The sequence below is a fragment of the Bacteroidales bacterium genome, from assembly GCA_035299085.1.
In the GTDB taxonomy this organism is placed as follows: Bacteria; Bacteroidota; Bacteroidia; order Bacteroidales; family UBA10428; genus UBA5072.
The window spans coordinates 57,672-115,342 of the sequence record DATGXG010000041.1; the positions used below are offsets into that span (position 1 = coordinate 57,672).

Genomic DNA, 57,671 nt, shown 5'->3' on the forward strand with positions numbered 1-57,671 from the left:
TCCGTTTCATTTTTAGCAGCAGGAATCACATCGAATTCATGGATATCAGGACCACCAAGCAGAATTTCATAACTCGAAGGATTCCATTTCAGCAGGTTTGCAGTAATCATTGGTGATGTTCCAATGCAGAACACCGATGACTTCATAATTTTCCGTTCACAGTACTCATGGTACCTGTAAATCGGCCAGACATTTATCTTACGGCTGATCGATGAAAAATTATCATTACAGTAATAATATACAGTTTTAAAATACCTGAAAATTTTGTGTGCGGTAAAGTCAAAGTTAATCACCTTTCTGTCGTTGTATCTTTTCCTCAGCCATCTGAAAAGCCATGCCTGGTAAATTTCATTTAACAACGGAATCCGGTAACGGATGCGCACATCAATGGGGAAAAATGGCTGGATTACAGTCAGGTTTGAATGAACCGGATACTTCTTGATTTTCGGAAATCCTTTTTTATTGGCGGAAACAAAAACCACATCATATTTTTTCGCAAGAGCCCCTGCTACCTGGTGTCTTGCACGGGGAGGCTCATCCCATGCTGTAAGGGTATTTATTAAAAACTTCATATCTTAAACTGTCAGATCGCGAAGTTCAAAAAAGAATCTAAGAATAGCATCGCATCAAATTTTCTACGGAAAAAAGTTTTTTAGGATATATAATTCACTAACAATTTTCAACATAATGAGTTTTTGCCTCCGTTCAAATGGGTGATATATATCACCAATCATAACTTTCGTCAATTATTCTCGTATATTCATCAAAAAAATTAACCCATTCGTCAATATTTTTTCACGTTTCAGCTAATTGAGTATGCGTAAGATTGGAAAGTTAAGTCAAAAACAGGGATTGGTCTGTCTCATTTTAGTTGTATTAGCAAGTATTCAAACGGTAAAAGCAAGTTATGACAGCACTTATGTGCTTGCCGTGAAGCAAAAGTATGCCATTCCGGAAGTTGTAGAAAACAATGATTATGTGGGTATCTGGCTCAAGACGTATACTTGGATGTCAAAGGGTACAATTACATTTTCAATTGAGAGGAATTTCCGTTCTGCATTTTCAATTAACAGCACTTCGGGTTTGATCACCATATCGGATGCATCGGGGATCAATGGAAAAATTGTTCAGCAGGATACCGTGATCAATCTGATTATCAGAACCACTGATAATATAAACGGATATGAACTGGATACATGTGAAATAAGGGTAAAGGAAAAGTCTTCCTGCATTTTCTATAATTTCCAGGGCTCACAGGGTAACGGAACCAGAGCAAACCCTTATAACTCCCTAAGTTCAGTCGCATTCAAACCGGGTTATGGATATTTTCTTAAAAGGGGTACCGTATCTGATGGAGAGACAACCATAATTTCAGGTATTATTTCAGATGCCCGCCATCCCATGCTCATTGCTGCGTACGGAAAAGGTAAAAAACCGGTCTTTGACGGGACCAATGCTCCTTTACAAAGCCAGTGTTTTTATTTTGGGGATGAAGATAATCAGGAAGCGGGGCGGTGTGAATACCTGTATGTATATGATGTGGATATAAAGGATTATACTTGGTGTGCCATGGAAGTCTACAGAACCAGCAGGAATCTTGGTTTTTACAACGTTTACCTGCACAACAATGATATAAACGGGCGCCAGTCCATGTTTGTGATAAGTACTTCGAGTTATGCTGATACAGCCAGTTATGATCCTTTTGAGCTTATAAATTGCGAATTTGACACGGTAGGCAGAGTTACCAATTTTGAACCTTCTCATATAAAAATCGGATCCGGGCCTATTTATTTAACGAATTGCCGGTTCGGAAGCTCTGCCAAGTCAGGAGTTAGGTTTGCAGATGGCAACCATGGCGGTATAATGAAGCACTGCCTTGTTGAAACCGGGCAGTTTACCAATCAGATATCATATTATGCTGTGCAGGTAAGAATGGATAATACCACAATTGAGGATTGCCGGTTTTTGGGGGGAAGCTCTTCAGTTTATATCACAGCTCCGGGTGATGCAAATTGTTATGAAATGCAGCCTCACCATGTAACTGTAAAAAACTGTTACATGGAAAATGCAATAGTGGCCGCTATATGGGTAGCCCCGCCCAACGATCAGTACCAGGCATCAACAGGACATGTTTACAAAGACAACCTTATTAAAAATACAGGTATTGGCATCCACGACAGGAATGGTAACGGAACCTTAATCCAGCGCAATAAGATCTTCAATACCAATCTGGGAATTTATGTTAGTGATGAATGGTCAGGTAAAGGAAAAAACATAAAAATATCAAACAACCTTATTTATAATTGTTCCGACAAAGCTATTTTTATCGAAAACGGTGATAAATATACTGTTGTGAGAAACACAATAAATGGTAAGCTGGATGTTAAAGGAGCCACCAACACAACCGTGATAAACAATATGTATGTTTCATTAACCGGCGGCAATACAGTAGACAGGAACCTGGAGATCGGTTCTGTTCCTGCAGATGATTATTTTGTCAATTTTAAAGGAAACGATTATTGTTTGAAAACAACAGCTTCCAAAGCTATCAACCAGGGTGTAAGTGACGGAATAACCCAGGATTATGCCTTAAATCCTGTTGTCGGAAATCCTGATATCGGAGCATGGGAATATGTAGCGTATACAGTTGAAAATCCACCCGACCCGGATACTCCATCGGTTGAGCCGCCTGTTGTTGTAAATCCTCCTTCACCCCCTCCTATTGTTACAGACGGTAACATTTATATTGATCCTGAAAACACTGGAGATGCGCTTGAAAACGGGACCAAAGACCATCCGTACAATTCATGGGCAGATGTAAAATGGGCTGAAGGCAAATCCTACCTGCAGAAGAAAGGGACTACAGCCAATGAAGACAAAGTAATTATAGGGGCGAGTAATGTAAAAATCGGATCATATGGTACTGGAGCCTTGCCACGTATAGTAAGCAATACGACCACTTACCTGATCAGCTCATTCGAAAAGAAGAACATCAGTATCACGGGACTTCAGCTTGAAGCCCCGAACTCGGTAAGCACTGTATACTTTCTCGGAAGCACAAGTGATAATATAACAATTGAAATGTGTTTGCTGAAAGGAAGTGAAAACAGCATACGGATAGTTGAAGGAAAGCATTTTACAATCCGATACAATACAATCAGCAGTGAAGGTGAAGGGATCAGCTCATCAGCAGAATCTAATGATCTGTATTACAATATTTTCAAAGAAAATGACGTGGCCATTCTGATACCCAGTGTTCTCTCCAAAGCCCGCATTTATAATAATGTATTTGCCGGCAACAATGAATCAGTCAGTTCCACATACGCTGATCTCACACTTTGTAATAACATATTCTATTTCTTTGAAAACGGTCAGAAAGCCATTACGCAACTTTCAGCCAAAATTGCATCCGATAATAACATCTATTTCCCTCAGCAGGCTGGCTTTGCTTCCATTGCAGGTAAATCATACAGTACACTCGACCAATTGCAGAAGGATCTGAAAGTTGATTTGAATTCATTTGAAAAAGATCCGCTGTTTGTTGACATTCTTGCCGACGATTTCAACCTGGCGAATAATTCTCCGGCCATCGACAACGGAATCAATATTAATATCACAAAAGACTTCATCGGAACCAGTGTACCACATTATTCCGCTCCTGACATAGGTATTTTGGAATTTACCGGTTTGATTGCAAATCAGGATAAACCCGGCCTGAAAGTCTATCCCAATCCAAGTTCGGGCATATTGAATATTGATTTCCAGGAAGTTATCGAAAATGAAACTTATAATCCCCAGGCAAGCGGAATTTCCTCTCCAGTCCTTAAACTGGCGGATTTATCAGGAAGAGTATTAATCACACGATCAGTAAGCAATTCTGATAACAGCGTTGAATCGATTGATTTATCATCAATGGCAAACGGAATTTACCTTGTAATCTTTGAACGCCTGGGCAAAAAACTTGTCGAAAAAGTTATCCTTTCCAGGTAAGATGAGGAATATCACTTCTGCGTTATGAACAATTTCCGCTCTACACAACCAACTGATTTATTTACATTTCAGGTATAAGCCTGTTGATAACCTGCTGCTAGAATTTAGGTCGGTAGCTAATTAAATTTTGCCATTCGTCAAATTAATCCATATATTGGTCAAAATTAATTAGTCTTTCGTCAATATTTATTGACGAGTTAACCTAAAAACTTACTAGCATGCCAAGCGTATTCCACAGAGCAAAACAAATGCTGTTATTTATCGGATTACTTAGTTTCTCCACTTTTCAACTCATTAAAGCCGACTATCATGAACATTATGTAATGGCTGTAAAGCAAAAATTCGCAATTCCTGAGAATGTGCAAAACGGCGATTATGTTGGCTCATGGTTGAAAACTCTGACCTGGAAATCTTCCGGGGTATCTTTCAGAATTGAAAATAATTTCAAAAACGTCTTTGCCATTAATTCGTCAACCGGTCTGATTACCATTGCCAATGCATCAGGAATTAACGGAAAGATTGTCAGGCAGGATACTTTGATCAATCTTCTGATTCGCACATCCGACGCCAGCGGAAGCGAAGTTGACACTGCAATGATCTATGTAAAAGAAAATGCTTTCTGCAAATTCATTGATTATTCTTATCGGGGAACGGAAACAGGTAAACGCGACAAACCTTATAACGACCTCGATGACATTGCCCTGACACCCGGCTATGGGTATTTTCTCAAAAGAAAGAATATTATTAAGGATGAATATACTCCCATCACAGGACATAAAGCCACTCAGTCACATCCAACACTTATTGCAGCGTACGGGATTGGTAACCGCCCTGCGTTTACCGATGGTTCCAATATGTGTTTTTATATAGGTGATGCTACAGGCGGATCGGGTGATCCTGATGCCACTGCAACACAGTACGTTTATTTCTTCGATCTGTATATAAGAAATTATAATTCTGCCGCCATTTACAGCAGGAGAAAGAGCAACAACATCGGGTTTTATAACCTGATCATCAATAACTGTGATAAAACGGATGTGGAGAGTACCATGGTGCTGAATACCAGTTCCTATTCGGATTACACCGCAAACTATTCGTTTGAGGTGCTGAACTGCCGCTTTGATACAACAAGTATTAATTGCTCGAGCGGATGCGAGAAGAGTTTCATTAAAAATGGCGTCGGTCCCACCAAAATCACGAACACTTACTTTGGATTTATAAATGGTGTAAGCCATGGATTGAGGCTTTCGGCGGGACATGGTTCAATAGTTAAACATTGTGTATTTAACCAGGGCTCTGCAGTTACCACCACACAGAATGATGCCGGAATCCAGGTAAGACAGAATAATGTACGGATTGAGGATTGTATCTTTTATAACAAGGGAAACGGTGTGTTCATTACCAATCCCGGAACAATTGGTTCTGAGGCCCAGCCGGATTATATCACAGTTAAAAACTGCTATTTTAAAGGACAAGGTCTCAATGCAATCCATGTGAGCCCGGTTACTTCATCCGATCTTCCGGGTGTGGGTCACGTTTTTGAAGACAATCTGATGGAAAATGTAGCAAACGGAATAGATCTGAGAGATTGTTCAAATGCAGTTATCAGGCGCAATACAATGTCAGGCGGGAAGAATTCGGCAATTTCAACCGGGGGTTCAGAACCTTCAAACGGAACGCTGATTTATGATAATATTATTTATGATTTTGGAGGGAAAGAGATTAACCTCACACAAGGCTCAAACATTAAGATCTTTAACAACACGGTGATTGGAAGTATTAGTGCTTCAGGATGTTCAAGCGTAAGCACCTATAATAACTACGCTTCTTCTTTTGAAGGAACCGGAACAGCTTCGCACAACCTGGATATTGACACCATCAATGTTACAATGCATTTTGTCAATTTTACCGCACATGATCTGGATATTAAAGCCACAGCTTCAAGTTCAATTGACAAAGGACTTACAACCGACAATAAAATTGATCATTGTGGACTTAAAATCATCAACCTTCCGGATATCGGCGCCTGCGAATTAAAAACAACCGCCAACAATCCAACCACAGACATCAGCAATGATCCGACAAAAGTGCCTGCAGGAACTCCGGCTACAATGACAGGTTCAACTATTTACATTGATCCGTCCAATACGTCAGATCTCTCGGAGAACGGTTCAGTGGATCATCCATTCAGCTCCTGGTCGGATGTAAAATGGTTTTCAGGAAAAAGCTATTTGCAAAAGAGAGGTACAACCGCCTTCGAAGATAAAATTCTTATCGGTGCCGATAGCGTAACAATCGGATCATATGGTACCACTGGCGAATTACCGGTTATTTCAAGCAAAACCACAACCTACCTGGTAAGTGCATATGATAAGAAGAATATAACCATATCAAACTGCAATATCCAGGCTCCAGATGCAGTGAGTGCATTGTATTTTGCAGGCACCGCCTCTGACAACATTAGCATTCAGCATTGCTCCGTCACCGGTGTTTCAAACGGAATACGTGTAGCTTCAGGTCTGCATTTTAAAGCACAGTATAACATAATCAACAGCAAAGAAGAAGGTATTCAATCAACGGCATCGGAGAATCAGATTTACTATAATGTTTTCAGAAACAATAAAATCGCTGTGAACATTCAGGGAAATGATGCAAAGGCAGATATCATCAATAACGTGTTTTATTCAAACCACGAATCGGTTAGTACAACGTATGCTAAGCTGACTTTGTACAATAATATTTTTTATTTCACTGCCGAAGGCCAGAAAGCAATTAAAATGCTTTCACAGAACATAAGCTCGGATTATAACATCTTCTTTCCGGAACAAAACAGCATGGTGGATATATCAGGCAAATTATACAGTACAATTGACCAGATGCAAAAAGATATGAAAATTGATGTCAATTCATTTTGTAAGGATCCTGTTTTTGCTGATGTAATAAATAACAACTTTAAGCTTGATAAGACTTCACCCGCAATTGACCGCGGTAAAATGGTGAATGTTTCAGTGGACTATTATAACAGTAAAGTTCCGTATGCTAATACAACAGATATTGGCATTCATGAATTCACAGGAAAGAAATCGATAGTTTCGGATTTGGATGAAGCTTCAAAATTGAAAGTGTACCCGAATCCATCCAAAGGAACTGTAAATGTAGATTTCGATCTTTTGAGTGAAAAATCAAGCGAGGAACCGGATCTTGTTCAAAAACCGGTTGTGAAACTATTGGACTTAACCGGTAAGCTGATGTTGAGGAAGGAAGTAAACGAGACAGCAGATCCTCTCGGAACGTTCGATTTAAGCGCATATGCAAACGGAATTTATATTGTAGTACTTGAATATTTCGGAAAATCAATATCGAAAAAACTGGTGTTGTACCGGTAATTCGGATACCCTTTAAACAAAAGCTGTATGACTTCACCGCATACAGCTTTTTTTTGTTTCATATTTTTTCAACCTTTTGTGACAAATTGAGTAAAATTCATTAAAATTGCCAAAGTGGACTTTTGACGAGAAGTCACTTTATGTTGACCGAATAATTATTTGAGGCGTTCAGAAAAGATTTTCAGTGATGAAGCAAACCCTTTTTACCTTCCTTCTCAGTTTATTAGCTATTTTTCCGCTTTCGGGACAGATTACGCTGGATGATTTAAATATCATTTTTAAACACAACTTTGAGAATAATACTGTTGGTGATTACCAGAGAAATGAGTGGTTGACGGATTTTAATAATCCCGATTGGGATAACCGACAATCTACAACCGATATTTCAGTGGACCAGAATGACCAGGTTAATCCTTCCAAAGCCCTTCAGATTTATTATCCTCAGGGCAGTCTTGGTGCTGAAGCCGGCGGTGCCAGCTGGTATGCACCGATTCCTGCAACTGACGAGGCCTATGTGTCCTATGATATTTTGTTTATGCCTGGTTTCCAATACCAGCTTGGCGGGAAAATGCCGAGTGTCCAGGGTGGAACCATTTATTCAGGCTCCAAACCTACCGGATATAACGGGTTTTCAGGAGGATTGATGTTTCATGCAGATGGCCTTGTATCTTTTTATCTCTATTATCCTGACGCAGTGGAAGCCACATATGGCACTACAGCTTATTGGGGAGCCGGTTATTCAAGGGATATTTTCAGCCCGTCGCAGATGAAAGTGGAATATACAAGCGGTGTTGGTGCTTATTGTAACCCCGGTGAATGGCATAATATCACATACAGAATTGTTATGAATACCGTTAATGCCGGAGGAGGAAATTATGACGGTATCCTGGAGGCATATTTTGACGGCAAGCTGGTAATGGAACTTTCACATGTTCTTTTCCGTCATACAACAAACATACAAATTGACTGTCTCAGGTTGTATACTTTTTTCGGCGGCAACACTGCTGATTGGGCTACGCCCATTAACGAATGGATAAAGGTTGACAACATACTGATTTATACATTCAAAGATGGCATTGATGTGCCCAGAGGTAATTCTTTAAGTCCATCTAACCGTACACTGAACTATTGGCGGAATTTTCGCATTGCATATAATGAACCACCTGCATGCCCTCAGAACATGAGAGTATATGACAGGACCAAATCATCCATTATATTAAAATGGAATGATGTTTCTGAAACGGAGTATGGTTTCAAAATATACCGTTCTGCAAGTGCCAATGGCAATTATCAGCAAGTTGGCACGGTCACAGCCAATGTGACGACATACACTGACAAATCCCTGGATATTAATACAACCTATTTCTATAAGATACTTGCATATAACAATGCCGGCGAATCGGTTCTTAGCGACGCATTCCAGGCTACTACCCTTGGTTTGGTAATTCCAGCGGCTCCTGACAAATTTGTAATGCAGTCGCTCAATATTACTGAATGTACGATTGCATGGCAGGACCGGTCGGGCAATGAGACCGGGTTTGAAATCGAACGGGAAGGACCTGATCCTGCAGGAACAATCGTTAGTTTTCAAGTCGCTGCCAATGCTACATCATATAAAGATGCAGGGCTTAAAATGAATTCAACATACAGGTACCGGCTCAGATCATACAATAGCGATGGCTATTCAGCTTATACAAGTAACACTATTCAGATCACCACACCATATGTTGCTGTACCTTCTGCACCTTCTTTACTGAAAGGGACACAGTCGACTGACAGCAGCATTACAATATCATGGAAGGATAATTCATCCAATGAAAGCGCATTTATTATAACCCGTTCAACAATTACGACTCCTGTTCAAAAACAGACAATACAAGTAGATGCAAACGATACTGTTTTTACTGATAATTCTCTGTTTTCAGGAACTTCCTACCAATATACGGTTCAGGCTGTCAATATTGCCGGCACCTCTTCACAAAGCAATAAAAGAATTGTTACCACGTTGTCCACATCGGAAATGAAGCGGGTTAAAGATGGCCTTATCGCATACTATAATTTTTCATACAGTCCCGATCTTATAATATATGATCAATCAGGTTACGGTGAACCGCTTGACCTGCGGATACAGAATTCTTCTGCAGTGTCATGGAACAACCAAAGCAAACTGAATGTCAAGGCAAATACAATGCTAATATCCCTGTTACCTGCTAAAAAGATAATTAATGCGATTAAGTTAACAAAGGAACTTTCGATTGAATGCTGGGTAAAACCAATTGAACCCGGATGGATGGATAACGCCAGGATCATTTCACTTTCTTCGGATGACAATCACCTTGGCTTTGCAATGGACCAGAAATTAATTGATGAAAACGGTGAAAAACACCTTGATTATGGTGTCAGGGTTCAAACCGGATCCACAAACGAATCAGGATATCCTGAATTCACACCTGAATACAATTCCTCCTATATAACGCTCAATCATATCGTTTATACCCGTGATTCAGTTGGTACAGAATGTATGTACCTCAATGGTCACAAATCGTCGGAAGGCTATCGTCCTGATGATTTCGGAAACTGGACTAATTCCTATTTTTTGAGGTTAGCCAATGAAACCGACGCGAATCATTCCTGGCAGGGTACATTTTATGAAGTTGCCCTGTATAATAAAGCGCTAAGCGGCGGTGAAATCCGGCAGAATTATATAGCCGGGGCATCCGACAGCGTGCGGAATGTACCCATTGATTACCAGGTTAAAGTGTATCCGAATCCCATTCACAGTTCAGCCAGGGTCGAAATTAACCCTCTTTCCGAGCAGGATATCATGGACCATACAGTAATAAGCCTATCGGATATATATGGAAGAATACTTTATACCCGGTCTGTCTTTAATCCTGGCCGGCAGAATATAGTAGATATTGACTTCAGTAACTTTGCCAACGGAATATATATTTTGCGAGTTGGTTCAGGCACCCATCTGACATCTTCAAAGCTGATCGTTCAGAAACCCTGAAAAAAGCAACCGGATAAAAACCGGTTCCGTTGTTTAATACAATATCACTATTCCATTTCTATACCGATTTTAAATGGATATGCGTAAAAACTATTTATGGATTATATGGCTGGCTATAATTGCCTCATGTAACAATGATGTAAGGAAATCAGAGTATTATATACCCGGCACCATCTCCGCCGAAGCCCGAAAGGAATTAGCTTCATTTGCTTTTAAGGATACTATCAACGGAGGATATCCCTCGGCTGATGATACGGCATTATGGCGAAAATTCTGGCAGTACAATGAAGATGCCTGGATGCCCTTTAACGATACGCTGAGAATGTTGTTTAAACCGCATATCATTGATACCGTTATGGGTGGTGTACCTGTTCTTGATGTCAGGCCGCATGACTGGAAAGACAATGGAAAGATCCTGATTTATATCCATGGCGGGGCATACACGCTATTCAGCGCATATACCATGATGGGAGGCGTTTTACCCATTGCTGATTTAACCGGCTTAAGAGTGATTTCAATAAATTACACCAACCCGCCCCGCTTAAAATACAATCAAATCCTGGAGCAGGTAATTTCAGTGGTTTCAGCCATACTGAAAATGGGTTATGAAATGCCGGACATTGGCATTTATGGTGATTCGGCTGGTGGAGGCCTTTCAGCCGGCTCAGTGCTCAAGATGCGCGATGAAGGAATGGGCATGCCTGCAGTTGTTGTGTTGATCTCACCATGGTCTGATATAACCAATAACGGGGATACCTATCGCACCCTGATGGGGGAGGATCCCATCATTGAATACAATAACTCATTAAGACCATCATCGCTGGCCTATGCACCACCTGAAATGCATAAGAATCCATATGTTTCACCTGTTTACGGAGACTACACCAGGGGTTTTCCTCCTACACTCATACAGGGGGGAACTAAGGAGATTTTCCTGAGTAATTTCGTAAGACAATACCAGGCCATAGATCAGGCCGGAATCCCCGTAAAGCTTGACCTTTATGAAGGTATGTGGCACGTGTTCCAGGAAATAAATTATGATCTTCCTGAATCAAAGATTGCCCATGCAAAGTTCAGGGATTGGGTATACCGGTACATGCAAATTGACAGCACGAAGGTCACCAGGAAGTGAAATTAACATTCGGTCTTCGCTCTTGCCAGCTCTGAGATATCGTTCCTGATTTTCATCCGTTGATTAACTTCTGACTTACATCCCACGATTCGGTCACTTTGTCAAATAGTCCGCAAATAGTGGGCTTCAAAGTGGTCTTTGAAATTAATAAGTCATTACTTTTGGCTTATAAATCAAACCTCTATCCGGGAAATGACTAAGATTGTTAAGCATAAAAAAGATTTTAATTCGCTCCTTACAATTATTGATCTCATTGTAACTGTATTTTCTTATTTCCTTGCCTATTTTCTTATTAATATAATAAACACTGATTATTTCAGGTTTGACAGGGATTATGTTATCATGCTGATTCTCATAATACCTACATGGGCAATTTTGTTATACACTTCTAACCTCACAACCATCCCAAGAACACGGTCATACGTTTCCATTTTTATGACCTTCATAAACTTTAACTTCGCCGGATTTGCGCTTTTATTTTTATACAAACACCTTTTCGGCCTCCACAATTTCAGCCACTTTGTAATCATTTCATTCAGCATTATCAATCTTCTTTCGCTATACTTTGTCAGAATTCTAACCTATAAAGTATTTAAATATTACAGGGCCAACGGCCATAATATCAGCAATATCGTAATTTACGGAGATGAAAGGTCCGAGCAGTTCATTGACTCCCTTTTACAACATCCTGAGTGGGGTTTCCGGATCCTGATGATTGTCACCAATTCTGCCTGGTTAAAAAAGAAATTCGGATCGACGATCCGCATCTATCCTGATAAAATCAACCTCAAAAATATTCTTGACATTGATATTATTGATGAGATTATTTGCTGCAAGTGCAACATTGAGGATGAAAAAATCAGGGCGCTTGTAGAAATGTGTGAGGAAATCGGTGTTACCATCCGTATTCAACCTAATCGTCCGCTGAAAGGTATGGCAGATGCTCATATTACGCACCTGGAGCACATTCCTTTCATTACAATTAAGAATACACCTCAAAATTCAGCCGCTGTTGCCAGGAAATCTTTCTTCGAATTCTGGGTATCTTTCAGCATCCTGTTCATTCTTTCTCCGATCATGTTTCTTATCGCCTTAATGATTAAAATAACGTCAAAAGGCCCGGTAATCTTTAAACAGGAACGTGTAGGGTTAAGAGGCCGAAAGTTTTATATGTACAAATTCAGGACCATGGTTCACAATGCCGAACAGCTCAAAGCTCAGCTGGAAGCACTGAATGAAAGTGATGGTCCGACATTCAAAATTAAAAGGGATCCACGTATCACCTTTGTCGGAAGAATTCTCAGAAAAACAGGTCTCGACGAATTGCCGCAATTGTTTAACGTTGTTAAAGGCGAGATGGCCCTTATAGGACCCCGTCCTCCCCTGCCCTCCGAAGTTGAAAAATATGAACGCTGGCATTTGCGCCGTTTATCGGTTAAACCCGGAATCACCTGCACCTGGCAGATAATTCCCAACCGCAATGAAGTTTTATTCGATAACTGGATGAAACTCGATATCCAGTACATAGACACATGGTCTATCAAAAATGACTTCCAACTTTTTATCAGAACCATTAAGACGGTTCTTTACGGTACGGGATATTAACCGTGTATCTTTTACCTCCTTGCTATCGTAAAAAAATTCAAATCCAAACGCCAATTTTTTATAAATTAGCTTTTTAAGAAATCTATACAGGAATCATGAAAAACAACAGAAATTATTCTTTGATGTTCCTGTCAACAGGTATTTTATTGCTTGTTACGTCCTGCGTTGACGTGAGCAAATTGAAATACGTTGACGATGCAAGTACCGGTTCAGTAAAAAATGATTACAAGAATGATCGTACGGAAAAAACGATTCAGCCCTATGATTACCTGTATATCAAAATATATAGCCTGGATGAAAAAACAAACAATATTTTTAACGAACGGAGTTATAGCATAGACACAGAACTGTTAAGTTATGCCGTTGATGCAAATGGCGATATTACCGTTCCGTTTATCGGAACCATTAATGTTAAAGGCCTGACAATTAACGAGGCCAGGGACAAAATCACCAAGTCTCTTTCGGCTTACCTGAATAACATATCCGTTATGGTAAGGTTTGTAAGTAACAAAGTAACGGTTCTTGGTGAAGTTAATTCACCGGGGCAACATCCGTTTTTTGATGAGAAAGTCACCGTTTTCCAGGCACTCGGATTTGCTGGTGGCACATCCGGCTTTGGTGATTTATCAAATGTAACTCTTGTAAGAGAAAAAGATAATGTGATCAAATATTATACCCTTGACCTTACAAAGAAAGGAATTGCCGCATCAGAGTATTATTATCTTCTTCCAAATGATGTACTGATTATAAATCCTATAAAAGCCAAATACAGGAGCTTGCAGGATTATGCACTGAGCACAACAGGAACTGTCCTGACTTCAATAAGTGCAATCTTGTCCATTATTCTTATAACAAATCAGCTTAGTAAGTGAAATCACGTATATAATTAACTATGAAAGAGGGTCAAGAAACATTTTCAGACAGCCTGGATTATAAAAAAGTTCTTTTGCGATTATATTCATTCAGAGGAACCTATATTTTTCTGATTGCTGCTTTTTTGATTATCGCTTTAATCTATAACAAGTATTCTCAGGTAAGATACAAGAATTCGACCACACTTTACCTGAATCAGAATGATAAGCCGAGTTTCATGAACTCGTCAACCGATATGTTCCAGAATTTCGGATTATTCAGCCAAAGCGAAAATATAGACAACGAGGTCGAAGTGATCCGGTCATTTTCACTTGTAAAGAAAGTGCTGACTGATGCTGATTTCAAAGTAACCTACCTTGCATACAAGAATTCACCTGTTTCCGAACTATTATTCAAGACTCCTTTTATCCGCAAAACGGATATGTACAATGATTCACCCATTGAGGTGGTTATTGACCAGTCGGTTCCTCAGACAGTAGGATTGAATTTCAAGGTAACATTCATTAATGAATCTTCTTTTACGATACAGGCCGAAGGAGAAAAAATTCCGTTATATAATTACATTGATGATCTTGTTGTTTCCTTTACACCGACAATCAGTATTAACCAGCGATTTAATTTCGGTGATGAAATTAAATCCAAGTATTTCAATTTCAGAATCAATAAGACTCCCCAGTTTGATAAGACATTTACTGAAAGTTACAATCTCGTTTTTTACTTTAATAATATCAACACCCTGACTCTCCAATACCAGGGATCGCTTACGGCCGAGCCCACTACCCAGCGATCAACGCTCATCAGAGTATCACTTTCAGGAACCAACGAACAACGGGTAACTGATTTTCTGAACAACCTTACATCGGCTTATCTTGGTAAGAGTGTCGACCGGAAAACGAAAACGGCCATGAGCACTGTCGATTTTATCGATACACAGATTTCCGATATTTCCGATTCATTAAAATATGCCGAATCGAATTTAAAGAACTTCAGAGCGTCACAGGGAGTTATGGACCTGAGTTTCCAGGGACAGCAGGTTTTTGAGCAGTTGAATAAGCTTGAGAATGAGAGAGCTGCTATCCAGGTTCAGAAGAAATATTATGAGTACCTGCAAAGTTATCTTTCGGCCAACCAGGAAGTGGCTGATATTATGGCCCCGTCATCCATGAATGTGGTTGACCCGGTAATGAGCGGCCTGGTTACCCAGTTGCTTTCACTGGGAGCTGAAAGAGCCAGCCTGATCCGCAATTCTTCCGGACAACAGAATCTTTATCTTGCCGATGTGAATATTCGCATCGACAATTTAAAACAGACATTAAAAGAAACTGTAAAAAATACGCTGAATACGCTGAACATTTCCCTGAATGAGCTGAATTACCGTATGTCGAAGGCAAGCGGGGAAATATCACAGATGCCAAAAACTGAACTGCAGTTACGCGGTATAGAGCGTAATTTCAAACTTAATGACGCTATTTATACTTTTCTTATGCAGAAACGCGCGGAAGCGCAGATAGCCAAAGCATCAAGTATGCCCGACTATGAAGTGGTTGATGCGGCCAATGTGGCCATGTGCAGTACGGTATCGCCAAAATCGAAATTGAATTACGCTGTGGCTTTTTTCCTTGCTCTGCTTATACCATCCGCATTTATACTGATGAAGGACTTCCTCAATCATAAGATCAGTGATGTGGATGAAATTGAAAGCCATTCAAAATACCCGATACTCGGTAAAATTTTCCACAATTTCCATCGTGGCAAACAGGTTGTCAATGATCATCCGAATTCTTCTGTCACTGAATCATTCAGAACAGTCAGAACCAACTTCCAGTTCTTCGCTGAAGGCGGAAAAAGGCAGGTACTTCTTATCACTTCCACATCAAGCGGTGAAGGAAAAACTTTCTGCTCCATAAATTTGGCTACCGTATTTGCTCTTAATGGTCACAGGACGGTGCTGCTTGAGTTTGACCTCCGCAGACCAAAAGTTCACCAGGAGTTTGATTCGAGCAACCTGATCGGGATCACTTCCTTCCTGATTGATAAAGCCATTATTGAGGATATCATTGTTCCCACCCACATTGAAAACCTTGACATAATCTCTGCAGGACCGGCTGCTCCGAATCCTGCCGAACTGATTAACTCCGAAAGAACGGGTGAATTGATTGATAAGCTCAAGGAAATGTATGATTACATAATCATTGACTCGGCACCTGCAGGCATCGTGGCTGAAACCCAACTATTGATGAAATTGGCCGATCTCAATATTTTTGTTGCACGAATTGACAAGACGATCAAATCGGCATTCAACTACACCATGAGAAGCTTTGAAAACAATAAGCTTACCAATGTGGCCATATTGATCAATGACCTGAACGTTAAGAGGAATGCGTATAAATACGGCTATGATAATAAATACTATAACGATGACAGGGGAGGCTTCTTTGCAAAACTCCTGAAGAAGAAATCAACTTAAAAATAAAAGGCGCTTTAACCGGCGCCTTTTTTATTGGTGATACAGGCTTGTAACCACATCACTCGAATACCACTTTTCGCTGTCGATATCCATCATGGTGAGCACTCCGCCCGGCCAACGAGCACCTGTATCAAGCATACAAATCTCGCATGCAAAAATCGGTACGGGATTGCCAAAGTTAATTGTAGGTGTATGTCCAACGAATACTTTTTCAAATTTGGTAAGATGGCAGTCCTCTTTTTCAGTTGATCCGCAGAAAAGTGCCTTTCTCACCAGTTTCCGGTCCCAAAGCAATTCGTGGCTGCTTTGCAATTCAAGCGGTTTGTCGGGATTGAACCCACCATGAACAAAGAGCATATTATCCATGATATGGTATAATTGTGCGTTATAAATCAGTTTGCGCTGAGAATCTGATATTCCGTCCTTGAAGCTGAGTATGGTTGAATCCCCGCCCTGGCTGGTCCATATGTATGGTGTATCACCTGTTTCAAGCCACTCAAGCATCCATTGATCATGATTTCCGCGTAAGAGCTTAAGATTATCCACTTCAAGCAGCGAATCAAGAACTTCTGCTACTTCAGGCCAACCATCACATAGGTCGCCAAGGCATATTAAAAGATCTTTATGTTTGTCGAACCCTGATCTTTCAAAACACTGACGAAGCGCCCTGTTGGCACCGTGTATATCCCCAATTACAAACCTGCGCATATGCAAAATTAAAAAAAGCGTTCCACAATTACAGAACGCTTTTTTCCCTTCGACTCCGCTCAGGGTGAACCTTCGACTCCGCTCGGCTTACACCAGCCCCTGGGCCATCATGGCGTTGGCTACCTTTATAAAGCCACCGATATTCGCTCCTTTTACATAATTAATAAAGCCATCGCTTTCAGTTCCGTATTTCACGCAGGTGGCATGAATATTTATCATAATCATGTGAAGTCTTTCATCGACTTCTTCCCTTGTCCAGGGGAGTCGCATTGAATTCTGTGTCATCTCAAGACCTGAAGTGGCTACGCCACCGGCATTTGCCGCCTTGCCGGGACCGTACATAATCCTTTCCTTCAGGAATACTTCTACAGCCTCAGGTGTGGAGGGCATGTTGGCACCTTCGGAAACCAGCATACATCCACCCTTGCATAACATATTGGCATCCTGTTCATTGATTTCATTCTGGGTAGCGCTCGGAAATGCCATGTCGCATTTAACTTCCCACGGGCGCTTGCCTTCAGAATATTTTGACCCCTTGAATTTCTCAACATATTCAGCAATTCGTCCTCTCCGGTTGTTTTTCAGATCCATAACCCAGGCAAGTTTTTCGGTTGTAATACCCTCAGGGTCATAAATATATCCCGAAGAATCGGAAAGAGTGAGTACTTTGGCACCAAGGGCGATCAGTTTTTCGACGGTATACTGGGCTACATTGCCGGAACCGGAAACAGTGGCAGTTTTTCCCTTAATTGATTCTCCGCGGGCTTTAAGCATTTCCTCGGCAAAATATACCGAACCGTAACCTGTTGCTTCCGGTCTGATAAGGCTTCCGCCCCATTCAATGCCCTTACCGGTAAGAACGCCTGTAAACTCATTCCTGATTCTCTTGTATTGCCCGAACATATAACCAATTTCACGTCCGCCAACGCCAATGTCACCTGCGGGTACATCGGTATCCTGTCCGATATGTCGGCTAAGTTCTGTCATAAAGCTCTGGCAAAAACGCATGACTTCATTATCTGATTTTCCTTTCGGGTCAAAATCCGAACCGCCCTTGCCACCACCCATTGGTAGAGTGGTCAGGCTATTTTTAAATACCTGTTCAAATGCAAGAAATTTGAGTATACCCAGGTTCACTGTAGGATGGAACCGAAGGCCGCCTTTGTATGGGCCAATAGCGCTGTTCATCTCGATGCGGTAACCTTTGTTGATCTGGATTTCTCCTTTGTCATCAAGCCAGGGAACCCTGAAAAGGATGATGCGTTCAGGTTCTGTAATACGTTCCAGGATTTTGCCATGCCTGAATTTCGGATTTTCGTCGATTACAGGCATAATGGATTCAACAACTTCTTTTACTGCCTGGTGAAACTCAGTTTCCCCGGGGTTCCTGGCAATTATTTTTGCCATGAAATCATTTACTTTTACATTGAGAAGATCTGCCATTGTAGTGAGTTTTTATACTGTTTTTCAGGTTGTAATTTACACACTACAAATCTATAATTTCCTCAAATAAATGGTGTTACAGCATCCGGTAATGCCGTGTATTACGTATTGAATTACGTGTATTTCGTATACCAACCTCACAGCATATGGAGGACCTGTCAGCGTTGTTTCCAGGCACAACCTGACAGCGTCCGGAGGACCTGTCAGCGTTGTTTCCAGATAATACAATAATGTAATCACGCTGTCAGGTCCTTCGGACGCTGACAGGTGATTACACGCTGACAGGTGATTCCACTACAAATCAATAATATTATTGCGGATGGCAAATTTTACAAGATCAACGGAAGTTTTCAGGTTCAGTTTCTGCATAATATGATTCTTGTGGGTTTCAACCGTGCGCACACTCAGGAAGAGTTTGTCCGCTATTTCTTTATTGGTAAAACTGTTGCCCCACATCTTCATAATTTCAATCTCCCTTGAACTCAGGCTGCGGATATCCGGTCTTTCTTCATCTGTCTTGAGTTTTTTAATGTATTTATTTAAGAGCAGCATTGTAATTGAATTGCTGAAAAAATCATAGCCGCTCCTGAGCGTATAAATAGCCTGAACCAGTTCTTCTGAGGATGTGTCTTTCGCCAGAAAGCCTTTTGCACCGGCTTTGATTGTTGTTAATACGGATTCTTCATCATTACCGGCCGAAATAATAAGAATTCTGAGTCGCGGAAATGCATCGGTGAGTTGCTGCATGTGTATTGTGAACTGTGAGTGATGGGCATGTACAACCAATATAAGTACATGAATGGTTTCACTTTTAAGCAATTCATTCAGTATCTCAAATTTTTCGGCTGACAACGCCACTTCAATTTCCTCATGATCCCTTAGAAGTGCCGAAATTCCTTCACGGGTTATCCGGAATTCATCAAATATGCCAATTCTGATCTTTTCAGCCATTTCCTATGAGTTGAGTATGACAGCCGATGTCCTTTTGCGGCCATTCATCATGATCTTTACCGGGTTGTCAAAACGGATATGCTTTAAATAGCGTGTTTCGTTCACCGGTTTGTATTTATCCAGCATTTCCCATTTGATATAACTCCCCGGTATGGTTTCAGAAACAGAAAAATAACCGATATTCATTGAAGTGACATTGTGGAAGAAGTGCGATCCAAGCGACGAGTCGAGCGGAAAATTGGCAAGACTCACTTCCACAATCACTTTGGCATTGGAAATCTGTGACCATACAACAGGAATTCCAAGGAAAGGATCCCTGGTTCCCCAACGACCTGGTCCAATGAGCATATAATCGCGTTTTTCTTTTATCAATGTTTGATTGATCTTTTCCACTTCAAGGGCAATATCACGTGTTTTCAGCTTATCAAAATTTTGGGTATCCACGTAAACTATGTCGCTTACAGTTTTTATCTCCCCGTTTCCAAGGCTTGATTCAGAATACAGCAATACATCCGAAGGATCAATTTCTGACAAATCAATACTGTAATTCATCTGATTGGCAACCAGTGGCTTTATCTGCAGGAGATAGAAAGAAGGCAACCCGTTCTTAATCTTGTTAAGATCCACCGCATACTCGATCTCAACCGGACATCCGAAGGCATCCTCAATGGTAGCCAGCATAATGTCGATGGTTTCAGCAAGAGGAATATAGTCATACTTGAGTATATCGGCAAAATCAATTATCCGCGGCCCGGGAGAATCCAATCCGGGTTCGATCCTGTCATTGTCGGCATGATATACCGATGCACAGTGCGAGAGAGTTCCATGACTTTCAGCTACCGATATATCAAGCAGCTCCAGTGATGCCAGTTCGCCGTCTTTTACATAATCCACCTCATTTTTCTCGGTATTCAATGCATAGAATTTTACCTGGGAGCTGTTCAGCAGGTCGCGTGTTGTATACATTTCAAGTTTCGGATAACGCGGTGAAAACCTGAATGAACGCCAACCATCTACAACATAGGAACCCAGTCCGGCCGCTATGACAGCAAATCCTTCATCGGGCTTCATATGGGCTACGGGGTAAAAATTGCATGACTGGGCAATGCCGCTGATATGCGGGTAGTAATAGTTGTCATACTGATTGCCTACCAGTTCCTGGAGCACAATGGCCATTTTCTCATCCTCCACCTTATGATGGATGGCCGAGAAATAGATTTTTGAGTTATCGGAATAGACAGATGAAAAAACCAGCTTGATGGCCTGCATCAGGTTCTCCAGGACCTTTTGTTTATTTTTCCTGTCATTTGGAATAATATAGGTATCAAACACGCCGGCAAAAGGCTGGGTGAGCGAATCCTCCGACAGGCTTGACGACCTCACGGCAATGGGTCTTGATATCTGTTCTACAAAAAATTCAAGCTTTTTAATGAGAGCCTGTGAAAGTCTTGCATTAACAAACGCTTCCCTGATGCGGACATACGTAATGTCAGGTTTAATGATGATTTCAAACAAGCTGTTCATCTCTATGAAATAATCAAACTCTTCAGTACCTATTATAGCTGTGATGGGTGTCCGGATGTTTATCCTGTCGGTCACACTGCCAAAATCGATATTGTATACAAGGGCATTGATAAAAGCAAGGCCGCGTCCTTTTCCGCCGAATGATCCTCCGGCAAACGAAACTATGTTCTGTTCACTCATAACGGCAGTCTCATCAAAAGAAAGGACTTTGCCTTTCTTCTTTTCAGAGCGGTAATTGCGGAATGTTTCCTGGAACTGCCTGCGTGATTCCTTAACATGCTTGTAATCGCCAATTTTCATGGGATTCAGGATATGCGCCAGTTCTATTTCACCGCGGGCCATCAGCCAAAGTGAGAACTGGTTTTCCTGGGCATGGAGGTAAAAAGTTTCATCGGGAATTTCAAATAACAGCGATTCAAATTCGCGCAATGACCGGGCCACTGCAATGGGTTTCCCCTCACGGTTGCGGAAGACAAAATCACCGAATCCAAGGTAATAGGTGAGAAAATTACGGAGGTCGGCAAGCAGAGTATCTGAGTTCTTATTTATAAAAGCAACATTCAGGCTTCTTGCCCATTGTTCATTAGCGGGCTCTGAGGACTGTAGAATAATAGGAAGGTTGAGAATATGCGATTTAATATACCGGATAAACCGGATACCGGCACTTTTATCGAGCCTTCCTTCACTTTCAAATTCGACATCAGAGATTACGCAAAGCATATAATCCCTGTATTTATTGAAAATGAACATAGCATCCTCATACGTCCGGGCATGTAATATTTTAGGCCTTGAACGCATTTTACTGATCTTGTCCAGTTCATTCTTTTCCACTTCAGGCAATACCTGCTGCACCTGTCCGAAAACAATTGAATAAAGCATTTGCAGGTATTTTGAATAATATCCCGGTGAATCCTCCACCAGGAGAATAATCCTTACAAGACCTATCCGGGTATCATTTTCAACATTGGCTTCATCTTCAATTGATTTCACTATGGCAAAAAAGATTTGCGAATTCCCGTTCCAGACAAATAGTTTCTTTACCGATAACATGGTAGGAGCCGCTTCCTCAAAATATTTCAGGTTGCTTTGCTGGTTAAGCAACAGGTATACCGGAAGTTCCGGTTTTTTATTCCTGATCTGGTCACTCATTTTAAATGCCGCATCCCTGTCAATTCCTGCCATGATAATGGCGATATCAAAACGGGTTGCATCAATGAGTTCAAGAGCATCTTCAATGGCTGAAACACCGGTAATGCGGGGCAGTGAAAACAGACTGTACTGGTAAATGATCCCCATGAACTGCTCAAAAAAGCTATCCTCATTTTCAAGGATAAAGGCGTCATAGAGTGTGGCTACAAACAGGATTTCCTTTACCTTGTATTTCATCATATCAAGGTAAATGTATTTATCGAGCGACTGCTGGTTAAAGAAAAGTTGCAGGGGCCGTTTATTCTTTACAAGTGATAGTCTGTAATCGCCTGCGTTGGGAGCGGGCGAAATATTCTGGTGATTCCGGATATAAATTTCCTTCCCCTTTGAACTGTCGATGTATCCGCTGACGAGTTTTCCCAGGTTGATGATCAGTTGGCGTTCCTCCTTCATAAATGGACCTTCAAATGAGGGCGGAAACTCTTTCAGGTAAAATACTTCTATAAAACCCTGGCGGTTATCAAAAGTTACGAATTTCTCCCGTTGTACCCAGGGAGTATCGCGGAATTGACGGCTTTCATATATGTGACCGTCATAGGTTATACGCACAGCCGTATACCTGGGATATTGCCATGAACGGGGTAAAACATAGCAAATCTTCTGCAGGGTTTCGTCAATCGATTTGCCCTGTGATATGATATACGACGTATGATTAATGGCATGAAGCTCCTTTAGTCTTTCACGGTGCTCATACAGGACATTGTTTAAGATATCACGGGTTGCCGAACCTGAAATGAGAGCAGCCAGATTGCTGAGTAAATTTCTTTCTTCTTTCAGAAACGGCCCTTCATCCGATTCAGGAAATTCCTTCAGGTAGAATACTTCTATAAGACCTTTACTCCCATTGGGAATATCGAATTCCTGCTGCTGCTTTATGGGTGATTCCCTGAAATCACGACTTACGAAAACCATGTTTTCATACCGGATACGTACCCTTGTATACTCAGGATACTGGTATGCCTCAGGAAGAATCGAACAAATATATTTAAGCGATTCACTTATGGAGCGGCCTTCTCGAAGGATTTGCGATGTCTGGTTAATTCCCCTCAGTTCTTTAAGCCGTTCTGTATTTTGAGCCAGGAGTTCATTAAATACATGCTCCTGCTGTGTTTTATCCGTCCACATCCGGCTAAACTTTGTTGATGCGATGTTCCAGCTCAACATGGAGGCGATCATTCCCAGGTGATCGGTATACCTTGGAATTTTGTTTTCATTCTTCCCGATGTAATTTCCCGTAAGATGTAATTCAATGAATCCGGTTATGCAATCAGGTGTTGCAAAGGGGTACTTTTCGGTTTTTACCGATTCTTTAAAATTATTACCGATAATCTCTTCGTTATCATAAACTATTTTCACCGAAACATCCTGTGGATAATGGAAAGCTTCCGGCAATACATTGCAAATAGCCAGCAACCTTATGTTTAATGGCTGCTGGTCTTCCAGGATACTTATGATTCTTGTTATTACCGCATTTATCCCGCCTTTATTACTTTCGGGCTCTACCATACACAAATATACTAAAACAACTTAACCATAATAAATTAAAAAGGCCGTCTGAAATCAGGCGGCCTTTTCATATCAACTTGTTTTAATAACCTATCTGGCAATCATGAAACGCTGTATCTCGTTCATTTTGTTGTTGCGGATATGACAGAGATACATGCCGGGATTGATACCCTGAACATTTATAGTCGTGACGTCGGTATGTGCAGCTACCTTGCCGGTGTATACAACCGAGCCTGTCGTGCTAATAATTTCAATCATTGTTTCTTCAGAAAGGTTGTTGAACCGGATATTGACTACATCACTTGCTGGTGAAGGATATAATCCGGTAACCACGTCGCTGACTTCATCTACAGGAGTGGAAGGACTTACAGTTATTGTAAATGAAAGGTCCACGGATGCACTTCCATCAGAAACCCTTAAAGTCACCAAATTGGCACCTGCATCAGAATTCTGGGGTACACCTGAAAGGATACCTGTTCCCGGGTCAAATGACAACCAACCTGGTATCAGAATAGCTGTTTTGGTCAGACTCTGGCTTTCAACATCGGTTGCAGCAAATATGTATGCATACAATGTACCGGCTGTAACACTGAGTGAAGGCTGATTGGTAACAACCGGCTGGTCGTTCACAGCAACAACAGTCACAGTAACTCCATGAACAGCACTGTTATTATCGAGATCGCTTGCAATCACATTCACTGTAAGTTGTCCATTGAAATTTGCTGAAGGCGTTACGATGTTACCGGTATGGGTATAATTCGATCCATCCTGAACTGCGATTGTAATATCGGATGAAGGATTATCCGGATCTGTGATCGTAAGGTCTTCCTTAAGAATAGTTATGCTCTCATCTTCATTAACTGAAAGAGCGCTCTGACCGGTAATTGAAGGAGGTTCATTTCCTGAAGAAACAACAGAAACAATCATGCCGTAGCTTGAACCTGAAGAGGAAAGGTCATTGGCAACCACATTCACAGTAAGCTGACCGGTGTAATTATTTGCCGGAGTTACCACATTTCCGCTGAATGTATAATTGCTGCCTGACTGAACCGTAATGCTGATATCTGAAGCATTGTTATCGACATCTGAAATGGTCAGATAGGATTTAAGAATGTTGATGCTTCCATTCTTGTTCACCTCAACTGAGGACTGGCCTGTAATAACCGGGGCATCGTTAACCGGGTTAACAGTTACTGCCATCTGGTATGTCTGGCTGTTGGCAGCAAGATCATGGGCAACTACATTTACATTGAGTTGACCATTGAAGTTGGTTGCAGGAGTAACCGTATTGCCACTGAAAGTATAATTGGTACCGGCTGAAACCGAGATGGTGATATCGGATGAAGGATTATCAGGATCCGAAATGGTTAGGTCATCTTTCAGAACAGTAAATGAATTATCCTCATTCACACTCTTGGTGCTTTGTCCTGTAATCACAGGAACATCATTCACATTGTTCACCGTAAGCGTATAATTCTCGTGGATGGTGGTAGTGCCGTCGGAAATCCGGATATCAATTGAATTGGATCCTACATTGGCATCATCGGGTGTTCCGGTGATTGTTGCCGTTTTCGATCCGGCAGTCCATGCAAAGGTAAGCCATGCAGGCAAAGTCATTTTGGTCATTGTGATTACATCACCGGCATCCACATCGGTTACAGTAAGTGTATAAGAATATGGTGAGCCTTCATTTACAGTGGTTGCATGAGTTGATGTAATAACCGGGGCATCGTTTACGTTAACCACAACAATCCTGAAAATCTGGTCACGACTCATGGTTCCGTCAGTGACGCGAAGGATCACGTCGTTTTCACCTACATTTGAATTGGTAGGAGTGCCTGAAAGCGAGCAATTCTTACTTCCGGCAACATAGGAGAATGATAACCATGCCGGTTTGGCAACCGTACTTATTGAAAGTACATCACCGGCATCAGGATCACTTACTGTGGCGTTATATGTGTATGGTGAATCTTCATTTATACTGGTTGACGGGTCAGTGGTAAAATAAGGAGCGTTGTCCGTACCACGGCAATGACCAGAAGGTATACCGTCATTATAGAAAGTAGCTACTTCTGATTCGCCAAGTGCCCTGTCATAGGTTGCGATTTCATCAATTGTTCCGATGAAATGCATTTCATCGGCGGCACCTTTCATATAGCCAATTGTAACAGCCAATGGATTGTCGGCTTTAAATGAATGGACATAGCTGTAGGAAGCATAGTTTTCCTTCACCCCGTCAACGTAGATCACATTCTGATCGGCATCACCGTCTCTTACGGCTACGATATGGTGCCATACACCATCGGTAATAACTGAAGTACCGGATAAAACGCGATTGGGACCGCCGTTATCCCTGAGTTCAAATGTAGCATGGCCGCTTGCATCTGTTCCCACATACCAGCGGGCTGCTCCTGTATAATCGGTCCTGTTCCTTGCAACCATAACCATTGCAGAAGTATTGGAAGTTTTAATCCATCCTTCAAAAGAGAAGCTACCTGAAGGAAGCCAGTCGAATTCGGTTCCGTTATCCGGAATATCAATACCTGTATTGGCGCCGAAAAGCTGAGCCTGGTCGATTATACCGGTTGTGGAGGTTGGCGAATTGGTTGCTGTGGCGTTGTGCTCATCATAGAAATCAGCGTAGCCAGGTCCGGCAGCTTCATCGAGTCGGTGGAGTGAAATAATTCCGTCAGGGCAATTCGTAGGCTCAACTACTGAAATGGTATAAGGCTGACTGTATGATGGATTAATGCCGTTATCGGCTACTACTTCCACATCAAAATCTCCCAATGCCGAAGGAACCCATGTAATAAGTCCGGTAGCTGAATTGATTGTCATACCTGCCGGTTTCTGTGTCAGTGAATAGGTCATACCGATGCTGGTACCGCTAGCCTGTGCATGATAATAATAGGTAACATTCACAAATGCGGAAGTCACAGGAGAAGTTGTTATAGTCGGTGGTACTCCGCTCACTGTTATCGTGAACGGCTGATCAGCAGCAGGATCAATACCGTTGCTGGCATGGACCAATACATCAAAATCACCGGCGGTATTAGGTGTCCAGGAAATCAATCCTGTGGTGCTGTTTATTGTCATGCCGTCCGGTTTGGTAATAAGTGAATAGGTCATTCCTAACTGAGTGCCGCTGGCATGTGCCGTATACTGGTAAAGTTCACCAAGGCCGGCTGTTGTGACCGGCGTGGATATGAATGCAGGATTTGAACCGGTTACAGTAATTGTAAAAGATTGTGTAGCATCCGGATTCACACCGTTTGATGCTTTAACAGCAACATTGAAGCTTCCGACAGATGAAGGGGTCCATGTAATCAGACCGGTTGAGGAATTGATAGCCATTCCTGAAGGAGCTGTTGTTAATGAATAAGTTATGGAAGATGGCGTTCCTGTTGCGTTTACATCATAAGAATAAGCCTCACCGACCACAGCATTGGTTACCTGTGTTGAAATGATAGAAGGAGCTACGTTAGCAACAGAGCAAATACCCACACCGACAAGTCCATTATCATAGATAGCCTCTATTTCACTTGAACTAAGAGCTCTGTTGAAAAAAGCAACTTCATCCAGGTCACCTTTATAAAAGAAATTCCGGACACCATTAAGATCCAATGAACCGAAATGCCATGGTTGGGTGTCTCCAAAACTTCCTGAAAAAACGACTCCGGTTCTCTCGCCGTTGCCGATTTGCTTTTCTTTGTCAATGTACATCCACATTGCATGGTTGGCATAATCGTAAACAAGAGCCACATGATGCCATTCGGCGTCATCATAGCTACCGGGAGTTTCAGGATCGTATCCGTGACCGGCATTATCCCTGATAACGAAACTTATATGACCTGAACCATTGCATCCCGAAAGGATGACGCCACCATAATTTCCCCAGGCCCAGTCGCCTTTGCTTATCATAACATGATCCTGGTAGCCAAGTTGCATATCAGTCTCCTCAAGCCCGAACCTGCACCAGTATGATATTGTAAAACTGGCATTTGTCGGAGGGTTTAAAGCCGAAGAAACAGGAACTGTTGCATATTCCCAAGTTGTATAAGCAGTTTCCGATTCATTGCAGGTATAGGAAAACCTTTGACTGTTACCGATTATTCCGCTTACCGGACCTGTAGTTGAATTTCTCGTGGCATCGTGACCATTGACTTCTTCATTAAGATTGGTCCCGGCGGTTTCATCCATTTTCCAGTATCCTACCAGGCCGGCAGGACAAGTTTGTGCAGACACTCCAAGAGAACCGGCACAAAACAGAATAAGTAAAAGAGCAGATCTGATAAGATTTGTTGATAGTTTCATGACAGAGTAAATTTGATTCATAATTTGTAAACGGCGTAAATGAGTAATAAGTTACAACAGAACAATAAATTGCAATATTGCCGTAAATATAACGACCGGATTATTACAACTGTGGATAATTTGATAAAAGGAAGGAATTCTTAGGTAAACATCATGATTTTCCCGAAAGATATTCATGAATGCCTTGTGCAGCGCGTCTTCCGTCACCCATTGCAAGAATAACCGTTGCTCCGCCGCGCACAATGTCGCCGCCAGCGTACATTCCATCAATACTTGAAAGCATATGGCTGTCATCAACCAGGATAGTTCCGTGGCGACTGACTTTTAAAGAAGGCAAACTCTGAGGAATAAGGGGATTGGGTGATACACCCACACTGACTATGACCATATCGGCTTCGATTTCATACTCTGATCCCGGAACAGGTACCGGCTTTCTACGGCCGGATTCATCCGGCTCGGAAAGGTCCATTCGCTGCAATTTTATCCGATTGACATGACCGGTTTCATCTGCAAAATATTCAACAGGCGTGTGGAGATTCAAAAACTCAATGCCTTCTTCGATGGCATGCCTGATTTCTTCTTTACGGGCTGGCATCTCGTTAAACGACCTGCGGTAAATGATCATCGCTTTTTCAGCCCCCAGTCGTTTTGCCGTGCGAACTGAATCCATAGCTGTATTACCGCCGCCGATGACCGCTACTTTTTTACCCATGAACACAGGAGTATCAAATCCTTTACGGGCAGCTCCCATAAGATTCACCCGTGTAAGATATTCATTCGAAGAAAGAACGCCGTTAAAATTTTCACCCGGAATATTCATGAAATTAGGCAATCCGGCTCCACTGCCTATAAAGAAAGCCCGGAAGCCATCATTTTTCAGATCATCAAAAGAAATTGTTCTTCCGGCAATAATATTTTTCATGAAGGTAACCCCCATTAATTTAAGGGTTTCAATTTCCTTGTCGATAATTGTGTTTGGCAGGCGGAACTCCGGAATTCCGTATTTAAGCACTCCGCCAAACTCATGTAGGGCTTCGAAAACAGTGACCTCATAACCCATTTTTGCAAGGTCGCCTGCTGCAGCCAGGCCCGCGGGACCGGAACCAATTACTGCCACCTTTATTCCGTTGGATTCAGCTTTTAATGGTTGACTTACATTTTCCGATTCACGGGCGTAATCGGCAACAAATCGTTCAAGATAACCAATGGCAACTGCCTCCTTATTCAGTTTGTCAGCAAGCATGCAGCGGGCTTCACATTGCGTTTCCTGCGGACAAACACGGCCGCACACAGAGGGAAATGCATTATCCTTTTTAATTGTTTCGGCCGCTTTAATAAAATCACCGGCTTCAACGTACTTGATAAAACCGGGTATATCTACGTTTACCGGACAACCCTTGATGCACTGGGGATCAGGACAATCGAGACATCGTTTTGCCTCAACGAGAGCCATTTCCGCTGATATCCCCTGGTTGACTTCTACATTACTCCTGATTCTTTCAGAGGGTTCCACCTCGGGCATCCTGACTCTTTCAATCAGGGTCCGTTCTTTGGCAGTCATCGATTTTTTAAGATCCTTCCTCCACTGCTGATCTCTTGGCTTATCTTCGTTAGGTTGTGTCATAGGAAAATTCAGAAATCGTTATCCGGCAAGTTCATTTTTATAGTCTTCGGCTTCTTCCTTCCTGTAACCGCCGAGACGCATGAGTAATTCATCAAAATCTACCTGGTATGCATCGAATTCAGGGCCATCCACGCATACAAATTTTATCTTACCTCCCACGCTAACCCTGCATGCACCGCACATGCCCGTGCCGTCGACCATAATGGCATTAAGGCTGGCCATTGAAGGAATATTATATTTTTTAGCAACAAGGCTGGCATATTTCATCATAATGGCCGGACCGATAGTGACACATAAATCGACCGGCTGAGATTTAAACACTTCTTCCATGCCTGCCGTGATTAATCCCTTATTACCGTAACTACCATCGTCAGTCATGATAATGGTTTCATCGGAATGCTTGCGCATTTCATTCTCAAGAATCAGCAATTCCTTGTTTTTGGCTGCAAGGACACTGATAACCCGGTTCCCGGCATTATGAAAAGCTTCAGCAATAGGCAATAAGGGAGCAATTCCCACTCCGCCTCCAGCACACAAGACGGTGCCCAATTTTTCAATATGTGTCGGATTTCCCAGTGGTCCCACCACATCAGTCACCTCGTCACCCACATTGAGCGCAGCAACCTTATGGCTTGTCAGGCCTACTTTCTGCACAATCAGGGTTATCGTACCCTTTTTTGTATCCGCTTTGGCTATTGTAAGCGGAATCCGTTCCCCTTCCACACCGATTTTTATAATTACAAAATGCCCGGCTCTTCTTTTGGCAGCAATCAACGGTGATTCAATCTCAAGCTGAACGACATTGGGAGAAAGAAATTCCTTAGCAACAATATGGTTCATGAAAATTCAGATATTTGAGACGAAAATAATGGTTTTTGAACCAACTGATGTGAAAATCCTGAAAATACGAAATCCTCTTACGTATTTGACGTAATTAAGCAAATTTATAACAGAATGAATAGCTTATTCCAAATATTTCTTCGAAAATACAAGCGTCGTTTTCAGGGTTTCTCCCCTGTTGCCGGCAGACGTCTGTTCAATTGTAAGTGATTTTCCATCAGGCGATACATTCCAAACTTCAGTACTTTTAAATTCAACAACCTGTCCGGTACGGTGCACTTTTGCCAGGGCATTTACCGATAGTGATTTATTGTCTGAATTGAAAGTGGCAATGGATGTGCGTGTTAAATCACCTGTTTTTGTGCTCACAGGGGTACCGTCAAGCATAATCTCCTCATTTGATATCCGGTCATCGGCCCATTCAACAGCAAAGAATTTCTTCACCATAAGTTGCCCGGCATCCTTTGCAATAATCATCTTATAAGGGAGATCGGCTATTCCTCCATTTTGCGACATACTCTTATTTTCGTCAAGAATCCATTCACCGGCATAATTCACGTTAAAGAGATCCTGTAAAGGCAATGAAGGCAGTCCGCAGGTTTTCCTGTATTCTGCAGTTGCCTTGGCATATGAAGGATCTTCGTAGTATACCATGGTATTGCTCTGAACAAATTCCTTAAATTGTTGTCGGGATGTACTTCTTACAAATCCTGCCCATATCACCCAGGAGGCCCAGTTGGGCTGTGCTTTTAAAATCTCAAGAGATGGAGGATTTCCTACTTCTCCGAATAATATCGGCTTCCCGTGTGACAGAGCCATGAGGCTGTCGTAATAAGCCTTGTTAAAATCAGAGCCATAGACATCCAGTGAAAGAATATCCAGAAATTTATCACCCGGATAGAAATTGGAAAACTTACGGATGGGTGTGGTGGGTCTGTCCACATTCCATACCCATACAAGATTATTAAGCTTATGATAGTTCACAAGCCGGTCATACAACTGGCGATATAAATCGGAAGTGCTGTACTCTCCCACTCTTCCGCCCCACCAGAACCAGTCGCCGTTCATTTCATGATACGGTCTCCAGAGGACAGGTACATGTGCATCCTGAAGCATTCTCAGGTAATGGGCAATTGTATCAACCTGTGAAGCCCAATGGTTATAAATAGCTGTTCCGGGAGTCAGAAGGTCCCTGAACTGGTAGTCGGGAAGCCTGCCCTGGACGCTTTCAAGAGAATCGGCAGAAACTTTTCTTCGTGGCTGGAATGTTACCGGTTCATTGGCTGTAGGAGGCACAGCATGCCAGCACAACGTGATTATCGAACCTTTTTTGTGCTGACGGATGGCTTCCCTTACAATATCAGGCCGTGCCAGGTACGAATCATAATCTCCGTCCTTCGCAAATCCCATGTCCGAGCTCCAGATCACCGGTGTTTGTCCTTCATATTTAGCCGCAAAACGCGTGTTCTGATCCTTTGTGTTGGGGTAATTATGCTGACCTGTCAGTGTGTACTTTCCTGAAATCTGGTAGTATAAATGTATCAATGCCTTTGCTTCCGGTGTAGCATCCGGATTGCATGGTTCAAACTTCTGTCCCGAAACAGAGAATGGAATAACCAGTAATAGAAACAATCCAAACCTTATCATATTTGTCAATTTAACTATGTGAAACAACTTTGAAACAACATGAAACAACATCGAACTAATTACTCAAATTAAACCCACTCAGAACAACAACAGGCTTGTCACCACGGGCATCCGACGTTTTCATTCTCATGGTTATGATCTTTTTCTCACCGGGCATAAGAGATATATAATTATCACTGAAGAATACAGGAAGAATTCTCTCTCCCCTGCTCTTGCCGATTACTTTAAGGCGAATCATGAGAGCCGGAATATCTGCAGTGTTTTCAATCGTTGTTGACAGAATATAAGAATCTTCTGATTTTTTAACAGTAGTACTGCTTTTAACATTAACCTGCTGAAGCTGGCTCAGTGCCTTGTAAACTCCGTCTTCAATCCCCCGCCAATAAAAGTTTTCAGAAATCATCCTGTCACCCTGCTTCAGGGTAAGCCTTATAAAATGTACAGGCGACAAAGTTGACGGGAATTCAAGCTTAAATACCTTATCTGTTGCGTCTTCTTTGCTATTTACAGTAGCCTCTTTTTCCCACTGAACCTTACCGTCCATATTAAACACCTGGGCCCTGGCAGTAAGTCCTTCCTGATCTTTTGCATTGAGGTTAACCACTTCAACTTCGTCGTAAACCCGGTTCCATTGTATGTGAAGAGGTTCCGATGCTTTTTTGCATCCGAAATAGGCAGCGGTAGGATCAAAATAATAATCATAGGTCTGCCATACCATTGAAGGCCATGCCGAATGGCTCATCCACAAAAGCAAGCCCATCCGGTACTGGCTTCTGCCTTCGAACATAGCGCGATAACCGTCATAATTTATCCATTGGGCAATTTCACAGAACTGCTCGGCATTTTCAGGTTTGCCGAACCCTTTTTCAAGCAATTCATTGAACGACCCTGCGGATTGAGCTCCTTCAAGTGTGTAATCATGTAATCCCCACATGCTGTTTTGCGGCCATAAAGCCGAATCAGGCAGCATCTGCCGCAGGCTTTCGAAGTTCATCACATTCGGCATTCCGCGCTCACTGTGCAGTTTATTACGGCCATACAAAAGATAGTAATCCTTTACCGGTAAAGCACGGTATGGTCCGCCACCGCTGACAGCACCTGAAGCAGAGTTAGGAATGTAATGAATACCGGGATGAAGACCCGCAATCAGTTTACTTAAAACCGTGTCAATGGCCGGAGGAGGATTTCCTTCGTTTCTTCCCACATATAAAGCTATCGATGGATGATTTCTTATCTTAAGGATCACGTCCTCAGAATTTTTATTGAACAGATCCGGATCATTCGGATCGGGACCGTCTGCAGGATTGGCAAGGCAGAAATCCTGCCATACCATGATACCATACTTGTCGCATGCCCTGAAAAACTCATCATCGGCTGTTTGTGCAACCCAGTTGCGGATCATGGTAAAATTCATATCGGCATGATAGGCCACTGCGATATCATATTCACGTGAACGATAGCGAAGGTTTGATTCGGGAAATCCCCAGTTACCTCCCCTTGCAATAAACCGGCGTCCGTTGATGTAAATTTTGAGAGCCTGGTTATCCTCGGTATAACTCATTTCACGAATACCTGACATAAAATGTGTCTCATCCGATACTTTATCTTCTGTTTTAAAGGACAGTTGTACCTCATAGAGATTCTGCGGACCGTATCCTTTAGGCCACCATAATGCAGGGTTCTTAATTCTCAGTTCAGGATGGTTGGCAGGATCCAGCTTTAGAGTTTTAGATGCTGAAGCGCCGAGCGTAACCTTTTCTGTGAATTGAATATCACCGTAGCGGCCATCCAGTGTGCCGGAAACAGGTTCAGCATTATTGTTTTTAAGAGTGACTTCGAGATGTATATCGGCACTTGTTGTATCAGGCAGATTCAGATCGGAATACACAAAGGGATCCTGCAGGGTAACCGCTCCCGTTGAATTAATGAACACATCATTCCATATCCCTGTATTTCTTCCCCTGATTGTTGGAATCCAGTCCCACCCGATTGAGGCGTGATAAGTAGGGTTGTCAGCACCTAGTACACCACCGTTACGGCCGGGTGTAACACTGGTTTGCTCGGTAACTGCCCCGGGGTTGTCGTTTTTGTGTATCAGAACAGCTATTGAATTCTTTACTCCAGGTTTCAGCAGGTTGGTAATATCAAATCGTCCGTGGATAAAAGCACCTTCGATTTTGCCAGTATTTTGGCCGTTAACATAAACATCAGCCTTCCAGTTGATCCCGTCGAAATTTAACCAGGTATGCTGTCCTTTTAAGCTGTTAGGCACATCGAATTCATTTCGGTACCAGAAATCATCATAGAAGAAAGACTCTGAAATCTGAAGTTGGTTATCGCCGTAATCAGGATCCGGAATAGCACCTGCATTGAGGTAACTTACAAGTATGGTTCCCGGAACAGTGGCAACAAGCCAATCGGGGCATGCATAACCGGTATTTGAAATAGCTTCACCATTATCAGGAACAAGTGAAGAACGCTGAACTTTCCAGTTTCCACCAGCCAGGTCTAGTCGGCCATTTGAAACCGGCGGTTGCTTTTGTGGTTCAGGCACAAGACCGCCTTTACCCATCACTTCCATTTCACTCAGAATATAAGGACCGCCATCAGCTGATTTTTGCATCAATAGCCTTAAATAGCGTCCTTTTGTTTTATGATCAAATGGTATTTCATCAGTTTTATTGGTTCCCCCGGGTAATTCAGCAATATTTTTCCAGCTTCGGGCATCCGGAGAAACCTGCACTGATCCGGAAATAGCCTTGTTAACCCAGTGAAGCCTGATCGTATCGAATTCTGAGTAAGAACCAAGATCCACATATATCCATTCTGACTTTGAGCCTGCGCTCATCCATGCGCTTTTAAAGCGGCGAGAAGAGGTCATTTCAACAGGACTATTATTGTTGTAAAAATCAACATCGCCAATATGCCACGTTTTGCCGGATGTGGTGGAAAAATCAGCACGGTAGGCTTTATAAGCAACAGGTTTGATAAAATTGAAAGTTAAATTAAGATTTCTGGATGGCTCAGGAACTCCGAAATCGAAATGAAAGGAAGGTTTGGGTTCATTGGGATTTTTCGGCCCGAAAAAATCTTCAAAGGGGTCAATGGGTTTTCCGGTCGAATCTTTGGGTGGATTTTTCAAATATTCTGCATACGGATTCGGTACAGCAGTGCCCGGGAAACCGTTTCCCTTTAATTCACCAAGAACTTCCCATTTGGTCGCGTCATTAGACCCGGAAATCTTCAGGTTCCATGGACCGGCTTTCTTTTCATCATAAATCAAATCGCCGTTTACAACAATTCGGTTTATTGAATCGGGTGAATAACCCTGAAAATTCATCATGAACCATATAGCATTTCCATGAATTTCATTGGTTGAACCGGTAACATGATCCAGTACAAATTCCCTTTCATTCCGCGGAATTTCACCTTCATTGGTTGTCATTGAAATACTGGCAGGCTGATCTTCTGTAATAATTCCATCGGTAATTAATTGGGCCGTAAGGTTATAATCATACGCTGATGAATGCCAGGCCGGACGGTTTTTGGCAATATTCCGGTAGTTGTGATTATCAGGTTTAAGAACCGGGGCAAAATTTTCATGGGGATTGCCGGGGTAAATGCCGACACCCAGGGTTTTATCACGGCTGCCGCATCCGGGTAACAGGATTGTTACAGCAAGAATTAAACAAAATGTAACGAACAGGTGTTTTGTTTTCATACCTCAGGATTATTAAGAAACAACTCCGTGAAGGTATAAATTTTTACAATAAACCGACGAACCCTGTATTCCTGTCTAACTAACAACCCATAAATAGTGACAATTGTTACGAAATTATTAACTTCAAATTCTTAACATTATAAATAATTGCATTCATTTCTTTTCAATGCTTTTAACCTAACACTAAACACAGATCCAATATGAATTTTATCTCAGCCATTGCTGCGGTTAACACCATGCCGGCTATTATGGGCATCCGTCTTGAATTTATTCTGTTTGCTCTTACACTTATCGGAGTGGCCGTTTTCCATCACAAAACAATGTATGTAGCCCTGATCGGGCTTGCAGCCATACTTATTGCAAAATACGCATTTACCGACTTTTCGCTTGCAGGTCATATTCTGGGCAATGCTGTACGTCCTGAAGGAGAATGGAGAATTCTTCTCAATTTACTGGGACTCCTCTTTGGCTTTGCGATTCTTGCTGAAATTTTCAAGGAATCAAGGCTTCCGGATATCCTGCCCAATTATCTTCCGGACGACTGGAAAGGCGGATTTGTCCTTCTTTTCTTCATACTTGTACTTTCCTCATTCCTCGATAACATTGCTGCTGCAATGATCGGTGGGACAATTGCCATGGTGGTTTTCAAAGGTAAGGTACATATAGGTTTCCTTGCCGCCATTGTGGCTGCAAGCAATGCAGGCGGAGCAGGTAGTGTTGTGGGAGATACCACCACTACCCTGATGTGGATTGACGGAGTGAATCCGCTTGACGTAGTACACGCTTTTGTTGCATCGTTCGTTGCGCTTTTTATATTCGGAACCGTTGGAGCCATACAACAAGATCGTTATCAACCCATCATAAAAAGCGCAAGTAGCAATATAAAAGTGGACTGGGGCCGGATTTTTATAGTATTCCTGATCCTGGTGTGTGCCATTATCACCAACTGGACCCTTGATTTTCCGGCACTTGGAGTATGGATAGGAATTCTTATAGGAAGTACATTCCGGAAAATTCCCTGGTTTGAACTTAAGAATGCCTGGATGGGTACTGTTTTCCTTATGGCACTGGTTACCTGTGCTTCACTGATGCCTGTAGAGGATCTGCCGCCTGCTTCCGCATGGACAGCTTTTGTTTTAGGCTTTGTTTCAGCTGTTTTTGATAATATACCCCTCACTAAGCTTTGCCTCGAACAGGGAGGGTATGACTGGGGCGTACTTGCCTATACAGTTGGTTTCGGAGGATCCATGATCTGGTTCGGTTCTTCCGCCGGGGTGGCCCTGTCCAATTTGTATCCCGAAGCTAAAAACACGGTGAACTATGTAAAAAAAGGCTGGCATGTAACACTGGCCTACATTATTGGCTTTTTTGTATTAATTGGGATCATGGGATGGCACCCACATGCACCGCATAAGAAAAGCCACCAGACTGAGCAGGTTCAGCCCGCCGAATAATTTATGGTTTCATATTCAATGCATCGTTCATTCCGTTGATCACCCAAAGTGCTAATCCCAGGGTGGCACCTGCAGTTGTAACCAGGATGATGTTGCTCAGATAAGGTTTTGAATTTCTTATGTACATCATATTGATATCCGTAAATGGCACCTCTGTCATTTCTGTGGGATTGAAAACCAATGTGCGGTTATTTTCAACAATAGCCGCATATTTTATTCCGTCTTTCATTATATAGTCAATCACAGGACGGCTTTCATGTTTCAAAAAAATAATTGAATCCGGATTAAAATTCTGCAGCAGACTTTGCCTGATTCCGGTGACCTTTTCGTTTGCCATTATTCCCGGAAACTGTTCACTGAAATAAACCGTGTCAGATTTCAGAGTCTCCAGTAAGATCACACGGGCGTACCTTCGGTCTTCATATTTTTTAAAGTCTTCTCTTTTTGTAACATTCATGTACATGTTACATGAAGAGATCATCATCACCATTACGCCTAACAGTATTCTCATATTTACTCCTTTTCATAATTTTGAAAATTAAGAAATTGGCAGGAGTACTCATTCAACAAATGGTTGTCAGAATTTGTTTAGCATGATCCCTTATTATATGTCAAAGTACCAACCAAATAAAAAATAATTCGTAAAAGCTAGGTCATCTCATTTGTTTTTCAACCGATGAATTCAGTACTTTCAGAAACCAGGAACATCCTAATAGTGGATGAACATGTAGCCCCATTGACCCTTGCAGTTCTCAGATGCCTTGGAAAATTTAAAGAATACAAGCTTCATGTGCTTTCATTCAGCAAAACCCGTAATCCTCAATTTCGATATTCAAAGTATGCTGACACTTTCGAACGAACCGATTTCATTGATGAAGAAAAAACATTTGATTTTATTAAAAAGAGGGCTGAGAAAATAAAAGCCCATATAATCGTTCCGGTAAATGAAAGAATTGTAAAAATCCTTTCAATGCATATGGATGATTGCCATGACTTATGCCGGCTTCCACCGATGCCTGAAATAAACACACTGAACATTGTAAGGCATAAATGGGAATTATATAACTGGCTTTTTAACAACAAATTTCCTGCAGATAAGCCGGTATTATTGAGTGAGGCCATAAAAGAAGAATCGATTAGAAAAAATCTTTGCTTCCCGCTATTAATAAAGCCCAATTGGGGTTCAGGCGGACATGGTATCAGATATATAGAGAACCTTCATGATTTTGAATCGGTGTTAAACAGTTATCCTGATCCATACGAATATGTTATTCAGAGAGTAATTCCCGGCTTTGACATTGATATCAGTTTCCTGGCAAAAGATGGCAGGATTATGGCTTATACAATTCAGCAGAGCATTGAAAAGAAAAACAGGTACGCCTATGCCCGGTCATTGAAGTTTACACGTAATGAAGATTTGCTGGGCATAACCGTTGATATAGTAAAAAAACTAAACTATTCTGGTATTGCTCACCTTGATTTCCGTTATGACACCGTCGAAAAAAATTATAAACTGGTTGATTTCAATGCACGATACTGGAGCAGTCTGCTTGGATCCTTGTCGGCAGGCATTAATTTCCCTTATATGGCTGTTTGCGGCGATGAAATGATAAGCCGGTCAGAGTACAATTCCATAAATTATTATATGGATTTGAATATATTGCGCTTATTGTGGAAAAAAATACCACTAAGGAATTCCGAATTCTATTACGATATTCGCGACCCGGCTCCTTTGTTTCTTGATTTATTTTACAGGGCGCGTTACCACCTAAAGAATTTTATTATTCCGAAGAAGCTTTAATTTCTCAAGCAGATAATATAAAGTGCTGTAATAAATGGCCTTTGTGATTTTCATTATTCCCAGGTTTTTACTGACAATAAGAAAATTTTGTTTAAGATTCGGATTAATTGGTTCCTGAAGTGTTTCAGGCCATATTCTCCGGATCATTTCCAGGTTAAGCAGAAAATCGGGCTTTTCCCTTTCAGAAACCTGCACTGACATCATTGTCTCGATGAGAATTCGTGAATTGAAGGGAATAATATCCTCCTGTGCAATATCTTTATCAAGCTGCACCTGTGTTCCCCAGTTTCCAATGCGCTCTTCCCAATAAAGCAAATATAGCGGGTCAATGGAATAGGACTCACACAGTTCGCGACATGAATCAAACCACCCTTTAAAATAATCTACTGCATACTTGTATTTTTCAATATGGATGAGTTCTGCAAGGTATTCCGGAGTTATTTGTTTTCCGCTTGTTTCCCAGATTTCTTCCGCGGCATTAACAAAAATACCGGGCAGATTTACCTTTTCGGAGAAATGAAGATAGTAGTTATATATAAACGGTAAGAATATATCAGTAGCGTACGGATTATTTTCATAATAGATCTGCAGAAAGTCTTTGTCTACTTCACCTTTTGCTTCAAGCACATGATATTCCAGTCCCAAACTGGGCAGTAATTTTGACGGAATTGCAATGTCATAGCTTTTTTTATTTAATCCCGAACGTCTGTTAATATAATAAAACACGCGATTCTGCATATTCTTAGTTGTGGCCAGTAATAATCGCGAGTCCTTGCCGGCGGTAACAGGCAGCATCATTTGGTACCGGTTTGAAATCGCATTCATATAACCCTGGAGCATTTCAACCGATTCTGATGCAATTTCACTGAGAGGGCGAATGACGATTTTCTTATTGGGCCAGTACCTGACCTGGCTTATCCTGTTCACATCCAGGTAATGATTGGCTCTGAGTTGGTACATGCCATCATAGCATGTGGTATTTCCAATATTTGCGTTATTCAGTCTTTTAAATTCGGAAGAACGGTAAAAAGCGATTTTTTCAGTATCTGAAGTAAAGCAAAGGTTGAGAACCCTTGCAAGAAGGTGTGGTTGTGAAGCACAACAAAGGCCTGCCTCATTCTGATAGTAAAAAACTTTCCTCGAAGTGGCCGCATCATTTATCATTCTTATCTGACCGTGGTTTGAAGAAATCAGAACAAACCGGCCACAATAACGGGATAATTTTTCAGGCAATGCATCCGGGGAATGGTGAATGAGCTCATTGAGAATCTGTTCGTTGTTATATGCAGTATTTACGTAATCGAACAGGTCACCCAATAAAACCAGGATGTAATCGTTGGACTCCTTTACAGTTACTTTTAAATCAATATGTGTGTAAAGAAAATAGTTGTATACCCGAAATCTTTTATGCTGAAAAGGACAATCCGTTTCAAATGGCAAAAACAGGTATTGTCTTCTGAAGCGGAGTAACTCTTTCTTATGGAATACCATTGAAAAAATTGATAATTACTGTTCTGAGACTATAACGTTTAAAAGGCAATATTGTTCCAGTTTGTAACAAACCGGGTAAATTGCCTGTTTAACCATATCTCATTCTAACCTGTCAATAAAATCAGAAAATATTGACAATTCAAAAATATCAATTAACATTGGACAAAATTGAATCAGTATTATGAGCAGCCAGATTATTGCCGTACTAGCCCTGACCTTTCTGATCAATCTCATCACCACTCTTTCGTATGCAGTCAGAATGGTAGGAATCAGGACAGGAAGGATTGCGGTATCCTTTTCGCTTTTTAACATACTTGTTTTAATTTCAAGGACCGCAAACGGATTCCAGGCACCCTTGCTTGCAAAATCCATTGAGACGAATATTAATATGGGGGCAGGAGAAAACCTAACAGAGTTCAGGCTCATCATTCTTTCGTGTACAGTCGCCAGTGTGCTGGGCGGTTTTATGATACCCACATTTCAGCGGGTTTTATCAGTGGCAGTTGAAAAGTTCAGCATCTATAAATCAATTCCGAGTCTGCTGATGCACAGTTTTTCAAAAAGCGGAATCGCCCAGTTGAAAGATAATATTGCCATGCCAAGAACAACTAATCTTTCCCAGATCACAATTAAATATGATTTTCCCTGGAAGGTTTTCATAATGAATGTGGCTGCAGTTGCCATTATCACTGTGGGAGTGCTTTCTTCTTTATATGCAGGATATATAAATCCTGATTTCCGTACAACGGCAAGCAGCCTGTCAGCAGTCATCAACGGCATTTCAACGATTCTGATGTTTGTGTTTATTGATCCTTTCCTGTCGATAATGACTGATGACGTGGTGCTGGGCAAAACCCGTGAAAGTGTTTTCAGAAGATATATAGTTTACATGGTAATTGCCCGTGTGCTCGGAACCCTGATCGCCCAGTTCATTTTCATCCCTTCATCAAAGATCATTGCCTGGGTGGCAAGCGTGATTTAATCGTTCCGTCATTGCGATGACCGATTTCTACGGTCAGAAGCAATCTGCCGGCACAGGCAACACGATGCAAAGACAAACAATATGATCTCATGAGTCCTGTATGTCGTATAGGTCCCATAAATAAACATCGAACAAAGAACACCGATTTAAGATTTAAGAAGTTTTACACCCATGCGAAGACACGACAAAGAAATAAAAGACGAAGCTGTTATAAGAAAAATTCTTGAAGAGTCGGGTTTATGCCGGCTGGGCTTCGTAGATAACGGAGAAGCCTATATAGTTCCTGTAAACTATGCGTGCGAAGGTATGACGATTTATTTTCATTCAGCACCGGCAGGCCGTAAAATCGAACTGATGAAGAAAAATAACCGGATAAGTTTCGAAATTGAACACACGGCAGAGATCATTACCGGCGAATTGCCCTGTTCATGGACAGCCCGGTACAGATCAGTTATGGGGAGGGGAATTATCAGTATTGAAACTGATCCTGTACTGAAGAAACAGGGATTGGACCTTATCATGCGGAAGTATGGCGCTGAAATGGAATTAAATTACGATGAAAATGTATTTTCAAGAATGATCATTATTAAGCTTGAAATTCAATCCTTAACCGGAAAACAATCTGGAATCTGGTAAATGTAATAACCCTCAAAACCCAATCACATGAACCCCATCCTTCTTTTGTTACCCTTGAAGGGTACCCTCACCCTTTAAGGTGGTATTAAGACGTTTCGGCAGACGAAGTTCTGTGGCGGCGGTAGTAGTTTATTGTTCTCAGCGGTTGAAAAAGAAATGAATAATAGAGTGCTTTGGCTGGCTTCATCAAGCCCAGAGTCTGGGTAAACCGCAACATTTTACGTGAAACCGGCATGCTGAAAGGTTGCTGCAAAGCCTCCGGCCATAAATTTCGGATTATTTCACGGTGGAAAAGGAAATAAGGTTTCTGACGGGTTGTCACATCGGCCCGAAGCATAGTCTGAATAAGCAACCTTGAGTTGTATGGGATAATGTCCTCCTGTGCAATATCTTTATCTATCTGCAGGTGAGTTGCCCAGTTTGCATTCCTCTCTTCCCAATAATACAGGTTCAGTATATTCAGATTACTTTTTTTACAGGCATCACTGCATTCGTTAAGCCATTTGCTATAATAATTCACAGCATATTCATATGAATCAAGATGAAGTATGGATGCAAGTTTCTCACCGGTTAAGCTGTTCGATGACCCGAAAACATCCTCTATAATATTAATGAAAATGCCAGGCAGGTTCACTTTGTTGCTGAAGTTCAGGTAATAATTATAGATTATGGGCAGGTATTCTGCAGAAGCATACGGGTCATTTTCGAAATAAATCTTTTTGAAATCGGGGTCAATATCACAATAGGGATTAACAAGGTGATGGGTGAGATTCAGTGAAGGAAAAAGTTTCTGAGGAATTGATACATCCTGGCTACCCCGGTTCAGCTTCTTTTCGAAATTCAGATAATAATAAATACGGCTTGTGAAGGGTTTTGTAGAACATAAAAGAATACGTGAATCTTTGCCTGCCGTAACAGGTAGCATGACAGGATACCTGCGGCTGATGCTGTCCATGTAACCCCTGATCATAACGGCGCATTGTGCAGCCACTTCATCATAAGGCCTGGGCTCGATAACCTGGTCAGGCCAATAACGGATTGCATTACTATCACTCAGATCCAGATAATGATTGGGTAAAAGTTGGTATAAATTGTCATACATCGTATAATTACAGATATCGGATCCGGTCAGCCTTAAGAAATCTGGAGATTCATAATACTTTAATCTTTCCTTGTTTTGTGTTCTCGGAAGATCTAAAATTTTTGCCACAAGGTGAGATTGCGAAGCAAGGCATACTTCGCCGTTATGGATATAATAATAAACTTTTCGTGAAGCAGCCGCATCGTGAACCACAGTGATCTTTCCATTATAGCAGCATATCAGCACAAACCGACCGCAATATCTCGCAATTATGGTAAGAAGATTCTTGAAATCCCATTTTATTAAATCGTTCAGTATTTCCTGGTTGCCAAAGCCACTGTTATCATAATCAAATATATCACCCAATAAAATCAGTTTTCTTGTATCTTCCTCCTTCACCGTAACTACAAGGTCTATATGAGTGTACAAATGCAATTTTTCATTAACAGCATATTCATTATACAAAAAAGGGCAGTCAACAGAAAATGAGGTCAGTACATACTGCCTCCTGAATTTTAAGCGTTCAATTTCATAAACAGTCATACGTGTGTTGACCTTTTAAGATTAAACAATAGAATGAATTTTTTTGATTGGGAGGATTAGCTAACCTACGATTCAGTAACAATGCGTGAAAAATTAAGTTGGAAAGACCAGTAAAGTCAAGGGTAAAAAATATTTAATACCCTGATTGAGTCCTAATTACAGAGTGTTAAAATTTCCTGATCGCCCAAAAGAAGGCTATGACTATCAAAATAGCTTCCTGATAATCCAAATTACCAGTGATACCAAGATACTGAATAAGATCATTGTTGTAATCGGGAAGTATAACCTGAAATGATCTCTTTCGATGCGGATATCACCAGGAAGACGACCAACCCAGTTGAGCCGGTTACCGCCCAGTAACAGGATTAACCCGGCCGCAACCAGGAAGATTCCCAAAATTATAAGTGTTTTTGCCAGATATGACATACTGCAAAGGTAGTGTGAAAGTGAGATTAGGTGACGGTCTTATTTAGAACTTATTTTATTCAATCTAACAAAGTATTTAGCCAGGTCGTCACTAAATTTGCAACCAAATAGTTGCATAAACAACCATGAGCACTGATGTTTTTCATGCCATAGCTGACCCGACCCGAAGGTCAATCCTTGTTCTGATTGCAGAACAGGCAATGACTCCCGGTTCAATAGCCGGAAATTTCGATGCCAGCCGGCAGGCCGTTTCAAAACATATTAAGATCCTGTTAAAGAGTAATTTACTGAAACAGGAAAAGATAGGTCGGGAAATCCTTTATCATCTTAATCCGGATAAAATGACAGAGGTGAATGTTTGGCTTGATCAGCTTAAAGTGAAGTGGGAACAACGATTCAGTCAGCTTGATATAGTATTAACTAACTTAAATGCAAACCAAAATGAAAACAAGCACTATGATCATGAATTTCTCGGTAGAAAGGGAAAACAAAAGAATAAAGGTGGAAAGGGAATTTGATGCCCCTGTATTAAAAGTATGGAATGCATGGACTGACAGCAAATTGCTCGATCAGTGGTGGGCTCCGAAGCCCTGGAAAGCGCAGACAAAACGCATGAATTTTGCCAGGGGAGGACACTGGCTCTATGCCATGGTGGGACCTGATGGAACTTCGAGCTGGTGCAAAGCTGATTTTAAAGAAGTGGAGCCTTTGAAGCGGTTTGCAGTCACTGATTATTTTTGTGATGAAAACGGAAATATCGATAATTCATTCCCGGTTGCCCATTGGGACGTTACATTCACACAAAGGAATACTACAACACTTGTGAATGTTCAGATTTCATTTAACGAAACAGCAGATCTTGATAAGTACATTGAAATGGGATTCAGGGAAGGCTTCACCGCAGCTCTGGAAAACCTGGATGGGATGGTGTAATGAAAGTAATTAAGCTTTTAAGCTGTTAAGGCTAAAAGTTCAGGCAGCTAGGCGTAGTCTCCGGACTACGCTTAACCACCTCTGATCTTCTAAACCGCTATTCATACCTCAGCGCTTCAACCGGGTTGCGGTTGGCAACACGCCATGTTAATGTACTCACTGTAAAAATGGCCACTGTAAAGGCAACGGCAGGTCCCGCTATGAATACCCAGAATGGAAATGGCGTGCGGAAATGAAACCGCCCCAGGAAAAAGCTGCCAAGGAAGTATGCGATTGGTGCTGCAATAACAAAGGATATCACAAGCCATTTCATGTAATTCGAAAGGAGCATCCTCATTACAGAAATCGTTGTTGCCCCATTTGTTTTACGGATGCCTATTTCCTTGGTCCTGCTCTCCGATGTAAACGATGCCAGTCCGTATAAACCCATGCACGCCAGCAGCAAGGCAATAATGAAAGCAGCAGTTGTTAAATTAGCAGGTAAGGCCAGGTTACTGTATGAAGGAAGATTTCTGTAAAGAGTGGCTTCAAAAGGCTGGTCGGGACAATAGGTGCTGAACACTTTCTTTACCTTCCCGCTCATATCCGCATAATTACCTGAAGAATACCGGATGAGAATAAACGGTTTGCTTTCCCTGTCAATTCTGATAATCACAGGGGCATAAGGGCCTGCCAGGTCCACTGCATGAAATTTATCGAAAACCCCGATCACTGTTCCTCTCCTTCCGTCGAGCGTAATCGTTGATCCTGCAGGGTTTTTCATTTTCATTACATCAACGGCAATGTCGTTAATTACATAACAGGTTGAATCGGAAGGATAGGTTGCATCAAAGAACCGGCCTTCGGTCAAATGAACAGTCACCGCTTTGTTATAGTCGTAATCAGTACTGACACACCAGAAATGAAGCTTTTCCGTATCCTTCTTACCTTCCCAGCTTACTTCATTACTGATGCGAGTACCCCTTGCAGGTAGGCAGTTGCTAAAACTTACTGCCACTATACCCGGTAGCTTTAGCAGATCGTTTTTAAAGCTCTGGGAATGTTTCTGCAGTGCCTCTGAGTTATTCAGGACAATCAGCCTGTTTTTATCGACACCTATATCATAATTCCTCATGAAACTATCCTGGACCTTGATGATCATCACACAAACAATGAGTGCAACCGGAATGGTGAACTGAAAAATGATCATGGCCTGACGAAGGAAGCTGTAGCTCCTGCCGGATATCTTACCGCCTTTCAGCACAGTGAGAGGACTTGAAGAAGCCAGGTAGAGTGCAGGGAACAATCCGGCCACCAGGCATGTGAAAAGTACAATGGCAAGTAATATTCCCGTCATTTCAAAAGACAGAACCCTGAAATGAATGCCATAACCCAGGATACTATTGATAACCGGAAGTACCAGGTAAACCAGGAAAACGGCTGTTAACAGGGCGGCAAAGGCAATGATAAATGTTTCACCCATAAACTGGCCGATTATCGTTTTCTTCTTTGAACCGATTACCTTTTTAATTCCGGTTTCACGGTATCTTTTAATGTTAAGGGCAACCGCCATATTAATAAAATTGAAACAGGCAATTAACAGGATAACAAATCCAACTGCCGCTACAATCACCACCCATTGCATATCACCCCAAACCCGGCCATGGCCTGTATACCGGTAAAGATTTTTATCCTTCAGCGGAAACAGGAACAATTCCTGGTTCATGCTGGTCTCAAGATTGGTAATAAGATTTTTGATTTTTTCCTGAACCTGCATTTTATTTGTGGTACCATTCAGCAGTATCCAGGTTTCATTAGATGTTGCACCGGTTTCAAGGGCCTGCGGATTATCAGCAAGATACCGGGTGAAGGGAATAACAAAATCAAACCGAATACTTGACTGGGAAGGGACATTAGAAAATACACCATTGATTTTAAAGAGCTGTTCCGTGCCGTTTTCTTTCAGAGTTAAGGTCTTCCCTACACATTCGTTAGTTCCGAAGAACAACACAGCCATTTTTTCAGATATTGAAATTGAATTAATATCTGCCCGATGGCCCTCGGAAGCAAATTCACCTCTTATAAATGGAAATGTAAAAAGCCTGAAAAAATTTTCATCCGCATAAATTCCGGAAAGTGTGAAATTCTTATCACCGTTTATAAAAGAACCTGAATGTTCTGACACACGCGAAATATCTTCGATTTCAGGGGCGTTTTTTCTGAGCATATCAGGAAGTGATGCAGTGAGGTATTGTTTAGGGAACCGGTCACCGTTAAAAAAAGTAACCATGGCTTCAACCGAATAGAGCCGCTCATAGTTTTCATTGAATTTATTATAGCTTAAAGCATTCCTGACATAAAGAACCGAGACAATGGCACATGTAAATCCGAATGCAAGGCAAACATAATTCAGTATGCTGTAAGTTTTATTCTGCCATAAATAGCGGAAAGCAATGCCTGTAAAAAAGCGAAACATGGTAGTTGAATTAAAGTTATGATTTATCCGATCACTATTTTCCCGTCTAATAAATTGACAATCCGGTGAGCAAAACCTGAATCACGCTCAGAGTGAGTCACCATAACGATTGTTGTCCCTTCCTTGTTAAGATCAGACAATATCTTCATAACCTCAAGACCATTTTTTGAATCAAGGTTACCGGTAGGCTCATCCGCTAATACCAGTTTGGGGCCCGCTATAATAGCCCTGGCAATAGCAGCACGCTGCTGCTGGCCACCTGAAAGCTGCTGGGGAAAATGATTTTTGCGGTGTCCGATTTTCATTCGTTCAAGAAGTGTGTCAACCATGGTTCTTCGCCTGGAAGATGAAATATGCATGTAAACCAATGGAAGTTCTACATTTTCACCTACGGTAAGCTCATCAATCAGGTTAAAACTCTGAAATACGAACCCGATATTTCCTCTTCGTGTTTCGGTAGCTATAGATTCGCGCAGGTCCGAAACATCCCGCCCGTTAAAAACATACTTGCCTGATGTAGGTTTGTCAATTAAACCGAGAATGTTTAAAAGAGTGGATTTACCGCATCCTGAAGGGCCCATGACTGCAACAAATTCTCCGGTCTTAACATCAAAATTTATGTTATTCAGCGCAGTGGTTTCTACTTCATCGGTTTTGAATATTCTGTTTAAATTCACTGTTGAAATCATTGGTATAAAATTTATATGACAGGAAATTCAAACAAAATGCCACTCATTTATATTATTGATTCACTGCATATTAAAAAACATTGATGCCTTATTTTGTAAAAAAATTAGCTTATTTTGTAAAATTATTGGACAGTTTTAAGCCGGTTTGGGTGAAGTTTGTAAATTTGATACTGGATACTGGATACCGGATACTGGATACTGGATACTGGATGCCTTCCGTCTCTAAGGTCCCTATCGTCCCTAAGGTCCCTGAATGAAGACCCTAATAACCCAATAACTTAACAGCCTAATTTCATGACCCCCGGCAAAATCCTTGTTGCTGACGATAATAAAAATGCACTGAGTGCATTGAAAATGTTGCTTCAGATAGAATTTGAAACGGTTGAAACCATTTCAAATCCTAACCTGATCCGATCTTATCTTGAAAAAACGGATTTCGACATTGTACTACTCGACATGAATTTTTCAGCCGGTGTGAATACAGGCAATGAAGGTTTGTTCTGGCTGAATGAAATCAAAAAATTAAATTCATCCATTGAGGTGGTTATGATCACAGCCTATGGAGATGTGGAACTGGCTGTAAAAGCACTGAAGAACGGGGCTGCTGATTTTGTTCTGAAACCATGGGAAAATGAAAAACTGCTGGCCACCCTTAAATCTGCTTATAAACTGCGTCGTTCAGGCTTGCAGGTTGAGGAGCTAAAGACAAGGGAGGTCAGACTCAAAAAAGAGTTAAGTCACGAATGGCGACAAATCCTGGGATCCTCCCCTGCCATGCTGAACATGTTGCAGACCATTTCAAAGGTGTCACGCACCGACGCTAATGTATTGATAACCGGCGAAAACGGAACCGGCAAAGAACTTGTGGCTCATGAGATCCATCGTCGGTCTGACCGGTGTGATGAACTGCTGGTGACTGTAGATATGGGCGCCATTCCTGAAACTCTTTTTGAAAGCGAGCTTTTCGGCCATAAAAAAGGCGCTTTTACAGATGCCCGGGAAGACCGTATGGGAAAATTCCAGGTTGCCCACCGCGGGACTCTTTTCCTTGATGAAATCGGTAACCTGCCCCTTCAAATGCAGTCCAAATTGCTCACGGCGCTTCAAAGCCGTACCATTATTCCCATTGGTTCAAATCGTCCTGTTCCCGTTGATATCCGGCTTATTTGTGCAACCAACTGTAACCCGGATGAGCTGGTTTCCCAGCAGAAATTTCGTGAGGATCTGCTTTACCGTATCAATACAATATGCATTGAAGTGCCTCCCTTGCGTGAACGCGGAAACGACATTGTGCTCCTTTCTGCATTCTTCCTTGAAAGCTTTCAGAAGAAATACAGGAAAGCTCCGTTGCACCTTAGCCAGGGTGCTGTCCAGAAACTTCGGGAATATAAATGGCCTGGCAATGTAAGAGAATTACAACATACCATTGAAAAGGCAGTGATATTAAGCGATTCGGATGTTCTTGATGCGGATGACTTTGTATTTAAAACCACTGCCGGGAGTTCAGCCGGAGCTTCAACATTTGAAGAAATGGAAAAGCATATGATCCTTTCAGCACTCAAAAAGAATGGTGGCAAACATAGTTCGGTGGCGGAACAGCTGGGCATTTCGAGGCAGACTCTTTATAATAAGATTAAAAGGTATGGTTTATAAATCCTTTAATGGCAAAGTAATAGTGCAGCTTCTGCTTTTTTTTGCTGCAAGCGCCGGGATGACCTTTGCATTTTTAAACCAACACTGGCTTCTGTTTATACCGCTTGCCCTGCTTTCAGTTGTGCTTTTCTTCAACCTTCTGTATTTGCTTAACAGTACGAACCGGAAGATTACCTACTTTTTTGATTCCGTCATCAATGAAGATACTTCACTCCATTATCCTGAGAATGTGGGTCCGCGGTCGCTTAACACGCTTCACAACAGCCTGAACAGGCTGAACAATCATATCGCCGGCATCAAGATTAAAAACGAGCATAATGAAAAGTTCTTCCTTGAATTGCTGAGGACATCGGCAACAGGACTTATGGCTGTGAATGAAAAAGGATACATTGAACATATTAATGATGCGGCGCTTGAATTTTTAAATTTGCAGCAGATAAGCCATATGGATCTTCTCAGGCAAAAGAACACGGATTTGTATGACCGCATGGAGATGCTGAAGCCGGGTCAGAGCCAAACCATAAAGGTTTTACAAAACAATGAACTGAGGCTCTTTTCATTAAAAACATCCATGCTCAGTTTTGGCGATGAGAAATATAAACTGTATTCGATTTCGGATATTAAAACCGAACTTGAGGAAAATGAACTCGATTCATGGCAGAAACTGATCAGGGTAATGACTCATGAGATTATGAATTCTGTTGCGCCCATCACATCCCTTAGCAACACATTGTCAAGGATTTTTATCCGTGACAACAATCCGTTGCCCCCGGAAGAGGTGACAAGAAAGCATGTCGACAATATTATTGACGGATTAGGTGTAATTGAGAATACAGGAAAAGGACTTATGCGGTTTGTGGAAGATTACAGGCAGCTTACCCGGGTTCCGGAACCCCGCTTCCAGACCATTCAAATCCTTCCCTGGATTATGTCTCTGCAACTACTGATGAATGAAAAATTATCCACTCAGAATGTTTTATTTGAAATAATTAATGAAGGCGCACCACCAGAACTAACCGGCGATGAAAAGCTACTGAACCAGGTGATGATTAACCTGCTGAATAATGCCATTGAAGCCCTGGATAATGTTCAGCATAAAAAAATCATCCTTGGCATTTCTGGCAATAATTCGGGACGGTTGAAACTCACCATATCTGATAATGGCAGGGGCATTCCGCCTGAGGAAACCGAAAAAATATTTATTCCGTTCTATACCACCCGTGAAGAGGGCTCAGGCATAGGACTCAGCATTTGCCGTAAAATCATGCGCCTGCATAAAGGAAGTATTTCAGTGCATTCGGTGCCCGGCATTAAAACCACATTTACACTTAACTTTTAATACTCCAACGAATGAAAAAAATTACCTTTCCGCTTTGTTTATGCTGCCTGGTCTTACTGTCAGCTGATAACTTTAAACAAGGGGAATTTAAAAAATGGGCACTTACTCCTCCGATGGGCTGGAACAGCTGGGATTGTTACGGCCCCACGGTAAAAGAGCAGGAGGTAAAAGCCAATGCCGATTATATGGCTGAATATCTGAAGAAATCGGGTTGGGAATACATTGTGGTTGATATCCGCTGGTATGTTGAAAACGACAAAGCCGGAGGCTATAACCAAACCGATCCGAGGTACACAATGGATGAATTCGGAAGATATCAGCCGGCAGTAAACAGGTTTCCTTCGGCTGCAGGCGGAAAAGGATTTACAGAACTGGCAGATTACGTGCACAAAAAAGGACTGAAATTCGGAATCCACCTGATGCGGGGCATTCCAAAGGTTGCCGTTGAAAGAAGATTACCCGTAAAGGGAACTCAGGGGATTACAGCTGATCAGATCAGCTCGGCCGAATTGCTTTGTCCCTGGCTGAGTGACAATCTAACAGTTGATGCCACAAAACCCGGCGCACAGGAGTATTACAACTCGCTTTTCGATATGTACGCGGATTGGGGTGTTGATTTTATTAAGATTGATGACCTGTCAAGACCTTATCATAAAGGTGAAATAGAACTCATACGCAATGCCATTGACCAATGCGGCCGGCCTGTTGTGCTGAGCACTTCACCCGGTGAAACGCCAATCGAATTTGCAGATCATGTGAGAAATCACGCCAATATGTGGCGGATGGTGGATGATGTGTGGGATACGTGGCCTCACTTTGTGCATTTGATTGATATATGTCAGAAGTGGTACCCTTATATAGCCCCGGGAACCTGGCCCGATTGTGATATGATTCCTCTGGGTCGTATATCCATCCGTGGCGAAAGAGGCAATGACCGTATGACTCGACTGACAAGGGATGAACAGTTTTCGTTAATGACCCTGTTCACCATTTTTAAGTCGCCGCTATTTTTTGGTGGCGACTTACCCAGTAACGATGCATTTACCCTGTCATTGCTCACCAATGAGGAAGTATTGAAAATGCACCGGGAAAGCTCAGGGGTAAGGCAACTCTTCAAAAAAGACGGCCATGTGGCTATCACATCAGAAAATACCAACACAGGTGAAAAATACCTGGCTGTTTTTAACCTGAATGACGATGCTACAGCAGCTGAAATCAGGATCAACCTGTCACAATTAGGAATAAAGGGAGAATGTAAAGTAACTGATTTATGGAAAGGAACAACGGTAGTTGGTTATCAGGACACTTTACCGGTTATCTTAAGGCCGCATGAGAGCAGGTTATTTAAGATCAGGGGCAAAAATTGAACGTCATTGCGATGACCGGTTCCTACGGTCAGAAGCAATCTGCCTGCACATGAACACCTCAGCCAGGAGGGACAATTAATAAATGTCTTTCATGGCAATGTTCTGCCTGTGCTAACAGATTGCTTCGTCGCATTTACATTGTCAAAAGCATAAAAAATTTTCTAGCTCCTCGCAATGACGATACTAGTCAACCTTATTAAACTTCTTCAATGCAAACCGTATTACAAACCACGAAATGAGAATGATACCCGGCCAGCTGAGAAACCATAGTATTTGTGATATATACATTTCCTTAATTTTTAGCTTGTTTAATAAACATGATGTTCGGATTCAATTTCGACTGAATCCATCTTATTATTGTTAATCGCCCTCCAGGTATAAAAGATATACGCAATGACAACCGGCACAAACAGACTTACATAGCTCATGGTAAGAAGTGTGTAATGGCTGGATGAACCGTTTTCGATGGTTATGCTGCTTTGCAGATCAGCGAGTGAGGGATATATGGCTGTATGGTTAAAGCCAAGCAGAAGGAACATAGCAAAAACAGTTACAATAGTCCCGGTGCCTGCATACCATATGCCCTTATCGGTTTCTTTCAGCAGTGTAACAGCTATTCCGCCAAGCACCAGTAATACCCCGGCTACAAAAAGCACAGCTACAAGAGGCATCTGGATCAGATTGTGGAAATACTTAAATTTTTCAATAAAGGCCATTTTGGTCTGAGGATCATAAGCGGTTCCCTGTGAAAGCATAATGCTGATCACGAAGGCCAGAAAGAAGACAACAAAAGGAATGGCATTAACCAGGAGGTTTTTCTTAATCCTGCTGTTGATCTCAGTGTTATCAACGGCATTGGCAATGTATAGAACGCCCAGAACCCTGGCAAGGAAAAACACGGCAAGGCCAAGTGCTACGTTCCTCAGATCCAGTACAGCCTCAAGCCCGTGTGCGGCATTGGTCCACCTGGATATGGTAAAATTCTGATCGGCTGCAATATTATCAAACCGGATGATGAAGTTCCCGCCGGTAAAAAGCGTTGCCACTGCTGTGCCCAGCAAAACAGTTGCCCCGATTCCATTGATAAGGAGAAAAGTTTCAAATGTTTTCGGCCCGTAAACATTGCCTGCCTTATTCCTGCTTTCATAAGCGAAAGCCTGAAGTACAAAGCATAACAGAATGGCCATCCAAACCCAGTAGGCCCCTCCGAAACTGGTCGAATAAAAAAGAGGAAATGATGCAAAAAATCCAGCTCCGAATACGACAAGCACAGTGAAAGTAAATTCCCACTTTCTGCCGATTGCATTAATGATAAGAGTGTGTTCCTTTTCTGTTTTACCGAGGGTGTAAATCAGTGTTTGTCCTCCCTGTACAAACAGGAGAAAAACAAGTATACCAGCCAGCAGTGATAAAATAATCCACCAGTATTGCTGCAGTGCGAGTTGTGATATCATTAAAATCATATTTTTTCCTCCTTTTTTGGTCCAATTTTTATCTGTCGGGTCAATATTCTGACTTCTGCAACGATCATTGCGGTGAACAGAGCGGCAAAGATCCAGAAGGTCACGAGAACCGCCGAAGAATCTATATGCGATATGGCAGCCGACAATGGAAGATAATCCTGAATGGCCCATGGTTGCCGTCCCACTTCCGCCACAATCCAACCCGCCTGTCCCGCAATGTAAGGCAAGGGTATACTAATGACGGCTAACCACAGGAGCCATTTTCGGTTCACGATTTTGTTCGTGAACAAGGAAACTAAAACAACGACGAAAAGCAGTACAAAATAAAACCCCAGGTAAACCATTATTCTGAAACTATTGAAAGAAAGGGGTACGCTTGGAATCAGATCGGAAGGATTGTTAATAAAGCTGTAACCGAAATACCTGAAATACTCGTCAAGGAATTTCTGATCGGTAAAAGTTGCTTTCAATTTCTCATATTCTGCTGTATTGTTGCTGGCTTTAGCTTCGCGCAAGTCCCTGAACATTTGTCTTGCTTTGCGGCCTCTTTCCATTTTTTCAGTTGCTGACATAACGCCGTGCTCAGGATTCCCGTTTATAAAGTCTTTCAAACCGGGCACATAGGCATTGGCATTTCGGAACGACAGGAAACTCAGAAGACTGGGCACTTCAATTTTGGCTTTTACATCAGCGGGTTGCTGCTTCCTCGAAACAACACCGAACACCGTGAGAGGAGCGCCACTCTTGCCGTCAACCAATCCTTCCATTGCAGCAAACTTCACAGGCTGCTTGTGAGCGATAAGCCTTGCCGAACCATCACCGGTAAATATAAGATATATTGATGTTATGATACCGAAAACCCCGGCAACCACCATGCTCTTCCGGGCAAAAATGACTTCCCTTTTCCTGAGGATGAACCATGCCGAGATTCCCGTAACAAATACCGAAGCCAACACAAACCCTGAAGATATGGTATGAAGGAATTTATTGATGGCAACCGGTGAAAAAAGTACGTCCCAGAAATTCACCATTTCATTACGTGCTGTTTCGGGATTGAAATGCATACCGGCAGGAAACTGCATCCAGCCATTTGCGACTAATATCCATAAGGCTGAAAGGTTGGCGCCGATTGCAGTGAGCCAGGTGGAAACCAGGTGGAACCGCTTGCTTACCTTATTCCAGCCAAAAAACATGACGGCAATAAATGTGGTCTCCAGGAAAAACGCCAGTATACCTTCCACTGCCAGCGGCGATCCGAAGATATCACCCACAAACCATGAGTAATTTGACCAGTTGGTTCCGAACTGGAATTCAAGTATAATACCCGTTGCAACACCAAAGGCAAAATTGACACCGAAAAGTGTCATCCAGAACTTGGTGGCTTTTTTCCATTCCTCGTCGCCGGTTTTTACATACAGAGTTTCCATAAAGGCAATAAGGAAACCCAATCCGAGCGTCAGTGGAACAAAAAGCCAGTGGTACATTGCGGTCAGTGCGAATTGCGCCCTTGACCATTCGATTAAAGAGGTATCCGGCATAAATTGATTTTTGAAATGGTTACTAATTCAATTCAACCGAAATTTATAAAAAGGATAGACCGGCGAAACAGAAAGGGGTGTTACAAATGGGTTACAAAAATTTCTCAATAATTCAGGATGAAGCTCCTGAGATCACTTTGAAACGATAAATTCAGTTTCTTTTTCAGCCTTACCCTTGACATTTTTACCGATTCCGGCCGGACATTAAAAAACCGTGCGGTTTCTTTTGTATCAAAATTAAGGCGGATACAGGCACAATGCTTGAGATCGTTCACTGAAAGGGAAGGAAATTGCCGGATCAGGTTATTGAAAAAATCAGGATGGATCTGCTCGAAATGCTTGATCAGCATATCCCAGTCATTATCAAGGCGTGTATAGGAATTCAGGATCTCATATATGCGGCTGAAATTCTTGCGTGAGTATTTCTTATTCAGATTGAGAATTTTATCCAATTCGGTTTTAATCTCCTGTGTGATTTTGTTCTTTTGATTAATATATAAGGAATCAGCAGCGAGTTCTTTCTGAAGAGACTCCAGTTTCAACTTTTCAGTAATATCTGCACTGAATTCAATATAGCCCAGGGTATTTCCCTTTTTATCGAAAAGCGGGGTATGCCTTACAAGCCACGATCCATTATCATTGCGGGTTGTAACCCGGTCGGTTGTATGGTGATCTTTTGTAACCACCGGGCATTGAGAACAGGGAGATTTTGACCCGTACCAAACCTGGTAACACTTTTTACCGATATAAGAATTGTCTGTGACACCTATCTTCTTCTTGCCGGCTTCATTGAGCCATTTGATCCGGTGATCGGGTTCATAAAATGCAATGATTTCAGAAAAGGAATTGAGAATGCTTGTCCCCAGTGATTCGTCATCCGCCGAAAGGTCAGCGTTTTCAAATATCGATTTGAAGTTATCGCCTCTCATCAGCTGATCGGTTATCCGGTCAAATCCTGAAGGCTCTTTTTTCGCAGGCCGGTTTTCCTTTTTCATGGCAAAATGAAATCATAGATTTTGTACCGTTCACGGAAATAAATATAGCACTTTATTTAAAAATGTATAATTTGCGGCATCAAGATTGAACTATGAAACGAATATTCTACGCTGCTTTTGCTTTTCTGCTTTGTTTTACACTTACTGTACAGGGCCAGTCACCTTCTTTTGAAACCTTCATCAATCCTGTAATACCGGGTGACCATCCTGATGCTACGCTTACAAAAGTCGGCAGGGATTTTTATACAACCGGATCGTCTTTTAATGTTACTCCTGTCATCTATCATTCAACCGACCTTGTGCACTGGGAAGCCATAGCACAGCCTGTTAAAGCATCATGGAATAATTTTGGCAGCAATGCGGGTGGCGGTTGCTGGGGAGGTCATGTGGTTTATTACAACGGGGTATTCTGGGATTTTTTCGGAAGGGCCGGAAGCATGTATTTTGTCAAAGCAGCTCATCCGGAAGGTCCATGGAGCAGCCCGGTTAAGGTGAATGATCCGGCTGCTTTGCCATTCGGACTCGGCCAGGATAATTCAATATTCATAGACGACAATAACAAATGGTACCTGCTTGTAAAGAATGGTCAGGCTAATAATGCTATTGTGGAGCTGAACGAGAACGGACAAGCATCCGGAACGGTATATAACCTGAACTGGCTAAATCCGTCGCCTTATCCTTACAGCTGGGCGGAGGGCCCTGTTATGTGGAAAGAGCACGGGTATTATTACTATTGTTTTGCCCGTGACCTTGCAGGAGGTGAAAAAGTAATGAGAAGTACCGTACTATCCGCGGACAAAAATGAGTGGACAATGCTCGGCGACTTTTTCAATACAACCGATCCGCTTAAGAGCAGCTCGTTGTTCACAGAG

General features: G+C 41.9%; 36 protein-coding genes (2 of these 36 cut by a window edge). 17 read left to right on the plus strand and 19 right to left on the minus strand.

Annotation, left to right across the window (positions count from 1 at the left end):
• Positions 1–572, minus strand: partial view of a glycosyltransferase gene (locus VK179_13435; GenBank protein ID HLO59744.1) — the 5' portion only. The gene continues 508 nt to the left of window position 1, outside the view; only the first 572 of its 1,080 coding nucleotides appear in the window; it begins with the start codon at positions 570–572; its stop codon lies beyond the left edge, outside the window.
• A 244-nt stretch (positions 573–816) separates the two neighbouring features.
• On the opposite strand from VK179_13435, the gene VK179_13440 reads away from it, so the two are divergent.
• From VK179_13440 to VK179_13470, 7 genes are all read left to right on the plus strand, one after another.
• The gene (locus VK179_13440; protein ID HLO59745.1) at positions 817–3,990 is read left to right on the plus strand and encodes a right-handed parallel beta-helix repeat-containing protein; all 3,174 of its coding nucleotides are present in this window, start codon (positions 817–819) and stop codon (positions 3,988–3,990) included.
• Between the two features lie 218 nt (positions 3,991–4,208).
• The gene (locus VK179_13445; GenBank protein HLO59746.1) at positions 4,209–7,376 is read left to right on the plus strand and encodes a right-handed parallel beta-helix repeat-containing protein; all 3,168 of its coding nucleotides are present in this window, start codon (positions 4,209–4,211) and stop codon (positions 7,374–7,376) included.
• Between the two features lie 187 nt (positions 7,377–7,563).
• Positions 7,564–10,389: a fibronectin type III domain-containing protein gene (locus tag VK179_13450; protein HLO59747.1), complete on the plus strand. Its 2,826-nt coding sequence runs from the start codon at positions 7,564–7,566 to the stop codon at positions 10,387–10,389.
• Between the two features lie 79 nt (positions 10,390–10,468).
• Positions 10,469–11,521, plus strand: a complete 1,053-nt coding sequence (locus VK179_13455) for an alpha/beta hydrolase (GenBank protein ID HLO59748.1) — start codon at positions 10,469–10,471, stop codon at positions 11,519–11,521.
• Between the two features lie 192 nt (positions 11,522–11,713).
• On the plus strand, positions 11,714–13,126 hold the full coding sequence (locus tag VK179_13460; GenBank protein HLO59749.1) for a sugar transferase: 1,413 nt from the start codon (positions 11,714–11,716) through the stop codon (positions 13,124–13,126).
• Positions 13,127–13,221: 95 nt separating this feature from the next.
• Complete coding sequence (locus VK179_13465; GenBank protein HLO59750.1) at positions 13,222–13,998, plus strand: polysaccharide biosynthesis/export family protein; 777 nt, start codon at positions 13,222–13,224, stop codon at positions 13,996–13,998.
• A 20-nt stretch (positions 13,999–14,018) separates the two neighbouring features.
• Positions 14,019–16,466 (plus strand): polysaccharide biosynthesis tyrosine autokinase, encoded by a 2,448-nt coding sequence (locus VK179_13470; protein ID HLO59751.1) that lies wholly within the window; start codon positions 14,019–14,021, stop codon positions 16,464–16,466.
• Positions 16,467–16,496: 30 nt separating this feature from the next.
• Here the strand turns inward: VK179_13470 and VK179_13475 are convergent, their stop codons facing one another.
• The 9 genes from VK179_13475 to VK179_13515 all read right to left on the minus strand — a co-directional run bounded on the left by VK179_13475 (position 16,497) and on the right by VK179_13515 (position 35,953).
• Positions 16,497–17,174 carry a metallophosphoesterase gene (locus VK179_13475; GenBank protein ID HLO59752.1) on the minus strand — a complete coding sequence of 226 codons (678 nt, stop codon included), beginning with the start codon at positions 17,172–17,174 and terminating at the stop codon, positions 16,497–16,499.
• A gap of 87 nt (positions 17,175–17,261) precedes the next feature.
• On the minus strand, positions 17,262–18,617 hold the full coding sequence (gdhA, locus tag VK179_13480) for an NADP-specific glutamate dehydrogenase (GenBank protein ID HLO59753.1): 1,356 nt from the start codon (positions 18,615–18,617) through the stop codon (positions 17,262–17,264).
• 294 nt (positions 18,618–18,911) lie between these two features.
• Positions 18,912–19,568 (minus strand): response regulator transcription factor, encoded by a 657-nt coding sequence (locus VK179_13485; GenBank protein HLO59754.1) that lies wholly within the window; start codon positions 19,566–19,568, stop codon positions 18,912–18,914.
• Between the two features lie 3 nt (positions 19,569–19,571).
• Positions 19,572–23,807: a PEP/pyruvate-binding domain-containing protein gene (locus VK179_13490; GenBank protein HLO59755.1), complete on the minus strand. Its 4,236-nt coding sequence runs from the start codon at positions 23,805–23,807 to the stop codon at positions 19,572–19,574.
• A 90-nt stretch (positions 23,808–23,897) separates the two neighbouring features.
• Positions 23,898–28,121, minus strand: coding sequence for a putative Ig domain-containing protein (locus tag VK179_13495; protein HLO59756.1), 4,224 nt, complete (start codon positions 28,119–28,121; stop codon positions 23,898–23,900).
• 151 nt (positions 28,122–28,272) lie between these two features.
• On the minus strand, positions 28,273–29,745 hold the full coding sequence (gltA, locus tag VK179_13500; GenBank protein ID HLO59757.1) for an NADPH-dependent glutamate synthase: 1,473 nt from the start codon (positions 29,743–29,745) through the stop codon (positions 28,273–28,275).
• A gap of 18 nt (positions 29,746–29,763) precedes the next feature.
• On the minus strand, positions 29,764–30,585 hold the full coding sequence (locus tag VK179_13505) for a sulfide/dihydroorotate dehydrogenase-like FAD/NAD-binding protein (GenBank protein HLO59758.1): 822 nt from the start codon (positions 30,583–30,585) through the stop codon (positions 29,764–29,766).
• A 123-nt stretch (positions 30,586–30,708) separates the two neighbouring features.
• The gene (locus VK179_13510; GenBank protein HLO59759.1) at positions 30,709–32,232 is read right to left on the minus strand and encodes a glycosyl hydrolase; all 1,524 of its coding nucleotides are present in this window, start codon (positions 32,230–32,232) and stop codon (positions 30,709–30,711) included.
• Positions 32,233–32,287: 55 nt separating this feature from the next.
• Positions 32,288–35,953, minus strand: coding sequence for a discoidin domain-containing protein (locus VK179_13515; protein HLO59760.1), 3,666 nt, complete (start codon positions 35,951–35,953; stop codon positions 32,288–32,290).
• A 200-nt stretch (positions 35,954–36,153) separates the two neighbouring features.
• Between VK179_13515 and VK179_13520 the strand changes: the two genes are divergently transcribed.
• Positions 36,154–37,407, plus strand: a complete 1,254-nt coding sequence (locus VK179_13520; protein HLO59761.1) for a hypothetical protein — start codon at positions 36,154–36,156, stop codon at positions 37,405–37,407.
• 1 nt (position 37,408) lies between these two features.
• Here VK179_13520 and VK179_13525 read toward each other — a convergent pair whose 3' ends face one another.
• The gene (locus tag VK179_13525) at positions 37,409–37,918 is read right to left on the minus strand and encodes a hypothetical protein (GenBank protein HLO59762.1); all 510 of its coding nucleotides are present in this window, start codon (positions 37,916–37,918) and stop codon (positions 37,409–37,411) included.
• 165 nt (positions 37,919–38,083) lie between these two features.
• On the opposite strand from VK179_13525, the gene VK179_13530 reads away from it, so the two are divergent.
• Entirely contained in the window at positions 38,084–39,208 is a 1,125-nt protein-coding gene (locus VK179_13530) for an ATP-grasp domain-containing protein (GenBank protein ID HLO59763.1), read from the plus strand.
• Here the strand turns inward: VK179_13530 and VK179_13535 are convergent.
• Positions 39,176–40,699 (minus strand): hypothetical protein, encoded by a 1,524-nt coding sequence (locus tag VK179_13535; GenBank protein HLO59764.1) that lies wholly within the window; start codon positions 40,697–40,699, stop codon positions 39,176–39,178. The two genes, VK179_13530 and VK179_13535, sit on opposite strands and share 33 nt — an antisense overlap.
• A gap of 181 nt (positions 40,700–40,880) precedes the next feature.
• Here VK179_13535 and VK179_13540 point away from each other — a divergent pair, with 181 nt between their 5' ends.
• Positions 40,881–41,681 carry a lipid II flippase Amj family protein gene (locus VK179_13540; GenBank protein ID HLO59765.1) on the plus strand — a complete coding sequence of 267 codons (801 nt, stop codon included), beginning with the start codon at positions 40,881–40,883 and terminating at the stop codon, positions 41,679–41,681.
• 171 nt (positions 41,682–41,852) lie between these two features.
• Complete coding sequence (locus tag VK179_13545) at positions 41,853–42,317, plus strand: pyridoxamine 5'-phosphate oxidase family protein (protein ID HLO59766.1); 465 nt, start codon at positions 41,853–41,855, stop codon at positions 42,315–42,317.
• Positions 42,318–42,402: 85 nt separating this feature from the next.
• Here the strand turns inward: VK179_13545 and VK179_13550 are convergent, their stop codons facing one another.
• Both VK179_13550 and VK179_13555 read right to left on the minus strand, forming a co-directional pair.
• On the minus strand, positions 42,403–43,941 hold the full coding sequence (locus tag VK179_13550; GenBank protein HLO59767.1) for a hypothetical protein: 1,539 nt from the start codon (positions 43,939–43,941) through the stop codon (positions 42,403–42,405).
• A gap of 204 nt (positions 43,942–44,145) precedes the next feature.
• Complete coding sequence (locus VK179_13555; protein ID HLO59768.1) at positions 44,146–44,367, minus strand: DUF2905 domain-containing protein; 222 nt, start codon at positions 44,365–44,367, stop codon at positions 44,146–44,148.
• 125 nt (positions 44,368–44,492) lie between these two features.
• On the opposite strand from VK179_13555, the gene VK179_13560 reads away from it, so the two are divergent.
• A complete protein-coding gene (locus VK179_13560) occupies positions 44,493–44,885 on the plus strand; it encodes a metalloregulator ArsR/SmtB family transcription factor (GenBank protein HLO59769.1) in 393 nt (130 codons plus the stop codon).
• Positions 44,809–45,300, plus strand: coding sequence for an SRPBCC domain-containing protein (locus VK179_13565; GenBank protein HLO59770.1), 492 nt, complete (start codon positions 44,809–44,811; stop codon positions 45,298–45,300). The genes VK179_13560 and VK179_13565 overlap by 77 nt, the downstream gene beginning before the upstream one ends.
• 97 nt (positions 45,301–45,397) lie before the next feature.
• Here VK179_13565 and VK179_13570 read toward each other — a convergent pair whose 3' ends face one another.
• Entirely contained in the window at positions 45,398–47,755 is a 2,358-nt protein-coding gene (locus VK179_13570) for an ABC transporter permease (GenBank protein HLO59771.1), read from the minus strand.
• Positions 47,756–47,778: 23 nt separating this feature from the next.
• A complete protein-coding gene (locus VK179_13575; GenBank protein ID HLO59772.1) occupies positions 47,779–48,444 on the minus strand; it encodes an ABC transporter ATP-binding protein in 666 nt (221 codons plus the stop codon).
• A gap of 294 nt (positions 48,445–48,738) precedes the next feature.
• Here VK179_13575 and VK179_13580 point away from each other — a divergent pair, with 294 nt between their 5' ends.
• The 3 genes from VK179_13580 to VK179_13590 are packed head-to-tail and all read left to right on the plus strand — an operon-like array spanning position 48,739 to position 52,803.
• Positions 48,739–50,097, plus strand: coding sequence for a sigma-54 dependent transcriptional regulator (locus VK179_13580; protein ID HLO59773.1), 1,359 nt, complete (start codon positions 48,739–48,741; stop codon positions 50,095–50,097).
• On the plus strand, positions 50,087–51,436 hold the full coding sequence (locus VK179_13585) for an ATP-binding protein (GenBank protein HLO59774.1): 1,350 nt from the start codon (positions 50,087–50,089) through the stop codon (positions 51,434–51,436). Before VK179_13580 ends, VK179_13585 begins: the two co-directional genes overlap by 11 nt.
• A gap of 11 nt (positions 51,437–51,447) precedes the next feature.
• Complete coding sequence (locus VK179_13590) at positions 51,448–52,803, plus strand: glycoside hydrolase family 27 protein (protein HLO59775.1); 1,356 nt, start codon at positions 51,448–51,450, stop codon at positions 52,801–52,803.
• 308 nt (positions 52,804–53,111) lie between these two features.
• Here the strand turns inward: VK179_13590 and VK179_13595 are convergent, their stop codons facing one another.
• The 3 genes from VK179_13595 to VK179_13605 form a co-directional block, all read right to left on the minus strand.
• Complete coding sequence (locus tag VK179_13595; GenBank protein HLO59776.1) at positions 53,112–54,257, minus strand: cytochrome d ubiquinol oxidase subunit II; 1,146 nt, start codon at positions 54,255–54,257, stop codon at positions 53,112–53,114.
• 5 nt (positions 54,258–54,262) lie between these two features.
• Entirely contained in the window at positions 54,263–55,804 is a 1,542-nt protein-coding gene (locus VK179_13600; GenBank protein HLO59777.1) for a cytochrome ubiquinol oxidase subunit I, read from the minus strand.
• A gap of 104 nt (positions 55,805–55,908) precedes the next feature.
• The gene (locus VK179_13605) at positions 55,909–56,799 is read right to left on the minus strand and encodes a PAS domain-containing protein (protein HLO59778.1); all 891 of its coding nucleotides are present in this window, start codon (positions 56,797–56,799) and stop codon (positions 55,909–55,911) included.
• Positions 56,800–56,891: 92 nt separating this feature from the next.
• On the opposite strand from VK179_13605, the gene VK179_13610 reads away from it, so the two are divergent.
• A protein-coding gene (locus tag VK179_13610) for a sialate O-acetylesterase (GenBank protein ID HLO59779.1) crosses the window boundary here: on the plus strand, positions 56,892–57,671 show its beginning. The gene runs 3,300 nt beyond the window's last position; only the first 780 of its 4,080 coding nucleotides appear in the window; it begins with the start codon at positions 56,892–56,894; the stop codon falls past the right edge of the window.

Coding starts and splice junctions, on each gene's coding strand:
- VK179_13440 (HLO59745.1), top strand. CDS start 817: ATGCGTAAGATTGGAAAGTTAAGTCAAAAACAGGGATTGGTCTGTCTC.
- VK179_13445 (HLO59746.1), top strand. CDS start 4,209: ATGCCAAGCGTATTCCACAGAGCAAAACAAATGCTGTTATTTATCGGA.
- VK179_13450 (HLO59747.1), top strand. CDS start 7,564: ATGAAGCAAACCCTTTTTACCTTCCTTCTCAGTTTATTAGCTATTTTT.
- VK179_13455 (HLO59748.1), top strand. CDS start 10,469: ATGCGTAAAAACTATTTATGGATTATATGGCTGGCTATAATTGCCTCA.
- VK179_13460 (HLO59749.1), top strand. CDS start 11,714: ATGACTAAGATTGTTAAGCATAAAAAAGATTTTAATTCGCTCCTTACA.
- VK179_13465 (HLO59750.1), top strand. CDS start 13,222: ATGAAAAACAACAGAAATTATTCTTTGATGTTCCTGTCAACAGGTATT.
- VK179_13470 (HLO59751.1), top strand. CDS start 14,019: ATGAAAGAGGGTCAAGAAACATTTTCAGACAGCCTGGATTATAAAAAA.
- VK179_13475 (HLO59752.1), bottom strand. CDS start 17,174: ATGCGCAGGTTTGTAATTGGGGATATACACGGTGCCAACAGGGCGCTT.
- gdhA (HLO59753.1), bottom strand. CDS start 18,617: ATGGCAGATCTTCTCAATGTAAAAGTAAATGATTTCATGGCAAAAATA.
- VK179_13485 (HLO59754.1), bottom strand. CDS start 19,568: ATGGCTGAAAAGATCAGAATTGGCATATTTGATGAATTCCGGATAACC.
- VK179_13490 (HLO59755.1), bottom strand. CDS start 23,807: ATGGTAGAGCCCGAAAGTAATAAAGGCGGGATAAATGCGGTAATAACA.
- VK179_13495 (HLO59756.1), bottom strand. CDS start 28,121: ATGAAACTATCAACAAATCTTATCAGATCTGCTCTTTTACTTATTCTG.
- gltA (HLO59757.1), bottom strand. CDS start 29,745: ATGACACAACCTAACGAAGATAAGCCAAGAGATCAGCAGTGGAGGAAG.
- VK179_13505 (HLO59758.1), bottom strand. CDS start 30,585: ATGAACCATATTGTTGCTAAGGAATTTCTTTCTCCCAATGTCGTTCAG.
- VK179_13510 (HLO59759.1), bottom strand. CDS start 32,232: ATGATAAGGTTTGGATTGTTTCTATTACTGGTTATTCCATTCTCTGTT.
- VK179_13515 (HLO59760.1), bottom strand. CDS start 35,953: ATGAAAACAAAACACCTGTTCGTTACATTTTGTTTAATTCTTGCTGTA.
- VK179_13520 (HLO59761.1), top strand. CDS start 36,154: ATGAATTTTATCTCAGCCATTGCTGCGGTTAACACCATGCCGGCTATT.
- VK179_13525 (HLO59762.1), bottom strand. CDS start 37,918: ATGAGAATACTGTTAGGCGTAATGGTGATGATGATCTCTTCATGTAAC.
- VK179_13530 (HLO59763.1), top strand. CDS start 38,084: ATGAATTCAGTACTTTCAGAAACCAGGAACATCCTAATAGTGGATGAA.
- VK179_13535 (HLO59764.1), bottom strand. CDS start 40,699: ATGGTATTCCATAAGAAAGAGTTACTCCGCTTCAGAAGACAATACCTG.
- VK179_13540 (HLO59765.1), top strand. CDS start 40,881: ATGAGCAGCCAGATTATTGCCGTACTAGCCCTGACCTTTCTGATCAAT.
- VK179_13545 (HLO59766.1), top strand. CDS start 41,853: ATGCGAAGACACGACAAAGAAATAAAAGACGAAGCTGTTATAAGAAAA.
- VK179_13550 (HLO59767.1), bottom strand. CDS start 43,941: ATGACTGTTTATGAAATTGAACGCTTAAAATTCAGGAGGCAGTATGTA.
- VK179_13555 (HLO59768.1), bottom strand. CDS start 44,367: ATGTCATATCTGGCAAAAACACTTATAATTTTGGGAATCTTCCTGGTT.
- VK179_13560 (HLO59769.1), top strand. CDS start 44,493: ATGAGCACTGATGTTTTTCATGCCATAGCTGACCCGACCCGAAGGTCA.
- VK179_13565 (HLO59770.1), top strand. CDS start 44,809: ATGAAAACAAGCACTATGATCATGAATTTCTCGGTAGAAAGGGAAAAC.
- VK179_13570 (HLO59771.1), bottom strand. CDS start 47,755: ATGTTTCGCTTTTTTACAGGCATTGCTTTCCGCTATTTATGGCAGAAT.
- VK179_13575 (HLO59772.1), bottom strand. CDS start 48,444: ATGATTTCAACAGTGAATTTAAACAGAATATTCAAAACCGATGAAGTA.
- VK179_13580 (HLO59773.1), top strand. CDS start 48,739: ATGACCCCCGGCAAAATCCTTGTTGCTGACGATAATAAAAATGCACTG.
- VK179_13585 (HLO59774.1), top strand. CDS start 50,087: ATGGTTTATAAATCCTTTAATGGCAAAGTAATAGTGCAGCTTCTGCTT.
- VK179_13590 (HLO59775.1), top strand. CDS start 51,448: ATGAAAAAAATTACCTTTCCGCTTTGTTTATGCTGCCTGGTCTTACTG.
- VK179_13595 (HLO59776.1), bottom strand. CDS start 54,257: ATGATATCACAACTCGCACTGCAGCAATACTGGTGGATTATTTTATCA.
- VK179_13600 (HLO59777.1), bottom strand. CDS start 55,804: ATGCCGGATACCTCTTTAATCGAATGGTCAAGGGCGCAATTCGCACTG.
- VK179_13605 (HLO59778.1), bottom strand. CDS start 56,799: ATGAAAAAGGAAAACCGGCCTGCGAAAAAAGAGCCTTCAGGATTTGAC.